The sequence below is a fragment of the Novosphingobium marinum genome (assembly GCF_013408095.1).
In the GTDB taxonomy this organism is placed as follows: Bacteria; Pseudomonadota; Alphaproteobacteria; order Sphingomonadales; family Sphingomonadaceae; genus Novosphingobium; species Novosphingobium marinum.
The window spans coordinates 57672-114179 of sequence record NZ_JACBZF010000007.1 but is presented as its reverse complement, the minus strand read 5'-3'; the positions used below and the strand labels follow the sequence as shown (position 1 = coordinate 114179).

54 protein-coding genes (2 of these 54 running past the window's edge) are annotated in these 56508 nt (G+C 65.9%); 36 read left to right on the top strand and 18 right to left on the bottom strand.

What is annotated here, in order from left to right; all coding sequences use genetic code 11:
* From FHS75_RS15730 to FHS75_RS15705, 6 genes are all read left to right on the top strand, one after another.
* On the top strand, positions 1-1173 hold the 3' portion of the coding sequence (locus FHS75_RS15730; RefSeq protein WP_179408630.1) for a putative DNA modification/repair radical SAM protein. It extends 66 nt beyond the left edge of the window; 1173 of the gene's 1239 nt are visible here — the last part of the coding sequence; its start codon lies beyond the left edge, outside the window; it ends in the stop codon at positions 1171-1173.
* A 70-nt stretch (positions 1174-1243) separates the two neighbouring features.
* Positions 1244-1726, top strand: coding sequence for a hemerythrin domain-containing protein (locus tag FHS75_RS15725; RefSeq protein WP_179408629.1), 483 nt, complete (start codon positions 1244-1246; stop codon positions 1724-1726).
* 28 nt (positions 1727-1754) lie between these two features.
* On the top strand, positions 1755-3128 hold the full coding sequence (locus tag FHS75_RS15720; protein ID WP_179408647.1) for a UdgX family uracil-DNA binding protein: 1374 nt from the start codon (positions 1755-1757) through the stop codon (positions 3126-3128).
* A gap of 74 nt (positions 3129-3202) precedes the next feature.
* A complete protein-coding gene (locus tag FHS75_RS15715; protein ID WP_179408628.1) occupies positions 3203-3667 on the top strand; it encodes a pyridoxamine 5'-phosphate oxidase family protein in 465 nt (154 codons plus the stop codon).
* Positions 3668-3735: 68 nt separating this feature from the next.
* Complete coding sequence (locus FHS75_RS15710; protein WP_218845299.1) at positions 3736-5265, top strand: PAS domain-containing protein; 1530 nt, start codon at positions 3736-3738, stop codon at positions 5263-5265.
* Between the two features lie 60 nt (positions 5266-5325).
* Positions 5326-5562 (top strand): hypothetical protein, encoded by a 237-nt coding sequence (locus FHS75_RS15705; protein WP_179408626.1) that lies wholly within the window; start codon positions 5326-5328, stop codon positions 5560-5562.
* A gap of 18 nt (positions 5563-5580) precedes the next feature.
* Here FHS75_RS15705 and FHS75_RS15700 read toward each other — a convergent pair whose 3' ends face one another.
* The 3 genes from FHS75_RS15700 to FHS75_RS15690 all read right to left on the bottom strand — a co-directional run bounded on the left by FHS75_RS15700 (position 5581) and on the right by FHS75_RS15690 (position 7045).
* Positions 5581-5850 carry a hypothetical protein gene (locus tag FHS75_RS15700; protein WP_179408625.1) on the bottom strand — a complete coding sequence of 90 codons (270 nt, stop codon included), beginning with the start codon at positions 5848-5850 and terminating at the stop codon, positions 5581-5583.
* A 112-nt stretch (positions 5851-5962) separates the two neighbouring features.
* The gene (locus tag FHS75_RS15695) at positions 5963-6379 is read right to left on the bottom strand and encodes a response regulator (RefSeq protein ID WP_179408624.1); all 417 of its coding nucleotides are present in this window, start codon (positions 6377-6379) and stop codon (positions 5963-5965) included.
* A 12-nt stretch (positions 6380-6391) separates the two neighbouring features.
* Entirely contained in the window at positions 6392-7045 is a 654-nt protein-coding gene (locus FHS75_RS15690) for a sigma-70 family RNA polymerase sigma factor (protein WP_179408623.1), read from the bottom strand.
* 226 nt (positions 7046-7271) lie between these two features.
* Here FHS75_RS15690 and FHS75_RS15685 point away from each other — a divergent pair, with 226 nt between their 5' ends.
* Positions 7272-7730 (top strand): response regulator, encoded by a 459-nt coding sequence (locus FHS75_RS15685; RefSeq protein WP_179408622.1) that lies wholly within the window; start codon positions 7272-7274, stop codon positions 7728-7730.
* A gap of 371 nt (positions 7731-8101) precedes the next feature.
* A complete protein-coding gene (locus FHS75_RS15680; RefSeq protein WP_179408621.1) occupies positions 8102-8896 on the top strand; it encodes a response regulator in 795 nt (264 codons plus the stop codon).
* An 18-nt stretch (positions 8897-8914) separates the two neighbouring features.
* Here FHS75_RS15680 and FHS75_RS15675 read toward each other — a convergent pair whose 3' ends face one another.
* Positions 8915-9412 (bottom strand): asparaginase domain-containing protein, encoded by a 498-nt coding sequence (locus FHS75_RS15675; RefSeq protein ID WP_179408620.1) that lies wholly within the window; start codon positions 9410-9412, stop codon positions 8915-8917.
* A gap of 112 nt (positions 9413-9524) precedes the next feature.
* On the opposite strand from FHS75_RS15675, the gene FHS75_RS15670 reads away from it, so the two are divergent.
* From FHS75_RS15670 to FHS75_RS15630, 9 genes are all read left to right on the top strand, one after another.
* Positions 9525-10079 (top strand): DUF421 domain-containing protein, encoded by a 555-nt coding sequence (locus tag FHS75_RS15670; RefSeq protein WP_179408619.1) that lies wholly within the window; start codon positions 9525-9527, stop codon positions 10077-10079.
* A gap of 114 nt (positions 10080-10193) precedes the next feature.
* Positions 10194-11936 (top strand): DUF389 domain-containing protein, encoded by a 1743-nt coding sequence (locus tag FHS75_RS15665; protein WP_179408618.1) that lies wholly within the window; start codon positions 10194-10196, stop codon positions 11934-11936.
* A 168-nt stretch (positions 11937-12104) separates the two neighbouring features.
* On the top strand, positions 12105-13727 hold the full coding sequence (locus FHS75_RS15660; protein ID WP_179408617.1) for a TadE/TadG family type IV pilus assembly protein: 1623 nt from the start codon (positions 12105-12107) through the stop codon (positions 13725-13727).
* Positions 13728-13804: 77 nt separating this feature from the next.
* Positions 13805-14860, top strand: a complete 1056-nt coding sequence (gene bioB, locus FHS75_RS15655) for a biotin synthase BioB (protein WP_179408616.1) — start codon at positions 13805-13807, stop codon at positions 14858-14860.
* Positions 14861-14870: 10 nt separating this feature from the next.
* On the top strand, positions 14871-16022 hold the full coding sequence (locus FHS75_RS15650; RefSeq protein WP_179408615.1) for an aminotransferase class I/II-fold pyridoxal phosphate-dependent enzyme: 1152 nt from the start codon (positions 14871-14873) through the stop codon (positions 16020-16022).
* Entirely contained in the window at positions 16019-16654 is a 636-nt protein-coding gene (locus FHS75_RS15645; RefSeq protein WP_179408614.1) for an alpha/beta fold hydrolase, read from the top strand. The genes FHS75_RS15650 and FHS75_RS15645 overlap by 4 nt, the downstream gene beginning before the upstream one ends.
* The gene (locus tag FHS75_RS15640) at positions 16651-17427 is read left to right on the top strand and encodes a methyltransferase (RefSeq protein WP_179408613.1); all 777 of its coding nucleotides are present in this window, start codon (positions 16651-16653) and stop codon (positions 17425-17427) included. Before FHS75_RS15645 ends, FHS75_RS15640 begins: the two co-directional genes overlap by 4 nt.
* Entirely contained in the window at positions 17424-18062 is a 639-nt protein-coding gene (gene bioD / locus FHS75_RS17995) for a dethiobiotin synthase (RefSeq protein ID WP_179408612.1), read from the top strand. The genes FHS75_RS15640 and bioD overlap by 4 nt, the downstream gene beginning before the upstream one ends.
* Positions 18059-19309, top strand: coding sequence for an adenosylmethionine--8-amino-7-oxononanoate transaminase (locus tag FHS75_RS15630; RefSeq protein WP_179408611.1), 1251 nt, complete (start codon positions 18059-18061; stop codon positions 19307-19309). The genes bioD and FHS75_RS15630 overlap by 4 nt, the downstream gene beginning before the upstream one ends.
* On the opposite strand, the gene FHS75_RS15625 is transcribed toward FHS75_RS15630, so the two are convergent.
* Entirely contained in the window at positions 19306-19929 is a 624-nt protein-coding gene (locus FHS75_RS15625; protein ID WP_179408610.1) for a TetR/AcrR family transcriptional regulator, read from the bottom strand. The genes FHS75_RS15630 and FHS75_RS15625 overlap by 4 nt on opposite strands.
* 110 nt (positions 19930-20039) lie before the next feature.
* On the opposite strand from FHS75_RS15625, the gene FHS75_RS15620 reads away from it, so the two are divergent.
* From FHS75_RS15620 to FHS75_RS15590, 7 genes are all read left to right on the top strand, one after another.
* Positions 20040-22415 (top strand): TonB-dependent receptor, encoded by a 2376-nt coding sequence (locus tag FHS75_RS15620; RefSeq protein WP_179408609.1) that lies wholly within the window; start codon positions 20040-20042, stop codon positions 22413-22415.
* Positions 22416-22458: 43 nt separating this feature from the next.
* Positions 22459-23316: an alpha/beta fold hydrolase gene (locus tag FHS75_RS15615; RefSeq protein ID WP_179408608.1), complete on the top strand. Its 858-nt coding sequence runs from the start codon at positions 22459-22461 to the stop codon at positions 23314-23316.
* Positions 23317-24594 (top strand): spinster family MFS transporter, encoded by a 1278-nt coding sequence (locus FHS75_RS15610; RefSeq protein WP_179408607.1) that lies wholly within the window; start codon positions 23317-23319, stop codon positions 24592-24594.
* 64 nt (positions 24595-24658) lie between these two features.
* Positions 24659-25168 (top strand): CinA family protein, encoded by a 510-nt coding sequence (locus FHS75_RS15605; RefSeq protein ID WP_179408606.1) that lies wholly within the window; start codon positions 24659-24661, stop codon positions 25166-25168.
* Entirely contained in the window at positions 25165-27228 is a 2064-nt protein-coding gene (locus FHS75_RS15600) for an NAD(+) synthase (protein WP_179408605.1), read from the top strand. The genes FHS75_RS15605 and FHS75_RS15600 overlap by 4 nt, the downstream gene beginning before the upstream one ends.
* Positions 27229-27325: 97 nt before the next feature.
* The gene (locus tag FHS75_RS15595; protein WP_179408604.1) at positions 27326-27868 is read left to right on the top strand and encodes a CinA family protein; all 543 of its coding nucleotides are present in this window, start codon (positions 27326-27328) and stop codon (positions 27866-27868) included.
* Positions 27869-27948: 80 nt separating this feature from the next.
* Positions 27949-29187, top strand: coding sequence for a carboxylate--amine ligase (locus tag FHS75_RS15590; protein ID WP_179408603.1), 1239 nt, complete (start codon positions 27949-27951; stop codon positions 29185-29187).
* Here the strand turns inward: FHS75_RS15590 and FHS75_RS15585 are convergent.
* The 4 genes from FHS75_RS15585 to FHS75_RS15570 all read right to left on the bottom strand — a co-directional run bounded on the left by FHS75_RS15585 (position 29117) and on the right by FHS75_RS15570 (position 32981).
* On the bottom strand, positions 29117-29677 hold the full coding sequence (locus tag FHS75_RS15585; RefSeq protein ID WP_179408602.1) for an arsenate reductase/protein-tyrosine-phosphatase family protein: 561 nt from the start codon (positions 29675-29677) through the stop codon (positions 29117-29119). The genes FHS75_RS15590 and FHS75_RS15585 overlap by 71 nt on opposite strands.
* Complete coding sequence (locus FHS75_RS15580; protein ID WP_179408601.1) at positions 29677-30651, bottom strand: polysaccharide deacetylase family protein; 975 nt, start codon at positions 30649-30651, stop codon at positions 29677-29679. Before FHS75_RS15580 ends, FHS75_RS15585 begins: the two co-directional genes overlap by 1 nt.
* The gene (locus tag FHS75_RS15575) at positions 30648-31517 is read right to left on the bottom strand and encodes a cupin-like domain-containing protein (RefSeq protein ID WP_179408600.1); all 870 of its coding nucleotides are present in this window, start codon (positions 31515-31517) and stop codon (positions 30648-30650) included. Before FHS75_RS15575 ends, FHS75_RS15580 begins: the two co-directional genes overlap by 4 nt.
* Positions 31518-31625: 108 nt before the next feature.
* Entirely contained in the window at positions 31626-32981 is a 1356-nt protein-coding gene (locus FHS75_RS15570; protein ID WP_179408599.1) for a GntP family permease, read from the bottom strand.
* Between the two features lie 284 nt (positions 32982-33265).
* Between FHS75_RS15570 and FHS75_RS15565 the strand changes: the two genes are divergently transcribed.
* From FHS75_RS15565 to asnB, 5 genes are read left to right on the top strand one after another with little or no spacing between them, the layout of a single operon-like run.
* Positions 33266-33649: a hypothetical protein gene (locus FHS75_RS15565; protein ID WP_179408598.1), complete on the top strand. Its 384-nt coding sequence runs from the start codon at positions 33266-33268 to the stop codon at positions 33647-33649.
* The gene (locus tag FHS75_RS15560) at positions 33642-35066 is read left to right on the top strand and encodes a sodium:solute symporter family protein (protein ID WP_179408597.1); all 1425 of its coding nucleotides are present in this window, start codon (positions 33642-33644) and stop codon (positions 35064-35066) included. Before FHS75_RS15565 ends, FHS75_RS15560 begins: the two co-directional genes overlap by 8 nt.
* Positions 35063-35185, top strand: a complete 123-nt coding sequence (locus tag FHS75_RS18140) for a hypothetical protein (protein ID WP_268234552.1) — start codon at positions 35063-35065, stop codon at positions 35183-35185. The genes FHS75_RS15560 and FHS75_RS18140 overlap by 4 nt, the downstream gene beginning before the upstream one ends.
* Positions 35182-36273, top strand: coding sequence for an aspartate/ornithine carbamoyltransferase family protein (locus tag FHS75_RS15555; RefSeq protein ID WP_179408596.1), 1092 nt, complete (start codon positions 35182-35184; stop codon positions 36271-36273). The genes FHS75_RS18140 and FHS75_RS15555 overlap by 4 nt, the downstream gene beginning before the upstream one ends.
* Before the next feature lie 58 nt (positions 36274-36331).
* Positions 36332-38272: an asparagine synthase (glutamine-hydrolyzing) gene (gene asnB / locus FHS75_RS15550; RefSeq protein WP_179408595.1), complete on the top strand. Its 1941-nt coding sequence runs from the start codon at positions 36332-36334 to the stop codon at positions 38270-38272.
* A 39-nt stretch (positions 38273-38311) separates the two neighbouring features.
* Here asnB and FHS75_RS15545 read toward each other — a convergent pair whose 3' ends face one another.
* Positions 38312-39769: a DEAD/DEAH box helicase gene (locus FHS75_RS15545; protein ID WP_179408594.1), complete on the bottom strand. Its 1458-nt coding sequence runs from the start codon at positions 39767-39769 to the stop codon at positions 38312-38314.
* 350 nt (positions 39770-40119) lie between these two features.
* Between FHS75_RS15545 and FHS75_RS15540 the strand changes: the two genes are divergently transcribed.
* Genes FHS75_RS15540 through FHS75_RS15530 form a run of 3 tightly spaced genes read left to right on the top strand, consistent with a single transcriptional unit; the run spans position 40120 to position 42039 of the window.
* On the top strand, positions 40120-41235 hold the full coding sequence (locus FHS75_RS15540) for a SpoIIE family protein phosphatase (RefSeq protein WP_179408593.1): 1116 nt from the start codon (positions 40120-40122) through the stop codon (positions 41233-41235).
* 29 nt (positions 41236-41264) lie between these two features.
* Positions 41265-41603 (top strand): STAS domain-containing protein, encoded by a 339-nt coding sequence (locus FHS75_RS15535; protein ID WP_179408592.1) that lies wholly within the window; start codon positions 41265-41267, stop codon positions 41601-41603.
* 7 nt (positions 41604-41610) lie between these two features.
* On the top strand, positions 41611-42039 hold the full coding sequence (locus FHS75_RS15530; RefSeq protein ID WP_179408591.1) for an ATP-binding protein: 429 nt from the start codon (positions 41611-41613) through the stop codon (positions 42037-42039).
* Positions 42040-42045: 6 nt separating this feature from the next.
* Here FHS75_RS15530 and FHS75_RS15525 read toward each other — a convergent pair whose 3' ends face one another.
* The 5 genes from FHS75_RS15525 to FHS75_RS15505 form a co-directional block, all read right to left on the bottom strand.
* A complete protein-coding gene (locus FHS75_RS15525; protein ID WP_179408590.1) occupies positions 42046-43368 on the bottom strand; it encodes a Zn-dependent hydrolase in 1323 nt (440 codons plus the stop codon).
* A gap of 29 nt (positions 43369-43397) precedes the next feature.
* Entirely contained in the window at positions 43398-44756 is a 1359-nt protein-coding gene (locus FHS75_RS15520) for a sulfotransferase family protein (RefSeq protein ID WP_179408589.1), read from the bottom strand.
* A gap of 132 nt (positions 44757-44888) precedes the next feature.
* A complete protein-coding gene (locus tag FHS75_RS15515; protein WP_179408588.1) occupies positions 44889-46670 on the bottom strand; it encodes an SLC13 family permease in 1782 nt (593 codons plus the stop codon).
* A gap of 73 nt (positions 46671-46743) precedes the next feature.
* Positions 46744-47958, bottom strand: coding sequence for an MFS transporter (locus tag FHS75_RS15510; RefSeq protein WP_179408587.1), 1215 nt, complete (start codon positions 47956-47958; stop codon positions 46744-46746).
* A gap of 16 nt (positions 47959-47974) precedes the next feature.
* Positions 47975-49522, bottom strand: a complete 1548-nt coding sequence (locus tag FHS75_RS15505) for a bifunctional GNAT family N-acetyltransferase/carbon-nitrogen hydrolase family protein (RefSeq protein ID WP_179408586.1) — start codon at positions 49520-49522, stop codon at positions 47975-47977.
* 99 nt (positions 49523-49621) lie between these two features.
* On the opposite strand from FHS75_RS15505, the gene FHS75_RS15500 reads away from it, so the two are divergent.
* Complete coding sequence (locus FHS75_RS15500) at positions 49622-49906, top strand: hypothetical protein (RefSeq protein ID WP_218845298.1); 285 nt, start codon at positions 49622-49624, stop codon at positions 49904-49906.
* Positions 49907-49942: 36 nt separating this feature from the next.
* Here the strand turns inward: FHS75_RS15500 and FHS75_RS15495 are convergent, their stop codons facing one another.
* The gene (locus FHS75_RS15495) at positions 49943-50410 is read right to left on the bottom strand and encodes a nuclear transport factor 2 family protein (RefSeq protein ID WP_179408585.1); all 468 of its coding nucleotides are present in this window, start codon (positions 50408-50410) and stop codon (positions 49943-49945) included.
* Positions 50407-51231, bottom strand: coding sequence for a TetR/AcrR family transcriptional regulator (locus tag FHS75_RS15490; RefSeq protein ID WP_229735683.1), 825 nt, complete (start codon positions 51229-51231; stop codon positions 50407-50409). The genes FHS75_RS15495 and FHS75_RS15490 overlap by 4 nt, the downstream gene beginning before the upstream one ends.
* Before the next feature lie 170 nt (positions 51232-51401).
* Between FHS75_RS15490 and FHS75_RS15485 the strand changes: the two genes are divergently transcribed.
* The gene (locus tag FHS75_RS15485; RefSeq protein WP_179408583.1) at positions 51402-53744 is read left to right on the top strand and encodes a TonB-dependent receptor; all 2343 of its coding nucleotides are present in this window, start codon (positions 51402-51404) and stop codon (positions 53742-53744) included.
* A gap of 85 nt (positions 53745-53829) precedes the next feature.
* Here the strand turns inward: FHS75_RS15485 and FHS75_RS15480 are convergent, their stop codons facing one another.
* Positions 53830-55341 (bottom strand): tetratricopeptide repeat protein, encoded by a 1512-nt coding sequence (locus FHS75_RS15480; RefSeq protein ID WP_179408582.1) that lies wholly within the window; start codon positions 55339-55341, stop codon positions 53830-53832.
* 218 nt (positions 55342-55559) lie between these two features.
* On the opposite strand from FHS75_RS15480, the gene FHS75_RS15475 reads away from it, so the two are divergent.
* Both FHS75_RS15475 and FHS75_RS15470 read left to right on the top strand, forming a co-directional pair.
* Positions 55560-56018 (top strand): cupin domain-containing protein, encoded by a 459-nt coding sequence (locus FHS75_RS15475; RefSeq protein WP_179408581.1) that lies wholly within the window; start codon positions 55560-55562, stop codon positions 56016-56018.
* Positions 56015-56508 carry the beginning of a M24 family metallopeptidase gene (locus FHS75_RS15470; RefSeq protein WP_179408580.1) on the top strand. Its footprint extends 811 nt past the window's final position, so 494 of the gene's 1305 nt are visible here — the first part of the coding sequence; it begins with the start codon at positions 56015-56017; its stop codon lies beyond the right edge, outside the window. Before FHS75_RS15475 ends, FHS75_RS15470 begins: the two co-directional genes overlap by 4 nt.

The window sequence follows — 56508 nt, the reverse complement described above, 5'->3', positions numbered from 1 at the left end:
TGCGCATCGTCGGGAACGTCGAAGCGCGACAGCCGGAAAGGCGGCATCGGCTCGACCGAGGGCATGGGAATATGTCATGCCTACGCCCCCGACGGACGGTGCATTTCGCTGCTCAAGATCCTGCTGACGAACTATTGCACATTCGACTGCCACTACTGCATCAATCGCAAGAGCTCGAACGTGCGGCGCGCGCGCTTCACCGTCGACGAAGTGGTCGACCTGACGCTGGGTTTCTATCGCCGCAACTATATCGAGGGGCTGTTCCTCTCCTCGGGCATCATCGCCTCGCCCGACTACACGATGGAGCAGCTGGTGGAGGTCGCGCGCAAGCTGCGCGAGGAGCACGGGTTCAAGGGGTACATCCACCTCAAGACCATTCCCGATGCCGATGGCGACCTTGTCCGGCAGGCAGGGCTCTATGCCGACCGTGTCTCGATCAATATCGAGATGCCCACCGAAGCAGGGCTGAAGCGGCTGGCGCCGGAAAAGTCGGTGGATCGGATTACCGGGTCGATGGCGGGCATGAAGGAGGCGATCGTCGATGCGCGCGATGCCTCGAAACGGTATCGCAAGGCGCCGCGATATGCTCCGGCAGGTCAGTCAACGCAGATGATCATCGGGGCCGATTCCGCGACCGACGGCGACATCATCACGCGCGCCGCCGGCCTTTACCAGAGTTACGGAATGCGGCGCGTCTACTACTCCGCGTTCTCGCCGATCCCCGATGCCAGCGCCGTCCTGCCGTTGAAGCGGCCTCCGCTGATGCGCGAACACCGGCTCTACCAGTCCGACTGGCTGATCCGCTTCTACGGTTTCGATCCGCACGACATCCGCGACGCCGCCGACGGCGGGATGCTCCCTCTCGACATCGATCCCAAGCTCGCCTGGGCGCTCAAGTTCCGCGAAGGGTTTCCGGTGGACGTGAACCGGGCGGAAAGGGAACGGCTGCTGCGCGTGCCCGGCCTTGGCGTGAAGGCGGTGAAGACGATCCTCTCGACACGTCGCCATCGCATCCTGCGGCTCGACGACGTGGCGAGGCTCACCCAGTCGGTCGCCAGGGTCAGGCCCTTCATCGTTGCCGCCGACTGGCGCCCCACCCTGCTGACAGACCGCGCGGACCTGCGCCGCATGCTGTCGCCGCCGGCGAAACAGCTCGAACTGTTCGCGGCCTGAGAATGATTCGCATCGGAAACCCGGCGCGCCCGGCTTCGTTCTAGGGACAAAGCAACGGAGTACACACGAAATGGCTGACGCCCGCATTTTCCAGGATCTCAAGCACGACCACGATCGCCATCGCGATCTTCTCGAAAAGCTCGGCAATACCGAAGGCGCCAGCGATGAGCGCCGCGAACTCTTCGAGGAACTGCGGCGCGAATTGCAGGCGCACGCCGCTGCCGAGGAGGAATCGCTTTACGCCACGATGCTCGGCTGCCCGGACCTGCGCGACGAGGCGCGCCACTCGGTATCCGAGCACAAGGAGATCGACGATTTCCTCGGCGAGCTGATCGAAACCGACATGAGCTCGGGCGCGTGGCTGCAGAAGTTCAAGGACATGCGCCACCGCTACCTCCATCATATCGAGGAGGAGGAGGAGGACATGTTCCCCGCCGCGGCCGACCAGCTGACCGACGAAGCCGAAAAGCGAATCGCCAAGGTTTTCGAGGACCGCAAGCCGCGCGAACTCGAACGGGCCGAGGACGAACTGCCGGGCGATGCCCGCGAGTGACATGCCCATAGCGGACGCGCGTCCCCCCTTGCGCGCCGTCCGCCTCGCCGGTGAGGACGACTACGAAGGGTGGCGCGATGCCGCCCGGCGCCTCGCCGGCGCTGGACTGGGAGCGGACGAGGTCGCCTGGGATGCCGGAGACGGCGCGGGCGACCTCTTCGCCGCCGGCAATGCTCCCCTCCCCGATGTGCCGCACCGCGAACTGCGTGTGCCGCGCAACTTTCCGCAGATCGCGAAGTCCGCGATCCTGCATTCCGATCCCGAACGCTTCTCGCTGCTCTATCGCCTGCTTCTGGGCTTGCAGGACCGGCCTCGCCTGCTCGAGGATCGGGCCGACCCGCTGGTCCGCAGGATCGAGCTGATGGCCAGGGCGGTGCGCCGCGACGTTCACAAGATGCGCGCTTTCGTGCGATTTCGCGAAGTCGAGGACGGCGCGTTCGTCGCCTGGTTCGAGCCCGATCACCATATCGTGCGCGCCAACGCCGGCTTCTTCGTCCGCCGCTTCGCCAGCATGCGCTGGTCGATCCTCACGCCCGAACTCTCGATACACTGGGATGGCGAGACACTCACCGAGGCATCGGGTGCCGACCGTTCCGAGGCCGCCGACGGCGACCGGCTAGAGGAGATGTGGAAGGCCTATTACGGCGCGATCTTCAATCCGGCGCGGCTCAAGGTCTCGGCAATGACGCGCGAGATGCCGCGCAAGTACTGGAAGAACCTGCCCGAGGCGGAATTGATCGCGCCACTGATCGCGGGGGCGCAGGCCCGGGAGGCCACTATGACTTCATCCCGTCCCGCGCCCGAGCAGAGAGCCACCACGCTCTCCGGCCTGCGCGAGGAAGCGCAAGGGTGCCGCCGCTGTCCGCTGTGGAAGGGCACCAACGGCTGCGTTTTCGGCGAAGGCCCCGGCGATGCCCGGCTGATGATCGTGGGCGAGCAGCCCGGCGACGAGGAGGACCTGGCGCAAAAGCCCTTCGTCGGCCCGTCCGGCCAGCTGCTCGATCGTGCGCTCGCAGAAGCGTCGGTCGACCGCGACCGGGTCTACGTCACCAACACGGTCAAGCATTTCAAGTTCGTGATGCGCGGCAAGCGGCGCATCCACCAGAAACCCGGAACATCGGAGATCGAGGCGTGCCGCTGGTGGCTCGGGCAGGAAATCGACCTGATCCGTCCCCCCGCCATGGTGATGCTGGGCGCAACCGCCATCCGGGGCGTGACGGGCAAGAACGGTGCGGTCGGAACGATGCGCGGCAGTCGCGTGCCGCTCGAACACGGCAGCGCCGTTGCCGCCTATCACCCCGCCTACATCCTGAGGCAGCCCGACCGGGAGGCGGCGGACAAGGCGTACCTGTCGCTCGTCGCCGACCTGCGGCTCGCCGACGAGGTCGCCCGGAACGCCTGAGGCGAGCCGCCTCCTTGGAACGCCGGACCGGATCACGCGTTCGATTCGGTAAGCGAATTGAAAGGAGACGACACATGGAAAAGGACGTTCGCCACACTTTCTGGGAGGCCTTTGCCGACAGTCCGTTCATCATGATGAAGCTCGAAGGCTCGAACGAGCATTCGGAACCGATGACCGCGCAGCTCGACAAGGATGCCCACCACACGATCTGGTTCTTTACCGACGTGAAGAACCGCATAGCGGCAGGCGGCCGGGCCATGGGCCAGGTGATGACCAAGGGCCACGATGTTTTCGCCTGCATCGCCGGGAAGCTCACGCGCGAAACCGACCGTACGATCTGGGACAAGCACTGGAACAACGCCGTCGAGGCGTGGTTTCCGAACGGCCGCGAGAACCCGGAAGTCATCATGCTGCGCTTCGACATCGACGATTCCGAGGTATGGACGTCCGAACCCGGCGTGACCGGCAGCCTTAAGATGATGGCCGGGATGAAGATAACTCCCGAAGAAGCAGGCGAACACGAAGTCGGTCGCGTCTGATTTACTGCCCCTTCGGCCTTCGCTAGACTGGCAATGGCCCTTGCGGGGCCGTCGTGGGTGAAAACAGCTTGAACACTCCCAAACCTCACGGCCTTTCCGAGGCGGAAAGGCTGGCTGCGCTCGAGACCTATCCCATTGAGGACGGGGACGTGCGCAAGAAGCTCGACCGCCTCGCCCGGCTGGCAGCCACGGTCTGCGGTGCGCCTGTCGGGCTGGTCAGCCTGGTCGGGTCCGACCGGCAGGTGTTCGTCGGCAGGGCAGGAACCGAACTGGCCGAAACCCCGCGCGCGTGGTCCTTCTGCGATCACGCCATGCGGCAGGAAGCGTGCATGACGGTTCCCGACGCCGGGCGCGATGAGCGCTTCGCCGACAATCCGCTCGTCACCGGGGAGCCGGGCATCCGCTTTTATGCCGGACAGCCGCTGCGTTCCCCGGAAGGCCTGCCGCTCGGCGCGTTCTGCGTGATCGACACGAAGCCTCGCCCGGCGCTCGACAGCGAGCAGTGCGAAACGCTGGAAACACTGGCCGAGGCCGCGATGGCAATCCTCGAGAAGGCGCGGATCGAGGCGCGCAGTCGCAAACTCGCCGAGGAGCAGAGCTGGCAGATCGAACACCACCGGCATCGTTTCGAAACGCTTGCCGATGCCATGCCGCAGCTTGTCTGGGCGACGACGCCGGACGGGCAAGTGGACTATCTCAATCGCGGCTGGCGCGAATTTACAGGCCGGCCGCTGGAGGATTCCTACGGGCACAAGTGGCTGGGTTTCCTTCATCCCGACGATGCCGAGAAAACCGCCGGTGTCTGGTCCGAGTCGCTTGAGAGCCGCAAGCCCTACGAAATCGAATACCGGCTGTTCCGCCATGACGGCCAGTATCGCTGGCAACTCGCACGCGGACTCCCGATGCTGGCCCCCGATGGCGAGATATTGCGATGGATCGGCACCTGCACCGATATCCACGACCAGAAAGAGACCTCGGACCTGCTCGCGATCCTCTCGCGCGAGCTGAACCATCGCATCAAGAACATCTTCGCGGTCATCGGCGGCCTCATCGCCCTGACCGTGCGGCGCCATCCCGAGGCGAGGGATCTCGGCCGCGATCTCCAGGACCGCATCCTCGCACTGGGACGCGCGCACGACTACGTGCGCACCGATGCTCGCGGAGAGTTCGAGCCGCACCCGCACACCAGCCTGAAGGGCATGCTCGAGGCGCTGCTCGCGCCCTATGGCGCGCGCGACGAGGCGCGCTTCACGATGACCGGGCAGGACATCGCGATCGACGATCGTTCGGCCACGCCGCTGGCACTGTATTTCCACGAGCTTGCCACCAACGCCGCGAAGTACGGCGCCCTGTCGGCCGACGACGGCACGGTCGAGATCGCGCTGTCGGAAAACGGCGACGACGCGGAACTGACATGGAGCGAATCCGGCGGCCCGCCGGTGCTGCCGAGCAGCGAGAACGGGTTCGGTGCGGCCCTCATCGACATGAGTATTCATCGCCAGCTTGGCGGGCGCGTCGAATACGACTGGCGGCGGACGGGCCTCGTCGTCCGGGCTATCGTCCCCAGGTCGGCGCTCGCACGGGAGGGGAATACATGATCACGTCAGCCAGCCGGGAGCGCGAATGTCGTCTGCCGGGTTCGCGCGACGGAGTTTTTCATGCCCGGTGATCCGAAAAACGGTTCTCATCGGGCCGCCGGCCCTGTCCGGTCGGCTCGCGGCGGCGCGGCGGCGCTGGTCGGTCTCGTGATCCTGGCCATCCTCGCATTTTTCTGGCTTTCGGCCGAGGACCGGGCGATGCCCGGCGATGCGGCCATCGACAAGAGCACCGCGGAAGTCGGCGCGGCGCTGGACCAGATCGACGAGACGACCGAGAATGCCGGGACGGGCGAATAGGCCTTCGCTGGCTGGTCGCTAGCTTTCCAGCTCGTCGCGATGCTTCGAGATGAGGTAGCGGTAAACGCCTACGCAGTTGATCACCAGCAGCACCAGGTTCTGGACGCCGATACCTTCGCTGTTCGGCTCGAGAAAGCCCCATGCGATCAGCGCGATCGAGCTGGTGACGAAGATGACGAATGCATACCCGGTCCATTTGCGGCCAAGGTCGAGCGAGATGATCAGTGCCGCAAGCGTCGCCGCGCCCGCGCCGTAATACTGGATCCCGTCGAGTATGACCTTGTCCATCGATTGCCCTCGCTGAAGTTCCGGCGACCGCCCGCATGCGGATTGCACACAAGCGAAAGGGGCCGGAATGCGGTTGGTTCCGGCCCCTTGCGGCCTGTCCTGAAATGAATTGTCAGCCGTTCGCGGCTATCGGGAAAACCTCTGCCGGAAGCGCGCCTGAAGGCTGTGCTCCGGCAGCCGCGTAGGCGATCACATCGAGTATCACGTCGCGCGAGAACGGCTTCTGCACAACACCGACCGCGGTCTGCGCAGGTCGTTCGATCTGGTTCGGATTCGCGGTGACATAGACGATCGATGTCCCGTGCGATTCAGAAAGCCTGCACGCGATCTCCGGTCCGGAGAGTCCGTCGCGCAGGTTCAGGTCGACAAGGGCAATGTCGGGCGCGTCACCGACTGTCGCGATCGACGCCTTGTCCGGCACGATCCCGACGACGTCGTATCCGGCGTCGAGCAGCATGTCCTCGAGCTGCAGGGCAACAAGGAATTCGTCCTCGACGATCAGGATCTTGGCTTTGGTACGATGAGGCATTGCGAAAGAGCCTTATGCCACCGCGCGGAGTTGCTCCGCGTCGGCGTTGGCGATCTTGGTAAGCTCGCCGAAGAACGAACTGATCGCATCGCCGTCGAGCACGAATTCGTGACGCGAGTCGGGAAGCTGTCCGGACTCGATGGCCTTGCTCAGCATTGCGCGGGCGCGGCAGATGCGGCTCTTCACCGTACCGAGCGCGATACCGCAGATGTTCGCAATCTCGTCGTAGGACAGGTTGCCGGCCGCCACGAGGATCAGTGCTTCGCGATAGGTTTCGGGAATCGTGGAGAGCGCGCGCAGGACATCGGAAAGCTCGACGGCGCTTTCCTGCGAAGCGGGAGCGCGCAGGATGCGTTCGGCGGCAATCTCGTCGTACTCGCCGTGAAAACGGCTGCGGCGGGCTTCGCTGTAGAAATGATTGCGCAGGATCGTGAAGGTCCACGCCTTGAAATTGGTACCGGCGGCATAGCGGTCGCGCGCGGCCCAGGCGCGCAGCATCGTTTCCTGCGCGAGGTCGTCGGCACGGTCGCGGCATCCGCAAAGCGCGCGGGCAAAGGCCCTGAGGTGCGGGGCGACGTCATTCAGCGCGCGCTTGAAATCGCCATCGCTGAGCGTCTCGATAGTCTTTTTTTCAGGTTCGGACTTCGATTCCGCTGTCGACGTCATAGGGTTCCCTCCAATTGCTACGTTGACTTTTGAACGCAACTCCCCGCGCATTGGTTCCCGGAAAGTGCCCTGCGGGTTTGAGATCGGCGTCCGGCGCGCATCGAAATGCGGCGAGCCGAAGGAACAGCAGGACCATCGCAGCGTTTGGCCGCTATCAGACTGTGACGGGAACCGGCGCCCGCCGATTTCCTTCGTTGCCGGCACCTACTTACCCAAACCGGACCGCATGGATCGAAGCGACAGCAACACCAGCCCGCCCCCTCCCGAAAAACCAACCGGGTCGCTCGGGCGCGTCCTGATCGTGGAGGACGATACGATGCTCGCAAACGACCTTGCCGACAGCCTGCGGGCTGCCGGCGCTGTCGAAGTGCGCACATGTCCGACGATAGCACAGGCGACACGGGAACTCGCCGATTTCAGGCCCGGCACGATCGTGCTCGATGTCAACCTGGCCGACCGCGCTGACGGGTGGGGCCTGGCGGAGCTTGCCCTGCAACTCGGCCCCAAGCCGCCGGGTATCGTCTTTTCGACCGGGGCGCCCGAAAGCATACCCGAAAGCGTCGCCAGCCTCGGCACCGTGCTGTGCAAGCCCTATGCGGCGGCGGAACTCGTCCAGGCGGTACGCAACACGCAGGGCCACGCCGGCATGCTCGCCAAACTACGCCAGGCCTTCGGTTTTCGCTGAGGATTTCAAGGCGGACCCATTCGCGCCAGGGCAATCGGACCAGCCCAAAAATTTTGAGGCCCCTGCGGCCATTTGGCGGCAGGGGCCTCGGGATCGGATCACCACCGGTTGCGGGGGGTGGGGTGGGTGGGAGGGCCAGTGGTGATACTGGATGAACACCACCGCCCGGAAAGAGTTCCCGGAAAGTGAATCTTTTTCGAAAGAATTTTCGCAGGCCCGACCGGGGGCCGGTTACTAGCCCGATTTAACAAAGATTTAGCAGCGCCGGGCCGAATTTTCGCCACCGGATCGAAATTCCACGAAGCACGGTTGGCAAGCGCCGTTATTGCGCTACATCACCCGTCAGCAAAAAAATTCAGATCGAGGTGTCCATGTCGGTAGCTGACCAGATCGGCGTCCAACTCCCCTTCCTTCGGCGCTATGCCCGCGCGCTGACGGGTTCGCAAACTTCGGGTGACACCTACGTTCGCGCGACGCTGGAAGCGGCGCTTGCTGACGATGCCCTGCGCACCGAGATCGCCGAGAGCCGCGCGGCGCTTTACCGCGCCTTCAACCGCATCTGGTCTTCCGGCCACGTCGAGGAAGCGGACCAGCGCGCCGGCGACACCCCGCTCGCGAAGGCAGCCCAGCAGCGCCTTGCGCAGATGACGCCGCTGCACCGGCAGGCCCTCCTGCTGACGACGCTCGAGGAGTTCTCGCAGGAAGAAGCCGCCGAAATCCTCGACATGTCGCTGGAAGAGGTCCGCTCGCTGGTCAACCAGGCGATTTCCGAGATCGAATCCGAGACCAAGACCGACGTCCTCATCATCGAGGACGAGCCGCTGATCTCGATGCAGCTCGAAGGTCTGGTGACCGACCTCGGCCACAATGTCGTAGGGACCGCCGCCACCCGGACGCAGGCGATCGAGATATTCGAGAACAAGCGTGCCGGTCTGGTGCTCGCCGATATCCAGCTTGCCGACGGCAGCTCGGGGATCGACGCGGTCGAGGACCTGCTCAAGTTCGGCGACGTGCCGGTGATCTTCATCACCGCCTATCCCGAGAAGCTGCTGACCGGCGAGCGGCCCGAGCCGACCTACCTCGTCACCAAGCCCTTCCAGGAAGCGACGGTGCGCGCCGCGATCAGCCAGGCGCTGTTCTTCGATTCGAGCAAGCCGCTGGGCTGAACCGCCGACGGTACAGGGTCAGTCGAGGCGCACGAACGCGCCCGCCTCCCTGTCCTTGCGCACTTTGAGCCCGTCGAACACGGTGCCGTTCATCGTGATGTAGATGCCAGGCCGCGCGACCTGCGCACAGGCGAAGGCCATGCCGAGGTTGAACGCGGCATCGCTCTGCGCGAACCGGGCGGGTGCGAGCGCGCCGACAAGCACGATGGTGCGCGCGTCGAGTCCGACTAGGGCGCGCGCGGTCTCGGTCATCGTGTCGGTCCCGTGCGTCACGACGATGCGCCGTTCGGGCGCGCGCCCGATACGATCGCGGATCGCGGCCCTGTCGGCATCGTCGAGTTCCAGGCTGTCCTTGCGCATCGCCTCCTCGATCCGGAAGGACTGCCTGACGCGCCCCTCTTCCAGGAGGTGCGAAATCATCGTGTCGGCAATCTGGAATTCGCTTTTCGCGTCGAAGTACTGCTTGTCGATCGTCCCGCCGGTGGTGAGGATCAGGATCGCTTCGTCGTCATCCATTGTTTTGTCCACGCTTCGTCCCTGCATTTATCGACCGCGTTTTCCACAAGCCCTTTCCTGTTGAACCATCCTCATTCCGATGCGTTGCGGAACCAAGGAGGCCGGGCAGACCATGACACTCATCGAAAGCGCCCTTGTCGGCGACGAAATCGAAAAGTACCTGCGGGTGCTGATATGCGCACCGGTGATCTATTTCACGATCATCCTGTTCATCCGCATTTCGGGCAAGCGATCCACCTCGCAAATGAACAACTTCGACTGGGTCGTCACCGTCGCGCTCGGGTCGCTGGCCGCGTCCGGCATTATCCTGAAGGACGTGCCCGCGCTGCAGGTCATCTTCGCCTTCGGCCTGTTGCTGTTGCTGCAATTCATCCTGACCAAGCTGATATATCGCAGCGAGTTTGCCGCCAACCTCGTCAAGGCCGAACCGGCCCTGCTCGTAGCCGACGGCAAGTTCTGCCGCGAAACGATGCGCAACGAGCGCGTGACCGAGGCCGAGGTCAACGCCGCGATCAGGGCGGCACAGCTTACCGACCTGTCGCAGGTTCGCTGGGTCATCCTCGAAACCGACGCGACGATGAGCGTCATCCCGCGCGAACCTGCCGATACCGATCGCAGCGCCATGCGCGAGGTCGACGGGTTCAAGCGCGGCGCGATCGGGACCTGACGGAAGCGTCGCTCGAAAATCTAGGCATTTGTTAATTCGCGCGGTAACACGATCCGCGATGATCCGCCGTTCCCATATCGCCCTGCCTGCCGTGTGCCTCCCGGAGTCCGGGGCATGACCGACGCCGTCCTGCCTTCGCAGGAGCCACCCTCGCCGCCCCGGCAACCGGCGGCGGATACGGCGGGCGCGCCCGAGCCGGAAGGCGAGACGACCGCGCGCGGGCCGCTCCACCGCGTCAAGCTGTGGATGCGCTACATCCGCATCCGCATCGCCCATGCGGTGCTGCTGCCCGAGCTCTCGCCCTCGCAGGCACGCGCGCTGCGCCGCACGGTGCACGAGGACAGCGAGCTGACCAGCGGCTACGTGCTGATGAGCGCACTTTCGGCGGGCATCGCCACGCTGGGCCTGTTGCAGAGCTCGACCGCGGTTGTGATCGGGGCGATGCTGATTTCCCCGCTGATGAGCCCGATCGCCGCGCTCGGCTTCGCCTTCGCCTCGGTGGACGGCAAGCGCATTCGCGAGGCAGCGCGCGTCGTCCTGGTCGGCGCCGCCGTCGGCGTGCTGACCGGCGTGCTCCTCACCTGGCTGAGCCCGATCCGCAACGCGACGCCCGAAATCCTCGCACGCACGCAGCCGACGCTGCTCGACCTCGCGGTTGCGCTGTTTTCGGGTATCGCGGGCGGCTACGCGACGGTCATCCAGAAGGGCGGCACCGCCATCGGGGTCGCCATCGCAACGGCCCTGATGCCGCCGCTCGCCACGATCGGCTACGGCGTCGGCATGCTTCATGCGGGCTTCGCGCTGGGCGCGCTGCTGCTGTTCGCGACCAACCTTGCGGCCATCGCCTTCGCCTTCGCACTGATCGCCCGGCTGAGCGGGGCGGCACGGCCGCTGACCGCGTTCGAGTGGCGTCCGCGCTACGTGACCGCGCTGGTGCTCGCGTTCCTCGCGCTCGCCATTCCGCTGTCGATGACGCTCATGCGTCTGAAGGAAGAGGCGACGATGCGCACCGCCGCGCAGGCCGCCATCCTCGAGGCCGCGAACGACCGGCGCGCGCGGATCGCCCAGATCGACGTGGTCAACCCGCTTTTCGGCGAACCTTCGGTCGAGGCGCTCGTCATCACGCCCGCCTATGCCGCGAACGCGACCCGCGACGCGGAAAGGCGGCTGGAGAACGCGCTGGGCGAGCCGGTCTCGATCAGTCTCCAGCAGGTGCTGGCTGCCGATCTCCAGTCGCAGACGCGTGCGATGGTCGATGCCGCGATGGAACGCACCATGGCGGGCATCGCCGCCGACGTCCCGCCGCTAGACAAGATCCGTGCGAGCGTCGGCCTTCCGACCCGCTCGATCTGGAGCAACCGCGCCGGGCGGATGGTCTATGTCGAGCCGATCCCCGCCCCCGGCTGGACGCTTGCCGACTACCGTGAGGTGGAACGCGAGGCGACCGACGCCGACGAGGTATGGGCGGTCCGCGTCGTTCCGCCGGCGCAGCAGTCGCTGCGGGTCGCGATCGATCCGGGCGTAGAAGCCGAAGGCGCGGTCTCCGCCGACCTCGCGGTCTGGGCGCTGCAGCGCTGGGGCATGTCGAAAGCGACGCTGATCGCGCCCGAAGGCGGTGCTCCCGCGCTGGCCCAGGCCCTGCGCGAGGCCGGCATCCGCGTTGTCGCCCCTCCCCCGCCAGCCGATGGCGAGCGCGGGCCGACCTTCGAGGAAGGCGTCGCCACGCTGCGGGTCTACGCCGAAAGACCGACCCTCGTCGCCGCCCGCAAGGCTGCTGCCGAGGCGCGCGCCGCAGCCGAACGCGCGGCGGCGGCCGAGGCGGCAAGCGCGGGAGCGGTGCTCGAAGGCGCGCCCTGACCTGCGAAAGGCAGGCGAAATGCGGCGTGCGATGGCAAACCGATGTTAACCATAATCCCCATGTTTAACAGCGCTTTGTCGGTGTTTTTGACCAAAACCTGTTAACGGCTTCGATACAATTTGCGCGTATTACCGTTGCCTGAGCAACTCCGCCGGACGGAAAGGGCAATGGGCAGCAAGCGTATCGACATCGGCAGGATGGGCACCGTATGGCGCTCGCTTCGCGGCGAGCGCAGCGGCAATGCCACGCTGATGGTCGCGCTCGGCGTCCCGGCCCTTATCGGCGGCGCCGGCCTCGGCGTCGACATGGCGCAGTGGTACCTCTGGAAAAGCGAGCTTCAGTACGCTGTCGACCAAGCGGCCATCGCGGCGGCCTATGCCCGCGCCGACGATTCGACCAAGAACGACTATTCGACCCGCGCGCTGCAGGAGTTCGCCGCCAATACCGGCGTGATCCGCCACATCGCGGCGACTCCCTCGGTCACGCTCGGCGATTTCGCCGGCGGCACCGACAACCTGATCACCGTCGCCTCCTCGGCATCGGACCGGCTGCCCTTTTCGAGCTTCATCACCGGCAGCGCGGTCAGCGTCTCGTCGAGCGCGAGCGCGACTTTCGAGGGCAACGGGACTGCCTGGACGAGCTGCCTCATCGCGCTCCACCCGTCGGCTTCGAAAGCCGTGTGGTTCAACGGCGGCCCCGACGTCGATGCCGGATGCGGCGTGGCGGCGCTATCGAACGCAACGAACGCCATCGAAGTCAGTGGCGGCAGCGGCACGCTCGACCTCGGCTGGGTGATCGCGGCGGGCGGCATCGACAATTATTTCGACAGCATCAGCGGCACGACCGTCATCGAGAACGCGGTCGGCCTGTCGAATCCCTTCGCGGGGCTGACCCCGCCCGGCAATCCGGTTTCGCGTACGCTGAGCTGCGGCAGCAACGGCGGCGGCGAAACGACCTACGCGGCCACCTACGACGTGACCGCGCACACCTACCACCTGCGCTACGAAGGTCCGAAGAAGAACCAGATGTCGCTGGTCAGCACGACGCTGGTCGATACCAATGTCTACACCGAGACCGGAGGCGCGACCGCAAGCACGCAGGTCGGCGACACCTCGACGACGACCGGCGACCCGCAGACGGTCAGCGACGGGTCGAGCGGAAGCGGCAAGGACAAACTATACTGGCAGGTCGACAGCGTCGTCGAGAGCACTGCCACCGTCACTTCGGTCCAGTCCTCCGGCGGCGGGACGGTGAGTGCAGGCATGATGCAGCCCGGCACGTACAGCGACTTCGACCTTTCGTGCGACACCGTGCTCGCGCCAGGCATTTACGTCATCGACGGCGGCGACATCGACGTGAACGCGCAGTATTCGCTTTCGGGCACGGGCGTGATGTTCGTCCTGAAGAACGGCGCGGGAATCAAGATCAACGGCGGCGCGAGCATCAGCCTGACTGCGATGGACAAGAACGAGCTCATCGCCGAGGGCGTCTCTTCCGCCGATGCCGACAAGCTCGAAGGCATGCTGGTGTTCGAGGATCCGTCCTCGTCCGGAAATTCCAAGAACAAGATCAACGGCAATTCCTCGACCTATCTCAACGGGTCGATCTACCTGCCGGTCAGCGGGGTCGAAATCCTCGGCACCGCGGGCGTCACCAGTCGCTGCCTCACCATCGCGGCGAACACGATCAAGATCGGCGGCACCGCCGACCTATCGACCTTCTGCCCGCCGGGGATGGTGAACGACACCGAGGTCATGGCCGGCGACATCCGCGTGCGCCTGGTAAGCTGATCGCCCGCACGGGGCTTATCAATCCCGCAAATCCGGTCTACGGGACGGCGCGAAACCGAACCAGACCGGATTGCCCGATGACCGACGCTCCTTCCTCCGATACCCATAGCCCGCGCACCGACTGGACGCGCGAGGAAATCGCGTCGCTGTTCGACCTGCCGTTTACCGAGCTCCTGTTCCGCGCGGCCACGGTCCACCGCGCGCATCATGCCGCTGACCAGGTGCAGCTTTGCACGCTGCTTTCGATCAAGACCGGCGGCTGCCCCGAAGATTGTGGCTATTGCTCGCAGTCCGTCCACGCCGACAGCGGGGTCGAGGCAACGAAGCTGATGGACGTGCAGGCGGTGCTCCAGCGCGCGGCGCAGGCGAAGGATGCCGGCTCGCAACGCTTCTGCATGGGTGCTGCCTGGCGCAATCCCAAGGACCGCGACATGCCGAAGATCGTCGAGATCGTGCAGGGCGTGGCCGGGATGGGCATGGAGACCTGCATGACGCTCGGCATGCTGACGCCCGCGCAGGCGCGGCAGCTCAAGGATGCGGGCCTCGACTACTACAACCACAACATCGACACCTCGCCCGAACGCTATGGCGAAGTGATCTCGACGCGCAGCTTCGAGGACCGGCTCGATACGCTCGACACCGTGCGCGATGCCGGGATCAACGTATGCTCGGGCGGGATCGTCGGCATGGGCGAAGCGCGCGAGGACAGGGTCGGCTTCGTCCACGCGCTCGCCACGCTTCCCGAACATCCGCAGAGCGTGCCGGTCAACGCGCTGGTCCCGGTCAAGGGCACGCCGCTGGGCGACATGCTGGCCGACACGCCGTTGGCGAAGATCGACGATATCGAGTTCGTGCGCACCGTCGCTGCCGCGCGCATCGCGATGCCGCGATCGATGGTGCGGCTGTCCGCCGGGCGCGAGGCGATGTCCGAAGCGACGCAGGCGCTGTGCTTCCTGGCGGGCGCGAACTCCATCTTCACCGGCGACAAGCTGCTCACCGCGCCGAACGCGGGCGACGACAGCGATGCCGCGCTTTTCGCCAGGCTCGGTCTGAAGCCGCTGGCGGGCGAGGAACCGATGCGCGCGGAATCCTGCGCCGCACCCGCCTGCGCCACTCAAGCCGAACCGGCATGACCGGGCGGCGATGGGCAGCCTTCAAGAGCGCATAGCCGGGCACCTCTCGGCGCTGGAGGCCGATGGACTTCGCCGCCGCCTCGTCCCCACCGATCCCGCGCCGCACGGCACGCTGAGGCGCGGCGACGCGACGCTGCTCGACTTCGCGGGCAACGATTACCTCGGCCTGTCGGCACATCCGGCGCTGGTCGAACGGGCACGCGAATGGACCTCGCGGCTGGGCACGGGGTCGGGCGCATCGCGGCTGGTTTCGGGCACGCGCACGGCGCACCTCGATCTCGAAGCGAGGATCGCGGCATTCAAGGGAACCGAAGCAGCGCTGCTTTTCGCGTCGGGCTGGCAGGCGAACGCCACGATCCTTCCCGCGCTGCTAAGGGCGGCACCGGGCGCGATGGTCTTCACCGACCGGCTGGTACACGCGAGCATGCACGCGGGCTGCGCCGCCGCAGGGGTCCGGCAGGCGCGCTATCGGCACAACGACCTCGCCGACCTGCGCGCGCGCCTCTCCGGCAAGGGAGCCGATGCGCCCGCGAGGATAATCATGACCGAAAGCGTGTTCTCGATGGACGGCGACCTTGCCGACATCGCCGCGCTGCGCGCCATCGCCGACGAACACGACGCCTTCCTGATCGTCGACGAGGCGCATGCGACCGGTGTCCTCGGCCCGCGCGGTGCAGGTCTTGCGGCGGGCGCGGACGTCGTCATGGGCACTTTCAGCAAGGCGATGGGCAGCTTCGGAGCCTATGTCGCGGCATCGCGCGATACCTGCGCCCTCCTTTCCAACGCAGGCAGCGGCTTCGTTTACTCGACCGCTCCGCCCCCGCCCGTGCTCGGCGCCATCGACGCCGCGCTCGACCTCGTGCCGGGGATGGACGCCGAAAGGGCGCACATCGCCGCGCTCGGCGAGCAACTGCGCGCGGGCCTTGCGAAACTGGGGCTCGATACCCGGGGTTCGGCCAGCCCGGTCGTGCCTGCCGTGATCGGCGAGGTCGAAGCCACGATGCGCATCGGTGAAGCGCTGGCCGGGCGCGGCTTCCTTGCCGGAACGATCCGCCCGCCAACGGTTCCGAAGGGCACCAGCCGCCTGCGCATGACGCTGCGCGCCTCGCACAGGTCCGAGGATATCCAGCGCCTGCTCGAAGCGACCTCCGAAGCGCTGTGATCCTGCTGTTCCATCACGGCTGGGCGTTCGATTCCGCCATCTGGCGCGACGTGATCGCGGCGCTGCCCGGGTTCGACTGCCGCGTCGTCGACCGGGGTTATTTCGGCCCTGCGCGTGAGCCTCGGGTCGAGAGCGCGTGCATCCTCGTCGCGCACAGCTTCGGCACTTGCCGCGCCATCGAGGCGATGCCCGAAGGCGCGCTGGGCCTTGTCGCCATCAACGGTTTCGACCGCTTCGCTTCCGACGGCGACGGTCCCGGCGTCCCGCGCCGCGCCTTTGGCCGCATGATCGCGCAATGCCGCGCCGACCCGGCAAGCTTCGTCGGCGACTTCCGCAAGCGCAGCGGCAGCGAAGGTCCGATGCCCGAGCCGGTCGGCGACCGGCTGCTCGCCGATTTCATCGCCCTGCGCGATGCCGACATGCGCAAGACCGCACAGGGGTTGCGGATTCCCGTCCTCGCGCTCGAAGGTGGCCGCGATCCCATCCTGAGCGAGGCAATGCGCGAAGCGGCGCTTTCCGGCGTGCCGCAGATCGAGAAGAAGGTCGTGCCGGACGCGGGTCACTTGCTGCCGGTGTCCGATCCCCTCTATTGCGCCGGCGAAATCAGGAACTTTGCGAATCGCATGGGATGACAGCGGCCTACCGCAACAGGGTCGAGCGCGCCTTCGGTGCCGCCGACGAATATGACCGGCACGCGCGCGTCCAGCGCCGCGTCGCCGACGCTCTGGCCGCGCATATCGCCGAGGCGTGCACCGTGCCGGTCGGCCGCGCGCTCGAGATCGGCTGCGGCACCGGCTTCCTGACCGAGGCGCTGGTCGGGCGCGGTATCGGCAGCCGCTGGCTGGTCACGGACATCGCGCCCGAAATGGTCGAGCGCAGCCGCGAGAGGCTGGGCGAGAGGCCGGGAATGACATTTGCGGTGCTCGATGGGGAATTCGGCATGCCGCCCGAACCCGGCTTCGACCTCATCTGCTCGAGCCTTGCGATGCAGTGGTTCGACGATACGCCTGCCGCTGCATTGCGGATGCGCGAGTGGCTGGCGCCGGGGGGATGTCTCGTGTTCACCACGCTCGGCGGCGGAAGTTTCGCCGAGTGGCGCGCGGCGCATGCGCGCGAGGGGCTTTCGTGTGGCGCGCTCGACCTTCCCGCGGTCGAAACCTGGCGCAGGGCCCTGCCCGACGCGCGGATCGACGTCTCTCGCTATGTCGAGCATCACGACAACGCGCGCGGCTTTCTTCGGGCGCTGAAGGCCATCGGCGCGGGCACGCCGGCGCGCGCGCATCGCCCGCTGACCGCTCCGCAACTGCGGCGCGTCATGGCGAACTTCGAGGCGACGGGGTGCGAAGTGACCTACGAAGTCGTCACATGCGTGCTCGAAGCCGGCGACGGGCGCGCGCCGCGATGAGCGCGCCGGCCTTCGTCGTCACCGGAACCGATACCGGCGTCGGCAAGACCGTCTTCGCCGCTGCCCTCACCGCCGCTCTCGGGGCCAGCTACTGGAAGCCGGTACAGGCCGGGCTCGACGCGGACGGACGCGGGGACAGCGCCGAAGTCGCGAGACTAGCCGGGCTTTCCGACAGGCGCATACTGCCCGAATCCTACGTCCTGCACACTCCGTGTTCCCCGCATCTCGCCGCCGAGATCGACCGGACGACCATCGTTCCCGAACGGCTCGCGCTGCCCGAAACGGACGGCCCGCTGGTGATTGAAGGCGCGGGCGGCGCGCTCGTCCCGTTGACGCGCTCGCTGCTCTACGCCGACGTGTTCGCGCACTGGCAGGTGCCGGCGATAATCGTCGCACGCACCGCGCTCGGCACGATCAACCACAGCCTGCTGACCATCGAGGCGCTGCGCGCGCGCGCGGTCCCGATTCACGGCATCGCCTTCGTCGGGGACGCGAACGAGGACAGCGAGGCGACGATCTGCGAGATGGGAGAGGTCGCGCGGCTGGGCCGCCTGCCCAGGCTCGAACGGCTCGAACCCACACCGCTCGCCATCGCCTTCTCGCGCGGTTTCCGGATGGAGGATTTCGGCGCGTGACCTCGCCCGTCTGGCACCCCTTCACCCAGCACGGGCTGCGCGAGCCCGTCCCCGAAGTCGCGAGCGCCAGGGACGCGCTGCTCTTCACGAAGGACGGGCGCGAGGTGATCGATGCGATTTCCTCGTGGTGGGTGACGACGCACGGCCACTGCCATCCGCGCATCATGGCGGCGATCGCGGAGCAGGCGCAGCGGCTCGACCAGCTCATCTTCGCGGGCTGGACTCACGAGCCCGCCGAGACGCTGGCACGCGGCCTGCGCGCGCTGATGCCGCAGGAACTGACCCGCGTGTTCTTCTCAGATTCGGGATCTACCTGTGTCGAGGTCGCGCTCAAGATGGCGCTGGGCTACTGGTCGGCGCGCGGCGAGGCGCGCGAGCGGATCGTGGTGCTGGAGCACAGCTACCACGGCGACACCATCGGCGCGATGTCCGTGGGCGCGCGCGGCGTCTTCAACCGGCCTTACGAGCCGCTGCTGTTCGACGTGACGACGGTTCCCTTTCCGGAGACCGCACGCGAGCAATTGGCGCTCGATGCGCTCGACCATGCCTGCGCTGGCGGGGCGGCGGCGTTCATCGTCGAGCCGCTGCTTCTCGGCGCCGGGGGAATGCGCGCCTATTCGGCCCGGGTGCTGGCCGAGATGCGCGACATCTGCTCGCGCCACGGGACGCTGCTGATCGCCGACGAAGTGATGACTGGGTGGGGCCGTACCGGGTCGCTGCTGGCGTGCGAGCAGGCAGGCGTCGTGCCCGATCTCCTGTGCCTGTCGAAAGGTCTGACCGGCGGCGCGCTGCCGCTGGCTGTGACGATGGCGAGCGAGCCGGTCTTCGAGGCGCACTACGATACCGACCGCGCGCGGATGTTCTTCCATTCCTCGAGCTACACCGCCAACCCGATCGCTTGCGCCGCGGCCAACGCCAACCTCGCTATCTGGCGCGAGGAACCGGTGCTCGACCGCGTGGCCCGGCTCGGCGAGCGCCAGCGCGCGGCCCTGGAAACGCTCGGGCAGGCGCATCGGATCGAGAACCCGCGCTGCCTCGGCTCGGTCGCCGCGTTCGACCTGCCGGGCGAGCAGGGCTATCTGGCCGACATCGCGCCGCGCCTCATGACCTTTTTCCGCGAGCGCGACGTACTGCTTCGTCCGCTGGGCAACACCATCTACGTCATGCCGCCCTATTCGATCACCGGGGAGCAGCTCGACCGGGTCTACGCGGTAATCTCCGAGGCGCTCGGCGCAACCCGGCTCTAACCCTTCGGACCGATGCCCTCGGCCAGGATCGCGGCGGCGATGTCGGCCACGCGGTCGGTGTCCTCGTCGGATGCCCAGACGGCATAGCGCAGTCCCAGGAACACGTTCATGCCCATGATCGCCCATGCGTGCGCCTCGCCCAGTCCGGGCTTGAGGTCGCCCTTGGCGGCTCCGTATTCGAGGCGCTCGCGAATGCGCCGCGCGGTGGTCTCGTAATGCTTGCGATAGCTCTCGGGATCGACGAACTCGGCCTCGTCGATGATCCGGTAGATTTCCTTGTGCGCCCGCGCGAATTCCATGAAACCGGCCAGCGCGGCGCGCTCGCGTTCCAGCGAGGTCAGCCCGTCGACCTGAGCCTTGCCGGCGCTGGTCTTCACCCGCTCGCTCATGTCCTTCACCAGCGCGCGGAAAATCTCGTCCTTCGAATCGAAGTAGGTGTAGAAGCTGCCGAGCGCCGTCCCCGCCCGCCGGGTGATCCCGCTGATCGATCCGTCGTGAAAGCCTTTCTCGCCGAATTCCTCGGCGGCGGCATCGAGCAACTTGCGAAGCGTCTCGCGCCCCCGCGCGGTACGCGGGATCTTGTCCGGCCCCGCTGTCTCAACCGTGCGATCGTTGCTCATTTGCATCAGCTAGCCAACGGAAATGCACTTGGCAAATATTAAAGTTGAAAGACGGTTCAGGTTTCAATAGAGGCAACACCAGAATAGAACGTCAGTGGAGAGATTCCCCGATGAACACGGCCCGCCTTCGCCTTGCTTCCAGCCTCGTCGTCATCGCCGCCGCATCGCTGAGCGCCCCTTCCTTTGCGCAGGATGCAGGCCCTGCCGGCGTCGACCCGGCGGAAACCGACGCCTACGCCGACGGCGGCATGGAGGGCGAGATCATCGTCACCGCCCGCCGCCGCGAGGAGCGGCTCGTCGACGTTCCGGTGGCCGTCACCTCTTTCAGTGCCGAGGAGCTGACCCGGCGCGGCGCGGTCGATATCACCGACATCGCGCAGTACACGCCCAACACCACGCTCGAGGCTTCGCGCGGCACCAACTCCACGCTTTCCGCCTTCATCCGCGGCATCGGCCAGCAGGATCCGGTCTCCGGCTTCGAGCAGGGCGTCGGCATCTATCTCGATGACGTCTACCTTAACCGCCCGCAGGCCGCCGTGCTCGACATCTACGACGTCGAGCGGATCGAGGTCCTGCGCGGCCCGCAGGGCACGCTTTACGGTCGCAACACCATCGGCGGCGCGGTCAAGTACGTCACCCGCCAGTTGCCGCAGGACGTATCGGTCCGCGTCAAGGCGACGTACGGCACCTACGACCAGATGGAAGGCATCGTCACCGCCTCGGCTCCGCTCGGCGATATCGTGCGCGTCGGCGGTTCGGTCGCGCGGCTCACCCGCGACGGCTTCGGCGAGAACCTGACGACCGGCCAGGACAATTACGACAAGGACATCTGGGCAGGCCGCGCCACGCTCGAATTCGGCGGCTACGGCGAGCCGGTGCTGGTGCGTATTTCCGGCGACTACACGAAGGACAAGAGCAACGCGCGCGGCGGCCATCGCCTGATTACGGGCCTGCAATCCGGCGCGCCCGTGCTCGACGATGTCTACGACACGCGCGGCGGCCTTCTCGATCCCGAGCAGGAAGTCGAAGCCTACGGCCTTTCGATGAACATCACGGCCGAACTGAGCGATGCAGTGACGCTGCGCTCGATCAGTGCATGGCGCAAGGACGACAGCGCCTCGCCGATCGACTTCGACGCGCTTCCCGCCGTCGATCTCGACGTGCCGGCCTATTACCGCAACGAGCAGCTCAGCCAGGAATTCCAGCTTCTCTACGACGACGGCGGGCCGCTGCAGGCGCTGCTTGGGTTCTACTACCTCGATGCCCGCGCCGACACGCAGTTCGACGTCCGCATCTTCACGACCTTCGCCGGGCTGACCGCGTTCACAGAGGCCAACGTCGATACCGAGACCTACGCGGTCTTCGGCGACGTCACCTTCGACGTGACCGAGCAACTCAGCCTGTCGGTCGGCGGTCGCTACACGTGGGACGAGCGCCGGGCCGAGATCCTGCGGCAGAACTACCTCGGCGGCGGGTCGCCGGTCTTCGGCGGCGCGGGCGTGCCGTTCGGCGGCCCGGCCACCGATTTCGACGGTACCGCGAAGTACAAGAAGTTCACGCCGCGCGCCTCAGTCAGCTTCCAGCCGACGCCCGACCAGAACATCTACGCCAGCTACTCGAAGGGCTTCAAGGGCGGCGGCTTCGACCCGCGCGGCGTCGGCACCAGCGCGCCCGACCTCGACGGCGACGGCATCCTGCAGGACAGCGAGATCGCCGACTTCCTGAGCTTCGCGCCCGAAAGCGTCGACAGCTACGAGATCGGATACAAGGGTTCGTTCTTCGGCGGCGGTCTCTACATCGCGGCAGCGGCGTTCCGCATGGACTACAAGGATGTGCAGATCCCCGGCTCGCTGGGCTGCACGGTCGACGGACTGCCCACATTCTGCGGCGTCATCACGAATGCCGGCAAGGCGCGTATCCAGGGTGTCGAGCTCGAAGGCAGCGCCCGTCTCGCCCGCGACTTCGCCACTCCCGGCGACCGCCTGACGCTGTCCGGATCGCTCGGCTACATCGATGCCGAGTACAAGACGTACATCACCAACATCGCGGCAACTCCCACCGACGTCGCCGATTTCCGCGAGGTGCAGAATACCCCGAAGTGGTCGGGCAGCGCGACGCTGGCCTATCTCACGCCGGTGGGCGACGGCGACCTGTCGCTGGGCACGACCGTCTCGTTCAAGAGCAAGACCTACCAGTTCGAGATTCCGAACCCGTTCCTCGACCAGGGGTCCTACGCGCTGCTCGACGCCAACATCGTCTATACCGCCCCGAACGATCGCTGGTCGATCGGGCTGCACGGCAAGAACCTGCTCGACAAGCAGTACAAGACGTCGGGCTATACTTTCGTTCAGACCGATCCGCTTTCCGGCGCGATCGTCTACGACGGTGCGGGCAACGTCATTCCGACGCTCGGGCCGGAAGGGACGCTTACGGCCTTTTACGGAAACCCTCGACAGGTCTATGTAAGCGCGACGATCAAGTTCTGATCGTGGTCGGCAATCCTAACCGCCGGCCGGCGGGGGCACGCGCATGACCTATCGGGAACACCGCTTTCGAAGCGCCGACGACAGGCTCGACCTGTTCGCCCGGGACTATCCCGGCGACGGGCCGGTCCTGCTGATGATGCACGGCCTCACCCGCAACAGCGCAGACTTCGAGCCCCTCGTCGCGCACCTCGAGGGACGGTACCGGCTGATCGTGCCCGACCAGCGCGGGCGCGGCCTGTCGCAGAACGATCCCGACGCGGCCAACTATCGACCCGACACCTATTCGCACGACATGTTCACGCTGCTCTCGTCGCTCGAAATCGAGACGGCGAACCTTGTCGGGACGTCGATGGGCGGGCTCATGTCGATGGTCATGGTGGCGATGCAGCCCGAGCGGTTCCCGTCGATCGTGCTCAACGACATCGGACCGGAGATCGACGACGCCGGTCTCGGGCGAATCGCGAAATTCGTCGGTCCGCGCGGGGCGATGACCGACTGGGCCGAGGCCGCCGAACGGACCCGCGCGCTCAACCAGCATGCGCTCAGGGGGCTCGACGCGGACGACTGGCTGGCTTTCGCCCGCAGGACCTGCCGCGAGACCGAGGCCGGCGAGATCGAGTTCGCGTACGATCCGCGCATAGCCGATGCTTTCGCAGAGCCCGAAGGGGTCGCGCCCGTCGACCTCTGGCCGCTGTGGAACGCGATGTCCGCCCATCCCGTACTGCTCGTGCGCGGAGAGACGTCCGACCTGCTCTCTCGCGAAACGGTGGCGCGGATGGAACGCGAGCATGCCGGGCCGTTCGCCTTCGTCGACCTGCCGGAGAGGGGACATGCGCCCATCCTAGACGAGCCGGAGGCGGTCGCGGCGATCACGCGGTTCCTGTCCGAGCACGCGCGCTAGATGGCGACAGGTACCGCCCGCGACACCGCGGCACGGCCCGGCGTCGTGCTGGCGATGCTGCTCGCCGTCTACATCTTCAACTGGATCGACCGGCAGATCCTCGCGATCCTCGCCGCGCCGATCCAGGCGGACCTCGACCTGACCGATGGCGAGATGGGCCTGCTCGGCGGCATCTCCTTCGCCCTGCTCTACTCGACGCTGGCGGTACCGCTGGCGGCGCTGGCGGACCGGACGAGCCGCAGCTGGGTCATCACGGTCAGCCTCGTCGTATGGAGCGGCTTCACCGCGCTGTGCGGCCTTGCGCAGGGGTTCTGGCAGATATTCTTCGCAAGGCTCGGCGTCGGTGTCGGCGAAGCAGGCGGCGTGGCGCCGTCCTACGCGGTGATCAGCGACTACTTCCCCAGCGAGAAACGCGCCCGCGCACTTTCGGTATACGCGCTCGGCGTGCCGGTGGGTTCGGCGGCTGGCGTGCTTGCAGGCGGGTACATCGCGGCCACCGTCGACTGGCGGATCGCGTTCTTCACCGTCGGGCTTGCGGGCATCGTGCTGGCTCCGCTGTTCAAGGCGCTGGTGAGGGACAAGCCGCGCGCCGTTCCCGCGCAGGCATCCCCCGGCCTTGCCGACCACGGCCTTGCCGCCACCGCCCGGCTGCTGGCGCGCAAGCCCTCCTTCTGGCTGCTGTCCTTCGGAGGGGCAGCGTCCTCGATGCTGGGCTACGGCATCGCCTTCTGGCTGCCCAGCCTCCTGCAGCGCAGCTTCGGCCTCGATCTGGTCGAGACATCGCAATACTTCGGTGCGCTACTCCTCCTCGGCGGGGTCGCGGGCATCCTTGCCGGCGGCTGGCTTGGCGACCGGCTGGGTGCGCGCAACAAGGCCTGGTACGGCTACGTTCCCGCCATCGCCTTCGTCGCCGCGACCCCGCTGTTCGCACTCGGCATCGTCGCGGAGGATACCGCGTTGTCCTTCGTCCTCTTCCTGCTTCCGCAAGCCCTCGCCTACATCTGGCTCGGACCGGTGCTTTCGGCGATACAGCACCTCGTCGCGCCGCCTGCCCGCGCGACGGCTTCGGCACTGTTCCTGCTGATCAACAATCTCATCGGCCTTGGCGGCGGCATCTATGCGCTCGGCGCCTTCTCCGAGTTCCTCATGCCGATCTACGGCAACGAGGCGCTGCGCTACTCGATGCTCTACTCGCTCGTGCTGTACCTCGTGGCAGGACTTCTTATGGCGCTCGCCGGCCCGCGCCTCCGCCGCGACTGGGTGACCGAGATCACTTGAAACCCCGAGGGCGCGGCGCGCGTTGTCCCCTGCACGATCAAAAGCATCGAAAGGGCCAGGGGCAGTGGCGGAAACGCTCGACGGAGCAATACCCGAAAGCATCGTGAGAAAGGCGCATCTCGTGCTCGAGAGCGCCGACGGGAAAGGAATGATGCTGGCGACCGCCGAAAGCTGCACCGGCGGACTCCTCGCCGCTCTGCTGACCGATGTGCCGGGCCTGAGCCACGTGTTCGAGCGCGGCTTCGTCGCTTACTCGAAAAGCGCCAAGTGCGACCTCCTCGACATCGATCGCGACAAGGTCGAGGGATGCGGCGCGGTCAGCCGCGAGATCGCCATCGACATGGCCGAAGGCGCGCTGCGCCGTTCGGGCGCCGAGGTCGCGCTTTCGATCACCGGCTTTGCCGGACCGGGAGACGAAGGCGACGAAGAAGGGCTTGTTCATTTCGCGTGTTGCCGCAAGGGTGGCGCGATGACGCATCGCGAAGAACATTTCGGATCGATCGGGCGCGAAGGTGTGCGCAAGGCAGCGCTCGAGGTTGCCCTCGACATGATGGCGGGAGCCGTCGGGGAATGACCGCAGGCTCTGCGCACCCCTTTTACGACATGCACCGGCACGGCTTCGTGCGGGTCGCGGCGAGTACGCCGCACGTGCGCACCGCCGACGTCGCCTTCAACCGCGATGCGATCCTGAAGGAAGCGCGCCGCGCGCACGAGCGCGACGTCGACCTGCTTGTCTATCCGGAACTGTGCCTGTCCTCGTATGCCATCGACGACCTGCACATGCAGGCCGCGATGATCGAGGCTTGCGAGCGGGCCGTCGCGGAAATCGTCGAGGCCAGCGCCGGCTTGTCGCCGGTGCTGCTGGTCGGCGCTCCCGTCGCGCACCGGGACCGGCTCTACAACTGCGCGCTCGTCATCGCGAACGGGCGGCTGCTGGGCGTCGTGCCGAAGAGCTACCTGCCCAATTACCGCGAGTTCTACGAAAAGCGCTGGTTTGCCCACGGCCGGAACATTCGCGGGCTGTCGACAAAGGTCGCGGGCCATGAAGCGCCTTTCGGCTGCGACCTCGTCTTCGCGTCGGAACGGCTGCCCGGTTTCCGCTTCTTCGTCGAGATCTGCGAGGACTTCTGGGCCGCCGTGCCGCCCTCGACGATGGGCGCGCTCGCCGGGGCGACGATCCTGTGCAACCTCTCCGCCTCAAACATAACCATCGGCAAGTCAGACGAGCGCCACATGCTCTGCCGCTCGCAATCCTCGCGCGCGGCGGCAGCCTACGTCTATTCGGCGGCGGGCCATGGCGAGAGCACGACCGACCTTGCCTGGGACGGACAGGGCATGATCTACGAGCTGGGCGACCTGCTCTGCGAGTCCGAACGCTTCAGCCTCGAACCCGAACTGTGCCTTGCCGACATCGACTGCGAGCGCATCTCGAACGACCGCACCCGGCTGCAGACCTTCAACGATGCCGCCGAGGCGAACGGCCGGCCCGAGGACAGCTTCCGCACCGTCGCCTTCGACCATGCGCCTGCGAGCGGCGACATCGGCCTTGTCCGCCCGATCCGCCGCTTCCCGTTCGTGCCGAACCGCCCCCACAAGCTCGACGAGGACTGCTTCGAGGCGTTCAACATCCAGGTCGAGGGGCTGATGCGCCGGTACGAGGCGACGCGCGGCGATTCGATGGTGATCGGAGTTTCGGGCGGTCTCGATTCGACCCATGCGCTGATCGTCGCGGCCAAGGCCTGCGACCGTCTCGGCCTGCCGCGCACGCACATTCGCGGCTACACGATGCCCGGTTTCGGCACGTCCGAAGGCACGAAGTCGAACGCGTGGAAGCTGATGAAGGCCCTCGGCATCACCGCCGGGGAAATCGACATCCGCCCCGCAGCGACCCGGATGCTCGAGGATATCGGCCACGCCTTCGCCGATGGCGAGCCTGTCTACGATACGACTTTCGAGAACGTGCAGGCCGGCCTGCGCACCGATTACCTGTTCCGGCTGGCGGGGCAGCATCGGGGGTTCGTGATCGGAACCGGCGATTTGTCCGAACTGGCGCTGGGCTGGTGCACCTACGGCGTCGGCGACCAGATGAGCCACTACGCGGTCAACGCGGGCGTACCCAAGACGCTGATCCAGTACCTCATCCGCTGGACCACGACGACCGCGCAGTTCGACGAGGCGACCGACACGGTGCTGCTATCGATACTCGGCACCGAGATTTCGCCCGAACTGGTCCCTGTCGGAGAGGACGGCGAGATCCAGAGCACCGAGGACAAGATCGGCCCCTACGAGCTCAACGACTTCTTCCTGCACCACATCATGCGCTTCGGCCAGCGACCCTCGAAAGTCGCCTTCCTGGCATGGCATGCCTGGCGCGACGTCGGGGAGGGAAGCTGGCCCGCCGAATTCCCAGAGGCGAACAGGAACGCCTACGCGCTGGCGGAAATCCGCAAGTGGCTGGAGAGCTTCTGCTGGCGCTTCTTCGCGTTCAGCCAGTTCAAGCGCTCGGCCATTCCCAACGGCCCCAAGGTCAGTTCCGGCGGCGCGCTCAGCCCGCGCGGTGACTGGCGCGCGCCTTCGGATGCGGTTGCCGACGTGTGGCTCGACGAACTGCGCGCGAACGTTCCCGAAATTTGATTCGAGAACGATCTGGATTTTGCCAAGTTTCGGGGAACCTTCGCGCTTCGGGTTGCGTTGCACAACCGTCTGAGAACCCGGGAGCAAAAATCAAATCATGCAGCGTTCGATTGCTCCTCAAGTTGTTGAAAAGACGTCCCCCGCCAGTATCGAAACGATTGCCGAGCGCGCTCTTGCAATTGCAGCACAGTCGCACTTGCGGGTCGCGACCGCAGAATGCTGCACCGGCGGCCAGATTGCCTCGCTGCTGACGGGTTCCGCTGCATCGAGAAGCGTGTTCGACAGGGCGTTCGTCGCCTTCAGTCCGCAATCGCTCGGCGACATCACCGGGCTCTCGCCCGCTGAGATCGCGCTGGCTGGCGAGGCCAGCGACGTCGTCGCGATGGCGATGGCGCGCAAGGTCCTGCGCAACTCGAGCGCGGACATCGCGCTGGCCATCGCAAGCGCCCCCGGCCCCGCCCCCTTCGGTGAGGGCAACCTGCACGTCCACATCGCCTCGCTCGACAGGGCCGGGCACCGGCTGCACCGCGAATTCCATTTCCGCATCGCCGCCTATTCCGAAGGCCGCGACATGACTGCCCGCGCTGCAGTGCTTCTCCTGCAGGAAGCAATCGAGGCGTCGAAAAAGCGCCGCTTCTGACAGTTCCCGGCTGCCATTAGGGCGGCATGAAGGTTTCCGCGCTAGGCAGGAGGCGAAACGTTCGCCTGCACGGAAATCGCATGTCCGAGACCAGCCTCGATCCCATCGTCGTGATCGGCACGGACAGCCCCATCGGGCTGACGGTGATGCGCGAGCTGGGCGAACGCGGCATCGCGGTCCATGCCTTCGGCAAGGGCGAGGACGCGCTCGGTCGCTGGTCGCGCCATGCCTCACGGTTCCGAACGATCCCCGGCCCATTGGCCGACTGGTTGCCCGCGTACGTAGCAGCGCACCGGATCGGCGCCGTCATGGCAATTTCCGAGCATCACCTGATTGAGCTCGCGCGCCTGAAGGCCCGGCTCGGCGGCGCGCGCGCGCTCTGCCCCGATCCCGAGAAGCTCAACCTCGTGCTCGACAAGCGACGCACGTTCGCGCTTGCCGCAGAGGCGGGCATCGACGTTCCGCGCGGCTGGCATCCCGCCGCCGGAGAGGATTTCGCCGCGATCGCCCGGTCGCTCGACTATCCGGTGGCGATCAAGTGGCCCGATCCCAATGCTGTATCCCGGCAACTGGCCGCAGGCGGCATCGCGCTCGAAAAGGTCGAGTACGCGGCGGACGCGCCATCGTTGCTCGACATCCTCGACCGCTATGCGCCGCTAGGCGTATGGCCGCTCGTCCAGACATGGGTTGCAGGCCACGGCCTCGGCCAGATGCTCAACATGCACGATGGCCGCGCGACGCTTGTCTTCCAGCATCGCCGCTTGCGCGAATGGCCGCCGAGCGGCGGCGTCTCGGCGCTGTGCGAAGCGGTGCCGCTTGCCGAGCATGCCGCGCAGATGGAGCGGTCGGAGCGCCTGTTGCGCCGCATCGGCTGGGAAGGCCCGGCGATGGTCGAGTACCGCTTCGATCCGGCGACGGGACGATACTGGCTGATGGAGATCAACGGTCGCTTCTGGGGCAGCATGCCGCTTGCCTACCACTGCGGCGCGCATTTTGCGTGGGAGGCATGGCGCTGCGGTGTCGAGGGCAAGGACGCAGCGCCCCACCAGATCAGGCAGCGCCGTGCCCGCTACGTCATTCCCGACGCGAAGCACCTTCTCGCCGTGTTGCGCGACGGCAAGCTTCCGGTCCTGCGCCGCCTTGCGTTCGGCTTGCGCTTTGTTGCGGACTTCCTCGACCCGCGGATGCGATACTACGTCTGGTCGCTGCGCGATCCGGGGCCGTTCTTCGGCGACCTTATCGGCATCGTCAGGAAGCGGCTGCGGCGGCGTTCGGAAAAGCCCGGCACAACGCGCGGACGGCTTCCTCGATCCGCGTGAGGCAGGTCTCCATGTAGGCCGGGTCGAGGCCGAAGGGATCGTGCAGGTGCGGCACCCCCGCATAGGCACCGAGCAGGCCGCGCGGCAGGTGCGCCAGGCCCGACAGGGCGGAAAGCCTGCGCAAGTGGCGCGTCTCCATCGCCAGCAGGTAGTCGCCCGGCCTCGCCCGGAAGTCGCGCATGTCGGTGGCCGCATGCCCGTCGAGCGAGAGCCCGCGCCGCGCGGCAACCTCTGCGGTTCCCGGCCAGGCGGGCCTGCCGGTGGTGGTCGAAAGACCGAACGATGCGGTCTCCATCCCCGCCCGCCGCGCCAGCGCCTCGGCATAGGCGCTGCGGCATATGTTGCCGTGGCATACGAATACGAGGCGGCGCACTGCCTCAGGCTCGGGCCGCAAATCGCACGCGATGCCGCCCGCGACTTCTCCGTAGGCAAGGCCGAGCCGCACTGCCCCGCGCCAGGTTCCGAAGCGCCTGTCTATCGCGGCAAACATCACCCGGCCCCGTAGAGCGCGTTGGAGACCGCCTGCTCGGCATAGCGCATACCCGTGCGCAAGGGGCTGCAGGGCAGCAAATGCGTCGTCGCCCTGCCCGGCGCCGGTCGCGGGGCATCGTCGGCATAGGTTGCCGTTCGCACACCCGGCATGGCGGCAAGTCCCGCGCACAGCTTCGCGAACCGGCGGCGCACCACCTGGTTCACCTGCGCACGGTCACGACTGAGCAGTTCGAAGCTGTGCGATACAAGAGTGAACGAACCCGCTCCGCAGTCGCGCGCATGTCCTATGGCCGCGAGGGTTTCGGCGGCACTGAGCGCGGTCACCTGCGCGTGGCGCAGCCGGTCTCCGAAACCTGCTATGCAGCCGACGGGCACTTCGACCACGCCGCGATGTTCGACAGGCTCGCGATCCTCGGGGCCGAGCGAAATGGCGCAATGCGATCCCGCGATGCCGGGACAGTGACTGGTGTCGTGTGTCAGGCCGAGCTCGCCCAGCGCCAGCAGCGTATCGTCGTCTGCACCGTAATTGCCGGCGCGAAAGGCGGTCGGCGCAGGCGCTCCGGCAGCGACGAGAGTATCGCGTGCCCATTCGATCAGGCCGCACTGCTCGTCGAACGAAAAATCTCGCAGGTTCAGGCCGGTCCTGTTCCCCAGCGGATTGGAGTCCCCTGCAAGTTCGAGCCATTCGGTGTGGAGGTGCAATTGCACGTCGTGGCCGCGCTCGACGATGGGGGCGACGACGTCCGAAATCGCTTCGACGCCCCAGATCAGCGCAGGCATCGGATCGACGAAGAACACGGCCTTGAGGCCGTGATCGTCGAACACGTCCATCTGGTAGGGAACGCCGACGCTCCCCGATGGCGTCTCGCACGCAATGGAGCGCCTGAAGTTCTCGGCACGGCAACCCGGCCCCAGCCGCTTCGCCATGCCCGCTGAATATTCGGTGTCGATGGTGATGTAGACCCTGGTCATGCGGCCCGACCTTCGAGCCCGAGCGTCGCGCGCGCCTTGCGGATCGCGCGGAAGGCCAGCGACTTTGTCCGGTTGTGCGACGGGAACGCCGCCGGGCTTCGCGGCGAAAGGCCCATCTGCCGCAGCATGTGGTTGAAGGCCCGCGCGTCGGCCTCGGCAAAGCTCCAGTCCGAGCGCCAGGTGACCGAAAGCGAGATCGATACCGCATCGCCGTTGCGCACGAAGTGCGGTGCCTTGACCGGAACGTGGATCGCCTCTCCAGGCGCGATCGAGATCTCTCGCCCCAAGTGGCGGAAATCGTCGCGCCAGGGGATATTGCGGTGATGCTTGCCCAGATGGAAGGCCTCGTGCACCTCGGGCCGCAGCAGCGTCTCGTCGCCGGGAAACACGGTCATCGTCTTCTCGCCCCGCACCTGCAGCAGGATGTTGTGTTCGGGATCGAAGTGGAACGGCGTCACCGATCCTGGCGAGGTGACGAAGACGAACCCCTCGGTCTGGAGCATCGCTCCGGTGCGCGGCTCGACGATCGGCTTCACTTCGTCCAGCAGGGCATGGAGCAGTTCGGCGTAGGGCGGATGCTGCTCGATCCGCTTCAGCACCATCCACGACCCGTTGTCGGCGATGGTGCGGATCGTCTCGGCAATGCCGAGCGACGGGGCGGGCACATCCTCGGGCGCGATGCCGACGGGCAGGTCGCCCGGATTGTACTCGACGCTGTCCCCGGGAAGCGCTGCGGCAAGTTCCTCGAGTGCGGAAAGCGTCAGCAGGGGGTGGTCGAGCAGCCGGTGAGAGAGCCGCGCGGCCTCCCCGGGATAGACCCGCCCGAATTCGGCGAGGCCCGCTTGCGTGAATACGGCGTCCGTCATCGCGAACCCTGTCCTTGATGTATCCGTCCGGGGCGCGGCGAAGCGCCCGCAATTGTGCCGGAATGCCTTAGGACTTTCGGGTTAACGCCCGGTTTGCCTTCGTCTGGGTCAGAACAGGATGAACAGCGCCAGCGCCAGCGCCAGCCCTGCCAGCGGTACCAGCACGGTCAGCACCCCGACCGGGCCATAGGCGTCCTGGTGGGTCTCGCCGCAGATCGCGCGGATCGTGGTGACGATATAGCCGTTGTGCGGCAGGCTATCGAGCGCGCCGCTGGCGATGGCGACGGTGCGATGAAGCTCGCCCGGCTCTGCTCCCGCGCCAAGGTAGGCGGGCGCGATCAGCGGCAGGGCGATGGTCTGCCCGCCCGACGCCGAACCGGTCAGCCCGGCGATCACCGTCACCGCGATGGCCGCGCCGAGGAGCGGGTCCCCCGGCAGGTCCTTCACCATCTCGAGCGCCTGCTGGAAGGCGGGCGAAAGCGCCGCGACCGCGCCGAAGCCGACAACCGCGCAGGTGTTGGTGATCGCCACGACCGCGCCGGTCGCGCCGCGCGAGAACGCGGCGGGCATCGCTCCCTTCGACTTGCGCCCGACGAGGACGGCAATCGCCGTGCCCGCACCGAGCGCGACGACCAGCGCCCACTTGCCGAGCGACTCCTCGGGCATGATCGAGGAGAAGGGACCAAGCGCCTGCGGGTACTGGAAGATCATGAACACGCCGAGCACGGCGGCAAGCGGCAGCAGGCAGAGCAGCGGGTGCGGCAGGACGCGGTTCTCGTCGACCACGTCATCGCCGGGGCGGGCCTCGAAATGCTCTCCGTTCGCCACCGCGCGCTTCACCATGCGCTGGAGCAGCACGTATCCGACGCCCGCCATCAGCACAGCCACGACCAGGCTGACCTGCCAGCCCGCATAGGCCGTCGTGCCGAGGTACTGCATGGGGATGAGGTTCTGGATTTCGGGCGAGCCCGCGCTCGTCATCGTGAAGGTGACCGACCCGAAGCACAGCGCCGCCGGGATGAAACGGCGCGGCAGGTTCGCCTGCCGGAACAGGTGCACCGCCAGCGAATAGACCGAAAACGCGACGATGAAGACCGAGACGCCGCCATATGTCAGCACCGCGCAGGCCGCGACCACCGCCAGTACGGCGTGCCGGATGCCGATCTTGTCGATGATCCACTGCGCCACGCTCGCCGCCGCGCCGCTTGCGCCCATCACCTCGCCGAAGATCGCACCGAGCAGGAACATCAGGAACCAGTCGGCGAAGAAGCCGGTGAAACCGGCCATGTACGACGTTGCGTAATCGGGCGCTTCGGCTCCGGCGAGCGGCGGGAGCCATGCGATGCCGCTGGTTGCAGCGACCACTGCTGCGGCAACCGGTCCGGCGATGAGGATGTTCACCCCCTTCACGGTCATCCAGATGAGCAGCGCCAACGCGCCGATGAGCCCTATCGTACTGAGCACGTGCGTGTTCTCCCCTTCCCTCGCCGCTTATTGCCCCGCCACCGGCAAGGCAACCGTGATCAGTGACAGGGGCGCGAAAGGGGCCGCTCGCCTTGCAATCGTGCCCCGATTTGGTAGGCCGCGCGTTCTTGCAGCAGGGAAACCCCCGCACATTCGCGGGCGGTCGAAGGAAACGCACGATCCGGACAGGCGAAGCCCAGATTCCGCGAGGCCGTCACGGCGCCTCGCCACCGAACGCCGCTTTCTCGTCTCGCCGGTGCCTGCCCTCCCCTGTCCGGGCCGTATTGCTCCTGCTGCTGCTCGTCCTCGCACCCGCCGCCACGGCCGCGCCCGCGTTCACCGCCGATGGCCCCATGACGAGCGATTCCGGGTACTTCATGATCGAATGGGAAGCCGACGGACCGGTCACGCTCGAAATGGCGCGCGACGCCGGATTCGGGCAGCCGGAAGTGCTCTACGCCGGCATGAACCACGCGACGTTCGTCTCCGGACTTGCCGATGGCGACTATTTCGTGCGGCTGCGCTCGGAGGACGGCAACCTGTCCGAACCGCTTCGCCTCAGCGTTGCACACCAGTCGCTGGAACGGGCGCTGTGGCTCGTCGCGCTGGGCGCGGTCGTCTTCCTCTCCATCGTGGCCGTGATTGCCCGCGGCGCAGCCGATGAGTGAGAGCGCCGCCATCCTGCCGCCCTCGCTGGGCTGGATCCTGCTCGCGCTGTTCAGCGTGCTGTGGGTCGGCCTCGGCATCTACTGGGGCCGGCGCAACCGCAATTTCGAGGACCATGCGCTGGCCGGCCGCAACGTCGGCCTGGCGCTCGGTTCGGCAACGGCGGCGGCGACCTGGATAACCTCGAACACCACGATGCTCGCGCCGCAGTTCGCGCTGCAGCTGGGCGTGTGGGGCATGCTCGCCTACGCGACCGCCAGCTTCGGGCTGTTCCTGTTCGCGCCGATGGCGGGCCGCATCCGCCGCCTAATGCCCGAGGGATACACCAGCGGCGACTTCTTCCGCCTGCGGTACGGCCGCGTCGCGTGGGGAATATTCCTCGTCTTCACGCTGTTCTACTCGCTTACGTGGCTGGTCAGCATGGCGATGGCAGGCGGCATCCTGCTCAACGCGCTTTCGGGCATCCCCTACGTCTGGGGCATGACAGTGATCCTTGCGGTGTGCGTCATCTACACCATGCGCGGCGGGCTTGCGGCGGTGATCGGGACCGATTTCATCCAGAGCCTGATCATCATCGTCGGGATCGTGATCGTCGGCTTTTCGGTACTCAGCCACGTGCCCGTCGAGCAGATACACGCCAACCTAGTAGAGGAACGACCCGCGCTTCTCGACGTTCTGTTCCCTGCGGCAATCATGGCGATATTCAACAACCTCCTCTTCGGCCTCGGCGAGGTCTTCCACAATAACGTCTGGTGGAGCCGCGCCTTCGCATTCCGCAAGGGACTTGGCGGCAAGGCCTTTGCCTACGGCGGGCTGATCTGGTTCCCGATCCCGGTCGCCGCCGGCTTCATCGCGCTTGCCTCGGGCGCGCTGGACGTGCCGGTTCCCGCCGCCGACATGGTCGGGCCGCTGGTCGTCGCAGACGTCCTCGGAATGGCGGGCGCGATCGCGATCTTCATCATCGTGTTCTGCTCGCTCGCCTCGAGCATCGACAGCCTGCTCGCGGCGACATCCGACCTCCTCACCGAGGATGTCTATCGCCGCCTGTTCCACAACGATGCCGCGCCCGAACGCCTCAAGCAGGTCGCGCAGTGGGTGACGCTGGCGCTCGGCATCTTCACCTGGGCGGTCTGCGTGCCGCGTGTCGGCACGCTGGCGACGGTGCTGTTCTTCGCCGGCCCGCTCGTCGGTTCGATGATCTGGCCGATCGTGACCGGCCTCTACTGGCGCTCGGCGAACACGACCGGAGCCGTCGGCGGGATGCTGCTTGGCGCGGGGATCGGCCTCGTGTGCTATTTCGCGATCGGCTGGTACGTTGCTACCCTGATCGCGACGGCGGTTTCGATGGCGTGGGTGCTCGCCTGCGCCTGGTTTTCGAAATCGCGCTACGACTGGGCCCGGCTGGGAGACGCAACATGATCTTTTCCGCCGGTTTCCTCAGCTTCATAATCTACGGCGCGCTCATCTGGTGCGCGCTGGCCGCGCTGGCCCTTGCCGCGCTGCTCATTCGAGACATGACGAAAGGAGATATCTGGTGACCCAGCCAGCCTCCCAGGTTTCCCACGAAGCCGATCCCGCCCGCAAGGCAGGCAAGGTCGGCAACTGCCCCGATCCGCAAGGCGTGCTCGATGCATCGCCGGGCCTGCAGCTCGACGTGCTCGACAAGCTGCACAACCAGTCGGTGCTGACCGCCGCGCTGTTCGACAAGGAGATGATGTGCGAGCTGGTCAAGCTCGCCGCGCTCATGCAGCTCAAGCGCTTCCCTGTCGGCCATGCGCTCAACGACCGCATTATGGCCGCCGCGTTCTTCGAACCCTCGACGCGCACCCGGCTTTCGTTCGAAAGTGCGATGCTCCACCTGGGCGGAAAGACGATCAGCGTCGCCGATGCCAAGACCACCGGCGTCGCCAAGGGGGAATCGCTGCGCGACATCGGGCAGATGTTCAACTCCTACGCCGACATCGTCGCGGTGCGCCACACCGAGCAGTCGGCGATCCAGGAACTTTGCGAGTACCTTCGCATCCCGCTGATAAACGGCGGCAACGGGTCGGACGAACACCCGACGCAGGCGCTGGCCGACTGGTATGCGCTGCTCAAGTGGCGGCCCGAAATCGCCTTCGGAGAGCTGGACGAGAAATTCCGCCTCAACATCGGCATCATCGGCACGCCGGGCAACATGCGTACGGTAAAGAGCTTCCTCATGCTCGCCCTGCTCTTCCACAAGAACATCAATCACATCACCATCTTTTCCGAGATGGCGGACCCGCTGGGCGACGATATCCGCGAACTCGTCAAGTCGAGCCCGATCAGCATCGATTTCTCGCAGAACCTGCAGCAAAGCCTCGAATACCTCGACGTGATCTACATGAACGCGATCGCGTTCCTAGGCGACGGGTACCGGTTCTTCGGCGATGCGTTCTCGCTCAATGCCGAAAGCAAGCTGAAGGACGACACCGTCATCCTCCATCCGCTGGCGCGCGGCGAGGAACTTTCGGTTGATCTCGATGAGACCGAACACAATCTCTACTTCAACCAGGCCGACGGCGCCGTCTGGATAAGGCAGGCGCTGCTGCTTGCCGTCTTCGGGCGTCTTCGCGACCTCGTACCTGCCGAATACCTGGCCTGATATCCCTGCGGTCCGCGTTGCCGGGCCGAAGACAAGACACCGGAAGGACCGACGAACGATGTGTGGCATCGCCGGGCTGTGGAGCCCCACCCGCTATTCCGAACAGACCGAAGCGCACGCGATGAAAATGGCCGATGCGCTCTATCATCGCGGGCCCGACGGTCGCGGCTTCCATTTCGACGCGGACGAGAAGCTCGCGATGATCCACACCCGGCTGTCGATCATCGGCCTGAATTCCGGCGATCAGCCGATCCATGGCGTCGAGAGCGACGGCACCGGGGGCCTAGTCCTGACCGCCAACGGCGAGTTCTACGACTACAAGCGCCTGCGCGGCCTGCTGCGCACCGGCGGGTTCGACTTCACCACCAGGTCAGACAGCGAGATCGCGCTGAAGCTCTACCGCAAGCACGGCCTCGATTTCGTGAAGCACCTGCGCGGCGAGTTCGCCTTCACGATCTTCGATCCCGAAAAGCAGCAGCTCATCATGGTGCGCGACCGTTTCGGCATCCGCCCGCTGTTCTACCACAAGTCGGGGGCAGGCTTCTTCTGGGGCTCCGAGATAAAGGCGATGCTCGCGCACCCCGACCTGCCGCGCGAGATGTGCCCCAGGGCGCAGCTTCACCAGATGATGCAGGTCATGGTGCCCGGCATGACCCTGTGGAAGGACATCCACGCGATCCGGCCCGGCCACATGCTGATCGTGACGCGCAAGGGCGACGACTTCGAGGTCGAGGAAAAGCGCTACTGGGACGCCGAATTCCCGCTCGACGGCGAGCACGACGACCTGCCCGACGAAGAGCACATCGAGCGCGTGCGCGAGGCGCTGGTCGAATCGATCGCCTTCCGCCTCGAGGCCGACGTGCCCGTTGCCTGCTACCTGTCGGGCGGCATCGATTCCTGCTCGATCCTGGGCATGGCGGCGGCGATCCAGCAATCGCCGGTCAAGGCCTTCACCATCAGCTTCGACGACGACCGCTACGACGAGGCCTCGATCGCCACCGAGATGGCGGAAAAGGCGGGCGCCGACCAGGACATCCTGCGGATCAAGGCGACCGACCTCTACGGCAAGAACTTCGAGGATGCGGTCTATTACTCGGAGCGGACATTCTACAACACGCTCGGCGTGGCCAAGATGCTGATGTCGAAGCACGTCACCGAGAACGGCTACAAGGTGGTCATCACGGGCGAAGGTTCCGACGAGTTGTTCGGCGGCTATGCGCAGTTTAAGGCCGACTACTTCCTCCACGATCCCGCCTACGCGGAATCCGCGGCGGGCGAGGACATGAAGAAGCGCAACGCGATCTTCTCGGGATCGGTCCTGGCCGAGCGCCAGATCAGCCATCCCGCGTTCGAGGAGGTGATGGGCTTCACGCCGAGCTGGATCCAGCCCTGGATGCTGGTGCTCGAACGGGTGAAGCCGCTGCTTTCGGACGAGTTCAAGGAGAAGCTTGGCGATTACGATCCGGTCGCGGCGATCGCCTACAGCCTCGACAAGTCGATGCTCGACGGACGGCACGTGCTCGACAAGGTGCAGTATTCGTGGATCAAGACGATGCTCGAAGGCCAGATCCTCAACTGGGGCGGCGACCGCGTCGACATGGCGAACAGCCTCGAGAGCCGTCCCGCCTTCCTCGATCACCACGTCGCCGAACTGGCGCTGCGCATTCCGCCGCACGTGCGCGTGCGCGACGGCATCGAGAAGTGGGTCGTTCGCGAGGCGATGAAGCATGTCCTTCCCGAAGTGCTCTACAAGCGCGAGAAGTTCGCCTTCATGGCGCCGCCCGCCCACACCGACAAGGCAAAGGCCGCAGAGATCGACAAGCTGATAGGAAAGTGGCTGAACAGCGAGCAGATCGCGCGCCACGGCATCTTCGACGAGGCGAAGCTGAATGCCTCGATCGAGGAATACCGCAAGTCCGACGACCACGCGCAGAACACGCGCAAGGACATCATCCTCAATCATGCCATCGCGCTCCACGCGATGGACGAACTTATTTGACGGGAAAAGGGCCGGACGCCTGTCCGGCCACTTCCGGTCCTAGACGGTCTGGACGCGCTGGTCGCGGCGGTTTGCCGGGTTCCTGCGGCGACGCTGGCCGTCCTTGCCGCCACGCGGCTTTTCGCCGTCGCGCTTGCGTTCCCCGGCGTTCGCACCGCCGCTACCCGAAGGCGCGAACAGATGCGAGCCGTCGACGCGCTTGGGCGGACCCTTGCGGTTGCGGCCGCGTCGCGCCTGGCCCTCGCCCCGGCGATCTCCGCCACGGCGCTCGCCGCGATCGTCGCGGCGTTCGCGCGATGCGGGCGCTTCGCGCTCCTGCTTCTGAGCCGCCGGAAGCTTGGCCGCCTCTTCCACGAAGCCCTCGGGCAGCCCGACCTTGGCGAGCTTGATGCCGGTCAGGCGCTCGATGTCGCGCAGGTAGGTCCGTTCGTCGGGCGCGACGAAGCTGTAGGCCTCGCCGCTCGCGCCGGCGCGCGCGGTGCGGCCGATGCGGTGGACGTACTGTTCGGGCACGTTGGGAAGCTCGAAATTGAACACGTGGCTCACGCCAGCGACGTCGATGCCGCGCGCCGCGATGTCGGTGGCGACGAGGACCGGGGTCGAACCGTCGCGGAAACCCTTGAGCGCGGCGGTGCGCTGCGCCTGGCTCTTGTTGCCGTGAATCGCGACCGCGCGCACATTGGCGCGGGCGAGGTGCCGCACGACGCGGTCGGCACCGTGCTTCGTCCGGGTGAAGACGAGCGCGCGGTCGATCGACTTGTCGCGCAGTCCGTCGCGCAGGCGGATGGTCAGGAGGGCCTGCTTCTCGCGCTGGTCGATGAACGTCGCGTACTGGTCGACGCGCTCGGCCGTCGCGGCCTGCGGCGTCACCTCGACCTTGACCGGGTTGCGGATGAACTGCTTGCCGAGGTCCTCGATCGCCTTTGGCATCGTTGCCGAGAAGAACAGGCTCTGACGCTTTTCGGGCAGCAGCGCCGCGATCCGCTTGAGCGGGCGGATGAAGCCGAGGTCCATCATCTGGTCGGCCTCGTCGAGCACGAAGATCTCGACGTTGCGCAGCGTCAGCGCGCGCTGGTCGATCAGGTCGAGCAGCCGGCCCGGCGTCGCGACGAGGATGTCGCAGCCCTTGGCCAGCGCACGGGCATGCTTGCCCGCCGGCACGCCGCCGAAGATGCACTGCACCGACAGCGAGAGGTACTTGGCATAGCCGCGCATGTTGTCGGCGATCTGCGCCGCGAGTTCGCGCGTGGGCGAAAGCACCAGCATGCGACAGGCGGCGTTGGACCGCGCCTTGGGATCGGCGGCAAGGCGATGCAGCGAAGGCAGGCTGAACGCGGCGGTCTTGCCGGTGCCGGTCTGCGCGATGCCCAGAAGGTCGCGCCCCTGCAACAGCGCGGGGATCGCCTGGAGCTGGATGGGAGTGGGATCGGAATAGCCCTTCGAGCCGAGCGCGCGAAGAACGGGCTCGGACAGGCCGAGCTCGGAAAACTTGGTCATGAAATACTTTCGAAAAACAGGCATGCGCGCCCGAAAAGGGCGTGCAGCGGGGTTGGAACCGTCGCAACCCTCGCGTGAATAAGGCAGCCACTCGACAAATCTTGCGACTGACTTTCCGGCGAGCCCTTCGCGCCCATCGGGCGAGGCCTCACGCTGCCGGTCATGCATCGGGCGAACGTGCGCCGATGCCAGTCTTGGCGGGCATGTAGGGGCCGACCGGCCAAATGGCAAGCAGGATCGTTTCCCCCTGTGGACGCCGACCTTGTCAAGACGACGGCAAGACGCGATAGTCACGGCAATGTCGGGTGCCCTTCACACCACGGTCGCGCCCGCGAAGCAGGGGCGGAAACATGGCGGATTCCGATCAGACGCAGATCATTCTCGGCTCGAACGTTTCGGACCTGATCGGCCAGGACCGCATCCACTGCCTTGAAATGACGACCGGCCTCGACGTCGAGGAACGCTACGCGATCAGTGCGGTCGGCCTCGAGATCGGCCGTGTCCCGCCAGCCGACATCGTCATATCGGACGTCCAGGTCTCGCGCTCCCACTGTCGCGTCCAGATGAAGGACGGCGCCGTCGTCGTGACCGACCTCGGTTCGACCAACGGCACGTTCATCGACGGGAAGCGCGTCGAAGGGTCCGTCATGCTCCCGGTCGGTTCGATGCTCGCCATCGGCAGCCACAAGCTCAAGCACGCCTGGCGCACACCCGCCGAGATCGAGAAGAACGACGACTTCAGCCGCGAGCTTCAGCGGGCGACAGCCTATGTCCGGTCGCTCCTCCCGCCGCCGTCGCGGGAAGCGCCGATCCGCGCCGACTGGGTCTACGAACCTTCGGCCAAGCTGGGCGGTGATGCCTTCGGCTACGGCCAGCTTTCGGACACGACATACGTCGGATATCTCATCGACGTCGCCGGTCACGGGGCGAGCGCTGCCATGCACGCCGTTTCGATAATGAACAACCTGCGGCAGAAGGCGCTGCCCGGCGCCGACATGCGCAGACCCGGCGAAGTCCTGGCCGCACTCAACAACATGTACCAGATGGACGAGCACGCCGGTCTCTACTTCACTGCCTGGTACGGAGTGTACGATACCGAGGCGCGCCGGCTTGACTATGCCAGCGGCGGCCATCACCCGACCTACCTCGTGCCGCCGAGCCGCTCTGCCGCGATCCCCATGCGTACGCGTAACGTCATCATCGGTGCGATGCCGGAAATGACCTTCAGGGAAGCATCGATGCATGTGCCCGAAGGCGCGTCGATCTACATGTTCAGCGACGGGGTGTACGAAATCGTCGATACCGACGACCACCAGTGGAACCTCAAGGATTTCGTGAAGCTGATGCTCGAGCCGCCTATTGACGGGGTGAACGAAGCGGTCAGAATCTACGACGCCGTCCGCCACAGGGCGCGGCCGGAGACGCTGGACGATGATTTTTCGCTCGTTGTCCTGACGTTCGACTGAATTCGCCAGCGAGTAAAAGGGGGGTGAGCGTGAGCGCAGTTATCAGCGAAGAAGGCGGCGTCGTGAAGGCCGAGCTAGAGGGTCGGCTCGACACGATGAACGTCAACAACATGGAAATGCAGTTCACGGCGGGCATAGCTCCCAAGGCGATGCCGACAATCGTCGACCTCACCAAGGTGACGTTCATCGCGTCGCTCGGCATCCGCATGCTCCTGACGACCTGCCGCACGCTCGACCGGCGGGGCGCGAAAATGGCGCTCTACGGCGCGACGCCGCCGGTCATGGAAGTGATCGAGACGACCGCGCTGTCCGAGATCATCCCCGTCGTCGGCAGCGAGGCCGAGGCGGTCGCAGCCGTCAAGGGGTAGCGGTGTCGTGCCGCCCGCCGGAAACGAGCGCGGCAACGAACTCGTCCTGCACCTGCCGTGCACGATGGACTCGCTCGAACGGGCGCGGCTGTCCCTGCACGACTGGCTGGGCGATCGCATGCCGTCCGAAGGCGCATTGAACCGCATCGAGGTCGTGCTGGAGGAAATGATCAGCAACGTCGTGCGCCATTCCATCGGCGCGACCGCGCTGACCCTCGCCGTCGAATCCGGACCGCAATCGCTGAGGATCACGCTCGCCGACGACGGGCCGGCATTCGATCCCCTCTCCGCCTCGGCACCGAAGCCCTATTCCAGTCTCGACGAAGCGCAACCCGGCGGTCTCGGCATCGGGCTGATACGCAAGCTTTCGCAAGGCGCGGCCTACGAGCGCATCGAAAACCGCAACGTCTTCACCGTGTCGATGGCGACTGCGTGAGCAGGCTCAATGCTGCAACTCGCGCTCGGTCGCCGCGACTTCGGCGTCCTTGGAGGACAGTTCGGCCACGCATTCCAGCAGGAGCTGCGCGCCCATCTCGCAATCGGACCAGTGCGTCCATTCGTCGGGCGCGTGGCTGACGCCCTTGACGCTCGGCACGAAGAACATGCCCGCCTTCACGTAGTCGCAGAAGAACTGCACGTCATGTCCGGCGCCCGACGGCATGAGCTTGTACGAATAGCCGAGCTCCTTCGTCTTGCGCTCGATCAGGTCGACGATCCCGCGGTCGCAGATGGCGGGCGTCAGCCAGCTCATCTCGTCGTATTCGAACTTCAGCTTGTGCTTGCGCGCGATCGAGGACAGCACACGCCGGCAGGCGTTGGCGAGGCCGCGCATGATCTCCTCGTCGAGGTCGCGCCCGACGATGGTGAAGTCGGCCTCGCCCGGCACGGTGTGCGGGAAGCCGGGCTTGAGCGCGACGTGGCCGATGGTGATGCGCGACTTGTCGGTGCCTTCCTCGTCGATGATCCGCTGTATCTCGTGCGCGAAGTCGACCATGCCCATCAGCGCGTCCGACCGCATGTTCATCGGCGCCGTGCCCGCGTGGTCGGCCTTCCCCTTGAGGCGCACGTTCCACTTGAACACGCCCGAGATGCCCTCGACGATGCCGATGGTGGTGCGCTCCATGTCGAGGACCGGCCCCTGCTCTACGTGCATTTCGATGAAGGCGCGGATCGATTCCGGGCGGCGATAGGCGTGCAGCGCATCGTAGGGATCGAGGCCTGCCGCGCGCATCGCGTCCTTGAGCGAATATCCGCTCTCGTCGCTTGCGCTGTCCAGCCATTCGCGGGTCAGCTGGCCGCTCAGCGCCTGCGCGCCCAGCATGCCGCCGAACCGTCCTTCTTCCTCGCTCGTGCCGATGACGTCGATGGGATAGTAGGGTTCGTGCCCCGCTTCCTTCATCGCGCGCACGCACTCGAGGCCGGCGACGACACCGAGTACACCGTCGAAAATCCCGGCTGCGGGAACCGAGTCGAGGTGCGAGGCGATGATCACCGAGGGCCTGTCGGAAGGTCCGTAACGGCCGATGACATTGCCGGCCCCGTCGAGCTGGTGTTCCATTCCAAGTTCTTCGAAACGGTCGCGCATCCATGCGCGCGCGGCCATGTCCGCCTCGGTGAAGCCCTGGCGATAGATGCCGCGGTCCTCTTCGTTGAAGCCGAATTTCGCAATCTCGGCGAGGTCGCTTTCGATACGGTCGATGTCGATACGCAGGGCGGGCTCTCCTTTCCGGCAGGTCTTCAGAGGCGCCTTGCGCCATCCTGCCATGTCGTTCTCATGCGGCCAAGCGGATTGGCCTAGCGCCGGGCGGCAGCGATGCGAGCGGGTATCCGGCTCCTCGCCGCCGCAGGCGTCCAGTCGGTCGAGCCCGGAACGGCGCGAACCGGCCTCGGTTGCGGCGATGGCCGCGCGCCAAGCTCGAAAGCCTCGACATAATCGGCGAAGCGATCCTTTACGACCCCTGCGTCCAGCCCGAACGCATCGAGGCTGTAGCGATGGCGCTTCAGTCTGGAGCTATGGTGCGTGCGCTGGACGTAGGCCTGCATCGCGGGGAGCGCGGGAGCCATGTCCATGTCCAGGAAGCGGTAAATCCGCCGCATGACCGATTGCCAGTCGGCGTCCACGTCCTCGTAATTCACGTCGATCCGCCGGCTCTCGGGAATTCGCCGGCGTGCGGCGCGCATCGATTCGATCTGGAGGTGCGTCTTGTCGAACCATTCGCGACCCACCGTGCGCGGATCGACGCTGTCGGAGTGGATGATCTTCTGGTTCCAGACGAGCGACGAACTCGACGCGACGACCGATTGCGGGTCGCGGTGGGTGAAGACTATCCGGGCATCGGGAAAGACCTTCGTCAGCGCCGGCAGGTCGAGCATGTGCTGCGGGGTCTTGAGCACCCAGGGCCGCCGGTCGTCGTCTCCGCGCATCCAGCCGACGAGCTTCAGGAGCAGCGCCATGTGGCGATAGGCGGGCGTCGCGTCGCGGCCCACGCTCCACGCGCCGTAACCCGGCACGTTCCACTGCGCCTCGTGCTTCATCCCCCAGAACGAGGCGACGAGCAGGCCCAGCTCCTCCTCGGGTTGCAGGGGGCCTGTCGGGTGGATGATCGCGGTGTCCGGATTGAAACGGTGAACCGCGCCCAGGATGGCGCGGGCTTCCAGCCTGCGCCTGTCGAAGCGTCCGGGGCGGCGGCCCGGCTCGGGAACGGGTGCGATCGCCTCGAACATGCGCATGTGGGCGAAGCGATCGTCGGCGGCGAGCAGGCGGTGCAGGCGCGTGGTGCCCGAACGCATCGGTCCGACGACGAAGACCGGGCGAGCGAGCGAACGCCGCCCGATTTCCGGTTGTTCCGACAGCCAGGCCTGCGTCCAAAGCCGGTCGCGAAGCATCTTGGCGATCTGTCCTGCCGCACCGAACCTGCCGAGATTGTTGAGGTCCGCCTCCTCGCGCAGTGCCGCGACAAGCACCTTGAGCGGTGCGCGGAACCACTCGTCGCCGAAGTCCGACAGGCCGGTTTTCGTCCGCGCATTCTCCAGCAGCAGGGCATCGTCGAGTTCGGGCCTGGGCAGCATGCCGGCGCTCCAGGCGGCGGGCAGGACGCGGTTGGCTGCATCGACGAGCCATGAGCGTTTCGAGAGAATACCGGATGAATCCATGCGCCGTCCGTAACCTTTCGGGAAGCGCAATTGTTCCGGAGCGACGTCGCCGCCGCAAGCGCCGTATTCCCGGGTTTTCGGCTAACAAAAGGCAATGGCGACGAAACGGCAGCGAAAATGCCGGGTTCGCGCTCAGATCCCGTAGTGTATCACCAGCAATACCGACAGCGCGACGACCATGATCGCTACGAGCGGAATACCGGATCGAAGGTAATCGCCGAAGTTGTAGTCACCCTCGGCCATGATCATCATGTTGGTCTGGTACGCGACCGGCGTCGCATAACAGAGGTTGCAGCCGAAAAGCACCGCCAGGATCAGCGGTTCTGCAGGAAGTCCGAGCGTATTGGCAAGGCTGAACGCGATCGGCGTACCCACGGCGGCTGCGGTGGTGTTCGACGCGAAATTGGTGAGGATCGTCACGAAGACCATGATGGCTGCCAGCACGCCCGCCGCGGGCAGGTAGCGCAGACCCATCGCGAGAAGCTGTCCCAGCCACTCGGCGGCGCCCGAGACGAGGACGAACTGGCCGAGCGCGATACTCGCGGCAACAAGGACGATGACCTTGGCCGAAAGCGCGCGCCCCACCCTGTCGAAGCGGACGCACCCTGTGGCGAACATCAGGATCGCGCCGGCAAGCGCCGATATCGCGATCGGCACCAGGCCCACGCTGGCCAACCCGACGGCGCCGAGCATGATCACCGCCGCTAGCGGGGCCTTGGCCGAGCGTACGACTTCCTGCCCGCCCTCGAGCATCAGCAGGCCCTCGTTGCTGGCGAAGGCCTTGAGGTCGACGTCGAGCCCCATCATCAGCAGCACGTCGCCTTCGGCGATGGCGGTGTCGATCCGCTCGGGCCGGGTCTCTCCCAGCGGCCTGCGCGCCTGGTGGATGCCGAGCAGCGCCACGCCCTCCAGCCCGGCGGTCTGCGGGGTCAGTCCGATCAGGCGGCTGTCGGGCGCGACGATCATTTCCGCGACGATCAGGTCGTCGCCCGAACGCTCGCTGTCGTTGCGGATCTTGGCCAGGAGCCACGCCGGAGCGAGGCTGGCACCGAGCTTGCGCGCCGATTCCTGCAGGGCCTCGTAGGGACCTTCGAGGTGGACGCGCCGTCCGATGACGCCGTTCTGTTCGGACGGCAGGACGTATTTCACGTCCTTGGGCAGCACCAGCGACAGCTCGCCCTCGTTCTTGCCGAGCATCTGCGAGGACGGATCGAGCCGCAGCTTGGCCATGAACGTGCGCGTTTCCTGCGCCACCGTGGCGGTGTTGTCGGGCAAGAGCCGCGGCATCACGAGCCACATGTAGGGGAGCGCGAACAGCGCGGCGATAAGGACGATCGGGGTGAACTGGAACACCCCGATGGGATCCATGCCCAGGTCGGTGGCGAGCGAGACGACGAGCAGGTTCGTCGATGTCCCGATCGTCGTCGCCATGCCGCCGATGAGGATCGCCGAGTTGACCGGGATCAGCGTTTTCGAGGCCGGAATCCCGCCCTTCATCGCCAGCTTCGCCATGATCGGGATCATCAGGACGAGCACCGGCGTGTCGTTGATGATCATGCTCATGAACAGGCACAGCACGAGCGTGACCAGCAGGCCCACCTGCTTGTTGTATTTCCACACGTTGTTGAGCGTGCGCGCGGCGGGATCGAGCGCGCCCGTCACCACGAGCCCTCGCCCGAGGATCATCAGCGAACAGATCGTTACCAGCGCGTAGTGCCCGAATCCCCTGAAGGCGAGTTCGAGGCCGGCGTACCGGTCGTCTCCCGGCAGCGGCGCGATGTAGAGGAACAGTGCGATCGAACCGATCACGAGCAGCGAGATGATCTCGACCTGCAGCTTGCCCTTCGCGAACGCGTAGAACATCGCGGCAGCCAGCAGCATGGCGGCTACGGCGTGGAAGGACGGCGCAATCATGCTCTTGCGATTAGCGCCCGGCGATGCGCGCGGCAATCGGCGTCGTGCCTGTTTGCCAATAGCTTGCGCGTCGTCATCCCTGTTCGCTGTCGAGCGCCGCTGCCATCGGGGTTGTGCGGGGCAGGACCTGGAAGTCACCCTGCTCGGCGTTCGGAACCGCCGCGGCGGTGACCTGTCGCCAGATGCCGAACAGGAAGGCCAGAGCCGAAAAAGCGCCGATCAGCGCATAGAGCCCGCCCGGCCCGAGAACCCGCATCGCCACCGAGCCCAGTACGGGGCCGGCGACTGCACCCACCGAATAGAGCAGGATCAGTCCGCCGCTCGCCGCAGTTCGCTCGCCCGGTTCGAGGTGGTCGTTGGTGTGGGCGACGCACAGCGGATACAGCGCGAATGCGCCGCCACCGAACAGCACCGCGAGCAGCACGAAACGGCCGGTATCGTCCTCGATGGCCAGAACGCCGCTGACAATGGCGACCGCGCCGAACAGCAGGACGACCACGGTGCGCCTGTCGAACCTGTCCGAAAGCCTGCCGAAGGGCCATTGCAGCGCCATGCCGCCAGCGATCACGCCCGCCATCAGCGCGGCGATCTCGGCCGCGCGCATGCCGATGCGCTGGGCATGAACCGCGGCCATAGCGTAGAACGCGCCGAGCATGACGCCGGTCACGACCGTCCCCACCGCGCCGAGCGGAGAGGCGGCATAGAGCCGACGCAGCGAGAAAACCTGCTGCGTATCGATCTTCGGTTCGGCCATGTGGGTCAACGCAACCGGACCGATCGCCAGCGAAAGAAGCAGCGAGGCGACGACGAACGGCTGCCAGGCAATGTCGGTGCCCAGCGCAAGCAGCGCCTGGCTGAGCGCCTGACCGGCGTAGAGCGCCATCATGTAGAAGGCGAGCGTGGTGCCCCGCTTCGCAGGGTCGGCCCGGTCGTTGAGCCAGCTTTCGAGGCACACGAACACGCCGGCGATGGCAAAGCCATCGACAAGGCGCAGCGCGATCCAGAACCACGCGTTATCGAAGAGCGCGTAGGCGAGGGCGCTCGCCGAATAGAGCGAGACGAAAGCGGCAAAGGCGCGGATGTGCCCGACCCGCCCGATGATGCCGAACACGCGCAGCGAGCCGATGGTGAGGCCGAGGAAATAGCTCGTCCCCGCAAGGCCGATGACCGGTGCCGGCATGCCCTGCGCATCGAGCCTTAGGCCAACGAGCGCCTGCAGCGATCCCACGCCGGCCTGCAACGTGAAGATCGCGATGAGAATCGTGAAGACCGGCCCAAGGAAATTCATGGCCGGGCCCCTAGCCCTATTTTTCGCGCCATTCGACCCTGAACAGGTCGAACCGGCGGTCCTTCAGGTTCTGCACCGCGCCGGACTGGCGACTGGTCAGGAGATCGTCGAGCGAAAGGTCGGCGATGGCGATGGTCTCGGTGTTCGGCGCGGTGTCGGCGGCGACGCCGTCACGCGCGAAGGGGAAATCCGAAGGCGTGAGGATCGCGCTTTCGGCGTAGTGAATGTCCATTTGCTCGACATTGGGCAGGTTCCCGACGACGCCGGAGGTTACGACGTAGCACTGGTTCTCCACCGCGCGCGCCTGGCAGCAGTAACGGACCCGCAGGTAGCCGCGCCGTTCGTCGGTGCAGAACGGCACGAATAGCATGAGCGCTCCCTGGTTGACGAGGTGGCGGGCAAGTTCGGGAAATTCGGAATCGTAGCAGATCATCACCCCGATCGGGCCGCAGTCGGTGGGGATGACGCTTGCCCCGGCACCGCCCTTGATATTCCACCAGCGTCGTTCCGAAGGCGTCGGGTGCAGCTTGTCCTGCGTGTGCGTGGAGCCGTCGCGCAGAAAGATGTAGCTGATGTTGTGGATGTCGCCGTTCTTGACCTTGGTCGGATGCGATCCGCCGATGATGTTGATGTTGTACGACACCGCAAGGCCTTCCATGAACTTGCAGAAGCGGTCGGTATAGGTCGCGATCTTCTCGATGGCCTGGATCGGTTCGAGCTTGCGCTTCTCGATCGACAGGAGCTCGAGCGTGAAAAGCTCGGGAAACACGACGAAGTCCGAATTGTAGTCGGAGGCGACATCGACCCAGTACTCGACCTGCTCCTCGAACTGGTCGATGGTCTCTATCCCGCGCATCATGAATTGCACGGTCGCCAGCCGGACGTTCGAGGGCAGGCGCGTGTTGCGACCGTGATAGCGGAAGCTCCCCTCCTCGGGTGCCAGCGGGTTGGCCCAGTACATGAGCACCGCGTGCCCGCCGCTTTCCTTGTCGCCTGGCCAGTAGTCATGGAGGATGCCCTGCGGCTCGAACCCCTGGTTCATCTGGAACAGGATAACGGAGTCGCGCACTTCCTTGTTGGTGACCGCCTGGAGATAGGCTTCGGGTGTCTTGTACGTGCGCTTGCGGCGCATGAAGCCCGGCATGCGCCCGCCGAACGCGATGCCCTTCAGTTCGAGGTTCTGGCACAGCTCGCGCCGCTTGCGGTAGAAGCGCTGGCCGATACGCAGACGCCTGAATTCGGGATCGACGCAGACTTCGAAGCCGTAGAGGATGTCGGCCTCGTCGACCGGCAGTCGCCCGTAGCCGCCGCCGCTGATCTCCTCCCAGGTATGGTCGCCGAACGCCTGGTCTGCGGTAACCAGGATGGTGGCGCAATGGCCGACGATCTTCTTCTCGTACTCGGCGACGAACTGGCCTTCGGGGAAATTGTTGATCTGCCCGCGCACCTCCGCCTGCGTGAAGGCGTCCGCCTTGCCGTAGATCTGGGCGGACAGTCGCGCGATCGCGCGCGCATCGGTGGCGCGGGCCTGGCGGATGAAGAGCTTCGCTTTGGTATCGGGCATGGCCCTCTACTTAATGCCGCGACCCGGTCCGTCCACCTCTGCCCGCTCTTCGGGAAACTTTTGCACTTACATTCGTTAAGATGGGCGAGGTAAATGATTATGAGCACTGCGATTTTCGCGTTGGCCCTGTTCGGCTGCGCCGATGACGGAACCTATTGCGAGCGGCTGGCATTCGAGGCCGATACCTATCGCACGGAGGCATCGTGCCGCGCCGCCCAGATGGACGCGCTCGATTCCGACGCGGCGCGCGGCGCGCAGTATCCATCGGTCATTGCCAAGTGCATGGACGCCAACAGCCTCGCCCGGCTCGGTTCCGGCCCGGTCAACCTTGCGAAACCGACGCCTGCGCTGGCCCGGGGCAAGAGCCGCGCGAACGGGGTGTAGGCGAACCGCCGAAAGCCGGCAGCCCGCCCGTCCCCGTCAGGTGACCTGCCAGTCGGGCCAGAGCGCCGAAAGCTTGATCTGCGAGAACAGCCAGCGCCCGTCGCGCTTCACGTATTCGTCCTCGTACCGCCCGATCAGCAGCAGCGGATTTGCATGCCCGCCGCGCGTCGCGTGGGGTACGCCCTCTTCCTGCTGATTGATGAGGTCGAGCAGCATGCAGTGTCCGGTGGCCTTGTCCGGACCCGTCAGCTCGATGTGGTGGTTCGACGTCAGGTGAAGAACCTCGAACGGATTTTTCAGGTTCGCCCAGGTGGCGCGGAAAAGTCCGATTACCGCATCGACGCCTTCATAGGACCCGCCGTAGGATTCGGGATAGTGGCAGACGATGTCGGGTATGAACCGCGAACGGATCGCCGCTTCGTCCTTCGAATCGAAAAAGGTCGAGTAGTCGATCCGCAGCTGGCGGATTTCCTCCCGGGCCGAAAGTTCCTCGAGCGTCATCATTCGTCCTCTCCATCGTCGTCGATAATCTGTGGATCGTGTTCGGTATCCGGGTCGTCCCACCTGAGCGGTTCGGGCGGATCGAGCTTCGCATGAAGTTCGGCAAGGTGCTTCATGCAATCCTCATACGCCTTGCCGACCAGCAGGACCGATGCGGTCTGCAGGAAGCATGCGCGCAATTCGAGCCTTGCCTGGTGCGAGCCGACCACTCCGAGGGTCCACCGGCGATAGACCAGATACTCGTGCATGACATGGACGTTGGCGATCCGCTCGCGATCGAGATCGTGGCGCACGTTGCCCTTTTCGATCTCGCGCTCGAGCCAGTTCCTGAACCGGCTGTAGGCGACCGAAAGCAGTTCTCGCACTTCGCGGCGGCGCGGTTCCATCCAGAACACGAACCCGACGACGACGCGACCGTACTCGGTGTCGCGCTCCATTTCCGAGATCATCCAGTCGAGCTCGTCGAAGACGCGCTCCAGCGTGTACTCGGACGTGTTCGCGGCGATCTGCGCCCTGACTTCCGCCATGCGATCTGAAACGGTGGCGAGGATCACGCCGTCCTTGTCTCCGAACAGCCGGTAGATCGTGCGCGGCGCGACATCCGATTCGGCAGCCAGTCGGCGGATCGTGAGGGCATCGACACCGCCCTCTCCCAGGATTTCGTGCGCCTTCTCGACGATGCGCTTCCTGCGCGCGAGGATGGCCGGACTGGTATAGGTGCGCCGTTCCTCCCGGTCGCCCTCCCCGTCCGTTTTCCCGATATGGCGCGCTGGGGCCGTGATGTTCAGTTTCCTCCTCGGTCCGGCTGCCCTACCTATCGGCAAATCCGACGCATGCAATTGCCCGATTTTAGGCGGACGCAAAAACATTCAATCATGATTGTATTTTTGACTTTCAAAAAACGAACATACGTGCTCATTTATCGGGAGGCGTCGAGGGGCGCCTTTTGATTCGAGCTGCATGCAGAATTGCAGCCATCATGGAGGGGATGACGATGGCAAAGAGCCGTTGCAGGGCGGAATCCGCCCTCAAGCTTATCGTAACAGGACTGCTTACCACTGCCAGCACGAGCGTGATGGCGCAGGCGCAGGAGGCCGACGAAGCGCCGGTTTCCGAAACGCCGGTGCAGCAGGCACGCGCGCAGGGCGGCCTCGAGGACATCGTCGTCACCGCTCGCCGCGTGTCGGAATCGCTGCAGGAAACCCCGGTCGCCGTGACCGCGTTCACCGAAGCGGCGATCGAGCGGAAGTTCACCACCGATATCCGTGGCCTGAGCGGTGACGTCCCGAACGTCGTCATCACCAACGTCCCGGGCTTCAACGCGGCCTCGATCGGTATTCGCGGCCAGTCGACCGGCGACATCATCCTGACGTTCGAACCCGCCGTCGCGGTCGTCGTCGACGACTTCGTTCTCGCCCACGTCCAGACCCAGCTCTTCGACCTATTCGACATCGAGCGGATCGAGGTGCTGCGCGGCCCGCAGGGCACGCTGTTCGGCAAGAACACGGTCGGCGGCGTGGTAAACGTCATCACCAAGCGCCCCGATTTCGAACTCGGCGGCGAGGCACGGCTCGGCTATTCGAGCTTCAACACGATCGATGCCAAGGCCGCGATCAACGTGCCGTTCAGCGACACGCTGGCGTTCCGTTTTGCGGGAACGTACCACAAGTCCGATGGATACTACCGTCTAACCAAGAACAACAACGTCGATGGGGTCCAAGGCCGCGAAGGTCGCGGTCAGCGTTGGGGCGGCGGGGACTACATCAGCGCTCGCGCCAAACTGCTTTGGCAGCCTTCGCCCGAAACCGACATAATGCTGACGTATGAGCTTTTGCGTGACCGTGCGGACTCGCCTCCGTCGGTCAACGAGACTCCGGCCGGGTTCCTTTTCGACGTCGTCGGCTTTCCGGGCATCCAGACCACGGGCGAGAGTCCCTTCAACACCGGTACGACGCTTTGTTCCGGCGATGCCGAGGCGCCGACTTGTCCGGGAACGCTCAATGGCCACCGGGTCGATGTCGATGGCGCTTACCTTCGCGCGGAACAGTCGTTCGATATCGGTTCGGTCACGGTCGTCGGCGGCTGGCGCCGGGTAAAATCGATCCTGCCGTCCGACTACACCGGCGAGAACGCCTACCTCTTCGTGTCAACTCGCGACGACGTGCGCGAGCAGTACAGCGTCGAGGCGCGCTTCAGCTCCGACTTTTCGGACGTGTTCAAGTTCACGGCCGGCGCGATGTACTGGGGCCAGACCCTGGACGCGAACGCTACCTCATTCCTGGGTTTCCTTCGCTTCCTCGGCGATCCAACGGCGCTTACCGACCCGAACCTTTCAACCGCCGACTACAAGGTCGATTCCTACGCGGTGTTCGGCGAGGCGGAGTACCAGGTCGCCGATCCGCTCGCGGTATTCTTCGGCGCTCGATACACGAAGGAGGAGAAGAGCTTCTCGGTCCGTCCGCAGGTTCGCCGATCGCTGGTACAGACCGGTTTTTGGCCGGAATACTCGGACAGTGCCAAGTTCTCGCGTCCCACGTTCCGCGCCGGCTACCGATGGGAGATCACCGACGGCATCAACAACTATTTCACCTACAGTCAGGGCTACAAGTCGGGCGGCTACAACGAACAGGCGATGTCGGCCACGTCGGCCTTGCCATTTGCGGAAGAAACCGCGGACAGTTTTGAACTCGGTTTCAAGACCGAGAACGCGACCCGCACGCTACGCGCAAACCTTGCCGCGTTCTACGTGAAGTACAACGACCTGCAGCGCGACGCGGTCGTACCCTTCACCGATCCGATCACCGGCCTGCCCGGTCAGGAAACGAGGACGACGAACGCCGGCAAGGCAGAAGTCTACGGCGTCGAACTCGAACTTTCGGCCGCCCCCGTCTCCGGCCTTACCCTGGGCGCGACGGTCGGCTGGCAGAAAGCCAAGTACCTCGAGTTCTTCACCGACATCGACGGTGACGGCACCAACGATGACGCCTCCTTCCTCGGCTTGCGTAACGTGCCCGAATGGACGCTCGGCGCCACCGCATCGTACGAGACGCCTCCGATGGACTGGGGCTTCCTGACGCTCAGCGCCGACGTAAATTACCAGTCCGAATACGAGTCGGTCACTCTCAACGCTCCGTTCACACAGGGCGAGGAGCGCACGCTCGTGGGTGCCAGCATTGCCTGGAGCGATCCGACCGAGACATATCGGGTCACGGTCTATGGCCGGAACCTGCTCGACGAGGTGTACCGCGTATCCGCCAACTCCGTCGCGGGCCTTTTCAACTTCACCAACTACGCGCCGCCGCGTTCCTTCGGCGTCGAGGCAGGGATGAAGTTCTGAGCGAGTGAACGTGCGCGCCCTCCTTGCCCACTCCCCTGCGGGATCCGGTCGGGATGGCGACCCGTCCGAGAGGGGGCGCGTGCGTTCAACGAAGGCGGTGCGGCCTGCCGATGCCTTCCGGCACGAGGTCGAAGGCAAAGCTGACCCGCGCTTTCGCATCGGAAAACGGGAGCGTCCCGTGCCAGAGGTACGAGGGGAACAGGAACATGCGGCCTGTCGCCGGCCGCATGACCGTGGCCTGCCCCCCGCCGCCGAGATCGTCGGGCAGGCAGCCAACCGCGAAAGCGCCTTCCTCGCTGCCGTCCGGGAAATCGGGGTAGTAAACGCCCGAGAGCCAGTTGGGCGCGTGGATGTGCGCATCGACCGATCCGCCCGGCGTCAGCGTCGTGCCCCAGAGGGTGAGCGACCACTCATGCGGCAAGGCTCTCAGGAACGGATGGTCGGCACGCAGGCGCGAAAGCCTTTCGCGCTCTTTCGCCAGTTCAGCACGGGCGAGCGCGGCCAGCACGAAAATGGCCGGGCTGTCGTCCCCGGCAAGATCGGCGCTCTGCCTGCCCTGACGCGTCACGAGGCCCTCGGGCTCGAAGGTGAGCGAGGGATGCGCTTCGAGTTCCGCGATCAGCGCCGAATTGAATTCGCCCAGGCTCGCGAAGCCGGGTACCGCTTCGAAGTCGCGCGATGTGACGAAGCGGTCGACGCCCATGAGCGCGGCGAGCTCGTCGCGCCGCCCGAGCCTTTCCAGCGCCGCGCACCGCAGGGCAAGCGGCGTGGTCACATCGGGCGAATCGCGCTCGAGGGTTTCCGTCACCCCGACAGCGTCCTCGCAGCGCCCCGCGATGACGAGCATTCTTGCAAGGTTGACGCCGAGCGCGTGGTGCGGCGCGGCGGGATCGAAACCCTTCTCGAACGCCGCGATCGCACCCCCGGTATCGCCGGCGCGGTCGCGCAGGAGGCCAAGCTGGTTCGACGCACGCGGGTGACCGGGAGCCTGGGCCAGGACGCCCTTTGCAATCGTCTCCGCCTCTTCGACGGCACCGGTTTCGGCGAGGGCATCCACCAGGTTGAGCGTCGCCCCGCCGTGGCCGGGCCTGAGGCCCAGCGCCGCACGATAGCATTCGACCGCGCGGTCATGATCGCCGAGCCGCGCATGCGCGACGCCAAGGTGATTGAGCGCGTCGGGATGGCGGGGCGCGGGATCGAGTGCGGCGATCGCTTCGGCCGGACGTCCGGCGGCGAGCAGGCACGACGCGAGGTTGGCCAGAGTCGCGGCATGGCCGGGTCGCAGGCGCAGCGTTTCGCGAAATGCCGCGATCGCATCCTCGAAACGGCCCGCGTTCTTGAGAGCTACGGCAAGATTGCCGATACGCGCCGGGTTTCCGGGATCGGCCTCGCACGCCTTCCGGAAGGCGCTCGCGGCTGCATCGGGGTTGCCGGTGCGCTGCTCTACGATACCCTGCACGGTCAGGGCGTCGGCATCGGCGGGATCGCCGGCAAGCAGCCTTCCGACAAGCGCGCGCGCGCTCGCCGGTTCGGCTCCCTGCGCCAGCCTCGCCGCCTGCGCCAGCATCTCGTCGCGATCGCGCGCCCTCTCCACCATCGCGACTTCAATGGAGTCCAAAACCGGGTACGGCAAGACCGGATGCGCGATGGCGGGACCGGGCCACGCGTCGGCACGATCCCATCGATGGCGCAAAACCTGATAGATTCCCTGCATCCGGCGAGTCGGAACGCACTTCCTGCTCGAAGCCGGTGGAGGATGACCGCATCAATTCGCAACGAAACCGACCGAACCCACTCAACCCACGGAGACCACAGATGACCACTCCTCACGAACCCGGAAAGCTTGGCGACCTGATTGTCAACAAGGACGATTGCCACGAAGTCGAACTCGGCACCGGCACGACCATCCGCCTGCTTCGCTACAGCGAGGAAACCGGCGACTGGGTGCTGTTCGTCCACATGGAGCCGGGCGCCACGTTCGCGCCGCACTGGCACCTGGGCCACGGACAGTACTACGTCACCAAGGGCGAGCTGATCTACGACGTCGGCTCCGCCACTGCCGGGACCTACGGCTACGAGCCGATCGGTTCGCGCCATAACGAGGCGCACTGCAAGGAAGTGACCGAGTACCTGTTCATGGGCCACGGCGCGGTCGCCTTCACCGACGAGGAAGGCCAGATCCGCTTCATCCTCAACCACGAATTCCTGCGCGACATCGCCAGCGGCAAGACCGTGGGCAACGTCGCCAACGAAGGACTGGAAGAAGCAGCATGACCCATCCGGCCTCGAACCAGCGGGCGGACAGGCTGCGCTCGATGCTCGGGGCCGAGGGCCTCGACGCGGTCGTCCTGAGCCACCCGCACGACGTGCGCTACGCCACCGGCTACCACTCGATCCTCGAACGCTGGGGTCAGCAGGAGCCGGTGGCCGCCGCCATCGTCTACGCCGATCCCTCGAAACCGCTGACGCTCGTCATTCCCGAAGCGAACCTCGGCATCGTCGCCGTGCTCAACCGCGACGGCCCGGCCTGCTCCTTCGGCGAAGTTCGCAGTTTCGAGATGCTGAACTTCTGCGAGGTCAGCCGGTACATCGACCCCGATCGCAAGGGCGGGCAGCTGGCGGAAGACGCAACCGCGCTGGCCGACCTGATCAAGGGCGAATGCCAGCCGAACATCGTCGATGCCGTAGCCGTCGCGCTGGCCGACCACGGCATGACCGGCAAGACCATCGGCTTCGACGAGCCGCGGCTTTCGCAGAAGATCGA

What these genes read in the sequence shown, in the direction of transcription:
- bioD (WP_179408612.1), top strand. Translation starts at nt 17,424, where the DNA reads ATGAGCGCGCCGGCCTTCGTCGTCACCGGAACCGATACCGGCGTCGGC.
- FHS75_RS15675 (WP_179408620.1), bottom strand. Translation starts at nt 9,412, where the DNA reads ATGGATGACGACGAAGCGATCCTGATCCTCACCACCGGCGGGACGATC.
- FHS75_RS15615 (WP_179408608.1), top strand. Translation starts at nt 22,459, where the DNA reads ATGACCTATCGGGAACACCGCTTTCGAAGCGCCGACGACAGGCTCGAC.
- FHS75_RS15475 (WP_179408581.1), top strand. Translation starts at nt 55,560, where the DNA reads ATGACCACTCCTCACGAACCCGGAAAGCTTGGCGACCTGATTGTCAAC.
- FHS75_RS15505 (WP_179408586.1), bottom strand. Translation starts at nt 49,522, where the DNA reads ATGCCCGATACCAAAGCGAAGCTCTTCATCCGCCAGGCCCGCGCCACC.
- FHS75_RS15580 (WP_179408601.1), bottom strand. Translation starts at nt 30,651, where the DNA reads ATGACCAGGGTCTACATCACCATCGACACCGAATATTCAGCGGGCATG.
- FHS75_RS15575 (WP_179408600.1), bottom strand. Translation starts at nt 31,517, where the DNA reads ATGACGGACGCCGTATTCACGCAAGCGGGCCTCGCCGAATTCGGGCGG.
- FHS75_RS18140 (WP_268234552.1), top strand. Translation starts at nt 35,063, where the DNA reads ATGATCTTTTCCGCCGGTTTCCTCAGCTTCATAATCTACGGCGCGCTC.
- FHS75_RS15695 (WP_179408624.1), bottom strand. Translation starts at nt 6,379, where the DNA reads ATGCCTCATCGTACCAAAGCCAAGATCCTGATCGTCGAGGACGAATTC.
- FHS75_RS15690 (WP_179408623.1), bottom strand. Translation starts at nt 7,045, where the DNA reads ATGACGTCGACAGCGGAATCGAAGTCCGAACCTGAAAAAAAGACTATC.
- FHS75_RS15595 (WP_179408604.1), top strand. Translation starts at nt 27,326, where the DNA reads ATGCAGCGTTCGATTGCTCCTCAAGTTGTTGAAAAGACGTCCCCCGCC.
- asnB (WP_179408595.1), top strand. Translation starts at nt 36,332, where the DNA reads ATGTGTGGCATCGCCGGGCTGTGGAGCCCCACCCGCTATTCCGAACAG.
- FHS75_RS15515 (WP_179408588.1), bottom strand. Translation starts at nt 46,670, where the DNA reads ATGATTGCGCCGTCCTTCCACGCCGTAGCCGCCATGCTGCTGGCTGCC.
- FHS75_RS15600 (WP_179408605.1), top strand. Translation starts at nt 25,165, where the DNA reads ATGACCGCAGGCTCTGCGCACCCCTTTTACGACATGCACCGGCACGGC.
- FHS75_RS15520 (WP_179408589.1), bottom strand. Translation starts at nt 44,756, where the DNA reads ATGGATTCATCCGGTATTCTCTCGAAACGCTCATGGCTCGTCGATGCA.
- FHS75_RS15480 (WP_179408582.1), bottom strand. Translation starts at nt 55,341, where the DNA reads ATGGTGGAGAGGGCGCGCGATCGCGACGAGATGCTGGCGCAGGCGGCG.
- FHS75_RS15640 (WP_179408613.1), top strand. Translation starts at nt 16,651, where the DNA reads ATGACAGCGGCCTACCGCAACAGGGTCGAGCGCGCCTTCGGTGCCGCC.
- FHS75_RS15500 (WP_218845298.1), top strand. Translation starts at nt 49,622, where the DNA reads ATGAGCACTGCGATTTTCGCGTTGGCCCTGTTCGGCTGCGCCGATGAC.
- FHS75_RS15540 (WP_179408593.1), top strand. Translation starts at nt 40,120, where the DNA reads ATGGCGGATTCCGATCAGACGCAGATCATTCTCGGCTCGAACGTTTCG.
- FHS75_RS15510 (WP_179408587.1), bottom strand. Translation starts at nt 47,958, where the DNA reads ATGAATTTCCTTGGGCCGGTCTTCACGATTCTCATCGCGATCTTCACG.
- FHS75_RS15485 (WP_179408583.1), top strand. Translation starts at nt 51,402, where the DNA reads ATGGCAAAGAGCCGTTGCAGGGCGGAATCCGCCCTCAAGCTTATCGTA.
- FHS75_RS15560 (WP_179408597.1), top strand. Translation starts at nt 33,642, where the DNA reads ATGAGTGAGAGCGCCGCCATCCTGCCGCCCTCGCTGGGCTGGATCCTG.
- FHS75_RS15585 (WP_179408602.1), bottom strand. Translation starts at nt 29,677, where the DNA reads ATGTTTGCCGCGATAGACAGGCGCTTCGGAACCTGGCGCGGGGCAGTG.
- FHS75_RS15715 (WP_179408628.1), top strand. Translation starts at nt 3,203, where the DNA reads ATGGAAAAGGACGTTCGCCACACTTTCTGGGAGGCCTTTGCCGACAGT.
- FHS75_RS15670 (WP_179408619.1), top strand. Translation starts at nt 9,525, where the DNA reads ATGACACTCATCGAAAGCGCCCTTGTCGGCGACGAAATCGAAAAGTAC.
- FHS75_RS15625 (WP_179408610.1), bottom strand. Translation starts at nt 19,929, where the DNA reads ATGAGCAACGATCGCACGGTTGAGACAGCGGGGCCGGACAAGATCCCG.
- FHS75_RS15680 (WP_179408621.1), top strand. Translation starts at nt 8,102, where the DNA reads ATGTCGGTAGCTGACCAGATCGGCGTCCAACTCCCCTTCCTTCGGCGC.
- FHS75_RS15620 (WP_179408609.1), top strand. Translation starts at nt 20,040, where the DNA reads ATGAACACGGCCCGCCTTCGCCTTGCTTCCAGCCTCGTCGTCATCGCC.
- FHS75_RS15665 (WP_179408618.1), top strand. Translation starts at nt 10,194, where the DNA reads ATGACCGACGCCGTCCTGCCTTCGCAGGAGCCACCCTCGCCGCCCCGG.
- FHS75_RS15660 (WP_179408617.1), top strand. Translation starts at nt 12,105, where the DNA reads ATGGGCAGCAAGCGTATCGACATCGGCAGGATGGGCACCGTATGGCGC.
- FHS75_RS15650 (WP_179408615.1), top strand. Translation starts at nt 14,871, where the DNA reads ATGGGCAGCCTTCAAGAGCGCATAGCCGGGCACCTCTCGGCGCTGGAG.
- FHS75_RS15700 (WP_179408625.1), bottom strand. Translation starts at nt 5,850, where the DNA reads ATGGACAAGGTCATACTCGACGGGATCCAGTATTACGGCGCGGGCGCG.
- bioB (WP_179408616.1), top strand. Translation starts at nt 13,805, where the DNA reads ATGACCGACGCTCCTTCCTCCGATACCCATAGCCCGCGCACCGACTGG.
- FHS75_RS15590 (WP_179408603.1), top strand. Translation starts at nt 27,949, where the DNA reads ATGTCCGAGACCAGCCTCGATCCCATCGTCGTGATCGGCACGGACAGC.
- FHS75_RS15525 (WP_179408590.1), bottom strand. Translation starts at nt 43,368, where the DNA reads ATGGCAGGATGGCGCAAGGCGCCTCTGAAGACCTGCCGGAAAGGAGAG.
- FHS75_RS15725 (WP_179408629.1), top strand. Translation starts at nt 1,244, where the DNA reads ATGGCTGACGCCCGCATTTTCCAGGATCTCAAGCACGACCACGATCGC.
- FHS75_RS15495 (WP_179408585.1), bottom strand. Translation starts at nt 50,410, where the DNA reads ATGATGACGCTCGAGGAACTTTCGGCCCGGGAGGAAATCCGCCAGCTG.
- FHS75_RS15705 (WP_179408626.1), top strand. Translation starts at nt 5,326, where the DNA reads ATGCCCGGTGATCCGAAAAACGGTTCTCATCGGGCCGCCGGCCCTGTC.
- FHS75_RS15685 (WP_179408622.1), top strand. Translation starts at nt 7,272, where the DNA reads ATGGATCGAAGCGACAGCAACACCAGCCCGCCCCCTCCCGAAAAACCA.
- FHS75_RS15610 (WP_179408607.1), top strand. Translation starts at nt 23,317, where the DNA reads ATGGCGACAGGTACCGCCCGCGACACCGCGGCACGGCCCGGCGTCGTG.
- FHS75_RS15545 (WP_179408594.1), bottom strand. Translation starts at nt 39,769, where the DNA reads ATGACCAAGTTTTCCGAGCTCGGCCTGTCCGAGCCCGTTCTTCGCGCG.